This window comes from Desulfosediminicola flagellatus (genome assembly GCF_005116655.2).
Classification (GTDB): domain Bacteria; phylum Desulfobacterota; class Desulfobulbia; order Desulfobulbales; family Desulfocapsaceae; genus Desulfopila; species Desulfopila flagellata.
Map to the genome: position 1 here is coordinate 2,507,573 of NZ_CP050698.1, position 57,671 is coordinate 2,565,243.

General features: G+C 44.9%; 46 protein-coding genes and 6 pseudogenes (2 of these 52 running past the window's edge). 14 read left to right on the plus strand and 38 right to left on the minus strand.

All coding sequences use genetic code 11. From position 1 onward, the window contains the following. The 14 genes and pseudogenes from FCL46_RS10460 to FCL46_RS10525 all read right to left on the minus strand — a co-directional run. Positions 1 to 462, minus strand: partial view of a hypothetical protein gene (locus FCL46_RS10460; protein ID WP_136806421.1) — the beginning only. The gene continues 960 nt to the left of window position 1, outside the view; only the first 462 of its 1,422 coding nucleotides appear in the window; its start codon is at positions 460 to 462; the stop codon falls past the left edge of the window. Further along, positions 459 to 1,562, minus strand: a complete 1,104-nt coding sequence (locus FCL46_RS10465; RefSeq protein WP_136806422.1) for a baseplate J/gp47 family protein — start codon at positions 1,560 to 1,562, stop codon at positions 459 to 461. Before FCL46_RS10465 ends, FCL46_RS10460 begins: the two co-directional genes overlap by 4 nt. Positions 1,563 to 1,566: 4 nt before the next feature. After that, entirely contained in the window at positions 1,567 to 2,112 is a 546-nt protein-coding gene (locus FCL46_RS10470; protein ID WP_136806423.1) for a GPW/gp25 family protein, read from the minus strand. A 14-nt stretch (positions 2,113 to 2,126) separates the two neighbouring features. Next, positions 2,127 to 2,453: a hypothetical protein gene (locus FCL46_RS10475; protein ID WP_136806424.1), complete on the minus strand. Its 327-nt coding sequence runs from the start codon at positions 2,451 to 2,453 to the stop codon at positions 2,127 to 2,129. 13 nt (positions 2,454 to 2,466) lie between these two features. Then, positions 2,467 to 3,240, minus strand: coding sequence for a phage baseplate assembly protein V (locus tag FCL46_RS10480; protein WP_136806425.1), 774 nt, complete (start codon positions 3,238 to 3,240; stop codon positions 2,467 to 2,469). Next, positions 3,237 to 4,658: a hypothetical protein gene (locus FCL46_RS10485; RefSeq protein WP_136806426.1), complete on the minus strand. Its 1,422-nt coding sequence runs from the start codon at positions 4,656 to 4,658 to the stop codon at positions 3,237 to 3,239. Before FCL46_RS10485 ends, FCL46_RS10480 begins: the two co-directional genes overlap by 4 nt. Before the next feature lie 57 nt (positions 4,659 to 4,715). Then, positions 4,716 to 5,156, minus strand: a complete 441-nt coding sequence (locus FCL46_RS10490) for a hypothetical protein (RefSeq protein ID WP_136806427.1) — start codon at positions 5,154 to 5,156, stop codon at positions 4,716 to 4,718. A 12-nt stretch (positions 5,157 to 5,168) separates the two neighbouring features. Next, positions 5,169 to 5,744 carry a hypothetical protein gene (locus FCL46_RS10495; RefSeq protein WP_136806428.1) on the minus strand — a complete coding sequence of 192 codons (576 nt, stop codon included), beginning with the start codon at positions 5,742 to 5,744 and terminating at the stop codon, positions 5,169 to 5,171. Positions 5,745 to 5,752: 8 nt separating this feature from the next. Continuing rightward, entirely contained in the window at positions 5,753 to 7,285 is a 1,533-nt protein-coding gene (locus tag FCL46_RS10500; RefSeq protein ID WP_136806429.1) for a hypothetical protein, read from the minus strand. Continuing rightward, positions 7,282 to 7,755 (minus strand): hypothetical protein, encoded by a 474-nt coding sequence (locus FCL46_RS10505; RefSeq protein WP_217909601.1) that lies wholly within the window; start codon positions 7,753 to 7,755, stop codon positions 7,282 to 7,284. The genes FCL46_RS10500 and FCL46_RS10505 overlap by 4 nt, the downstream gene beginning before the upstream one ends. 112 nt (positions 7,756 to 7,867) lie before the next feature. Then, positions 7,868 to 8,374 carry a hypothetical protein gene (locus FCL46_RS10510; RefSeq protein ID WP_136806430.1) on the minus strand — a complete coding sequence of 169 codons (507 nt, stop codon included), beginning with the start codon at positions 8,372 to 8,374 and terminating at the stop codon, positions 7,868 to 7,870. 33 nt (positions 8,375 to 8,407) lie between these two features. Continuing rightward, a complete protein-coding gene (locus FCL46_RS10515; RefSeq protein ID WP_136806431.1) occupies positions 8,408 to 10,156 on the minus strand; it encodes a phage tail sheath C-terminal domain-containing protein in 1,749 nt (582 codons plus the stop codon). Between the two features lie 584 nt (positions 10,157 to 10,740). Next, positions 10,741 to 12,120 (minus strand): annotated as a pseudogene (locus FCL46_RS10520) (IS4 family transposase). Positions 12,121 to 12,239: 119 nt separating this feature from the next. Next, the gene (locus FCL46_RS10525; protein ID WP_136806432.1) at positions 12,240 to 12,668 is read right to left on the minus strand and encodes a hypothetical protein; all 429 of its coding nucleotides are present in this window, start codon (positions 12,666 to 12,668) and stop codon (positions 12,240 to 12,242) included. Positions 12,669 to 13,615: 947 nt separating this feature from the next. On the opposite strand from FCL46_RS10525, the pseudogene FCL46_RS29020 reads away from it, so the two are divergent. The 3 genes and pseudogenes from FCL46_RS29020 to FCL46_RS28190 form a co-directional block, all read left to right on the plus strand. Next, positions 13,616 to 14,411, plus strand: a pseudogene (locus FCL46_RS29020) (transposase). A 571-nt stretch (positions 14,412 to 14,982) separates the two neighbouring features. Further along, positions 14,983 to 15,075 carry a hypothetical protein gene (locus FCL46_RS29025; RefSeq protein WP_476700522.1) on the plus strand — a complete coding sequence of 31 codons (93 nt, stop codon included), beginning with the start codon at positions 14,983 to 14,985 and terminating at the stop codon, positions 15,073 to 15,075. Between the two features lie 470 nt (positions 15,076 to 15,545). Then, a pseudogene (locus FCL46_RS28190) lies at positions 15,546 to 16,779 on the plus strand (transposase); the annotation flags it as partial. Between the two features lie 31 nt (positions 16,780 to 16,810). On the opposite strand, the gene FCL46_RS28810 reads toward FCL46_RS28190, so the two are convergent. From FCL46_RS28810 to FCL46_RS10560, 4 genes and pseudogenes are all read right to left on the minus strand, one after another. Next, complete coding sequence (locus tag FCL46_RS28810) at positions 16,811 to 17,098, minus strand: DDE-type integrase/transposase/recombinase (RefSeq protein WP_420811256.1); 288 nt, start codon at positions 17,096 to 17,098, stop codon at positions 16,811 to 16,813. A 59-nt stretch (positions 17,099 to 17,157) separates the two neighbouring features. Next, entirely contained in the window at positions 17,158 to 17,526 is a 369-nt protein-coding gene (locus tag FCL46_RS10550) for an IS3 family transposase (RefSeq protein WP_136806436.1), read from the minus strand. Next, positions 17,487 to 17,750 carry a DUF3450 domain-containing protein gene (locus FCL46_RS10555; protein ID WP_167505782.1) on the minus strand — a complete coding sequence of 88 codons (264 nt, stop codon included), beginning with the start codon at positions 17,748 to 17,750 and terminating at the stop codon, positions 17,487 to 17,489. The genes FCL46_RS10550 and FCL46_RS10555 overlap by 40 nt, the downstream gene beginning before the upstream one ends. Next, positions 17,731 to 18,682: pseudogene (locus FCL46_RS10560) on the minus strand (IS1595 family transposase). Before FCL46_RS10560 ends, FCL46_RS10555 begins: the two are co-directional and overlap by 20 nt. 321 nt (positions 18,683 to 19,003) lie before the next feature. Between FCL46_RS10560 and FCL46_RS10565 the strand changes: the two are divergent. Both FCL46_RS10565 and FCL46_RS10570 read left to right on the plus strand, forming a co-directional pair. Further along, entirely contained in the window at positions 19,004 to 19,336 is a 333-nt protein-coding gene (locus FCL46_RS10565; RefSeq protein ID WP_267313780.1) for a nucleoside/nucleotide kinase family protein, read from the plus strand. Between the two features lie 477 nt (positions 19,337 to 19,813). After that, positions 19,814 to 20,743, plus strand: coding sequence for a hypothetical protein (locus FCL46_RS10570; RefSeq protein WP_136806438.1), 930 nt, complete (start codon positions 19,814 to 19,816; stop codon positions 20,741 to 20,743). 104 nt (positions 20,744 to 20,847) lie between these two features. Here the strand turns inward: FCL46_RS10570 and FCL46_RS10575 are convergent, their stop codons facing one another. Further along, on the minus strand, positions 20,848 to 21,183 hold the full coding sequence (locus FCL46_RS10575; protein WP_167505806.1) for a sensor histidine kinase: 336 nt from the start codon (positions 21,181 to 21,183) through the stop codon (positions 20,848 to 20,850). 170 nt (positions 21,184 to 21,353) lie between these two features. On the opposite strand from FCL46_RS10575, the pseudogene FCL46_RS28815 reads away from it, so the two are divergent. Next, positions 21,354 to 21,733 (plus strand): annotated as a pseudogene (locus FCL46_RS28815) (ATP-binding cassette domain-containing protein); the annotation flags it as partial. Positions 21,734 to 22,086: 353 nt separating this feature from the next. On the opposite strand, the gene FCL46_RS10585 reads toward FCL46_RS28815, so the two are convergent. Beyond that, entirely contained in the window at positions 22,087 to 22,641 is a 555-nt protein-coding gene (locus tag FCL46_RS10585) for a CBS domain-containing protein (protein ID WP_136806440.1), read from the minus strand. A 721-nt stretch (positions 22,642 to 23,362) separates the two neighbouring features. Between FCL46_RS10585 and FCL46_RS28205 the strand changes: the two genes are divergently transcribed. The 3 genes from FCL46_RS28205 (at position 23,363) to FCL46_RS10600 (ending at position 25,681) form a co-directional block, all read left to right on the plus strand. Beyond that, positions 23,363 to 23,500: a transposase gene (locus FCL46_RS28205; RefSeq protein ID WP_228723377.1), complete on the plus strand. Its 138-nt coding sequence runs from the start codon at positions 23,363 to 23,365 to the stop codon at positions 23,498 to 23,500. Between the two features lie 204 nt (positions 23,501 to 23,704). Beyond that, positions 23,705 to 24,868: a metal-dependent hydrolase gene (locus tag FCL46_RS10595; protein ID WP_136806441.1), complete on the plus strand. Its 1,164-nt coding sequence runs from the start codon at positions 23,705 to 23,707 to the stop codon at positions 24,866 to 24,868. 39 nt (positions 24,869 to 24,907) lie between these two features. Beyond that, the gene (locus tag FCL46_RS10600; protein WP_136806442.1) at positions 24,908 to 25,681 is read left to right on the plus strand and encodes an MBOAT family protein; all 774 of its coding nucleotides are present in this window, start codon (positions 24,908 to 24,910) and stop codon (positions 25,679 to 25,681) included. 146 nt (positions 25,682 to 25,827) lie between these two features. On the opposite strand, the gene tsaA is transcribed toward FCL46_RS10600, so the two are convergent. After that, complete coding sequence (gene tsaA, locus FCL46_RS10605; protein WP_136806443.1) at positions 25,828 to 26,226, minus strand: tRNA (N6-threonylcarbamoyladenosine(37)-N6)-methyltransferase TrmO; 399 nt, start codon at positions 26,224 to 26,226, stop codon at positions 25,828 to 25,830. A 387-nt stretch (positions 26,227 to 26,613) separates the two neighbouring features. On the opposite strand from tsaA, the gene FCL46_RS10610 reads away from it, so the two are divergent. After that, a complete protein-coding gene (locus FCL46_RS10610) occupies positions 26,614 to 27,342 on the plus strand; it encodes a class I SAM-dependent methyltransferase (RefSeq protein WP_136806444.1) in 729 nt (242 codons plus the stop codon). Positions 27,343 to 27,533: 191 nt separating this feature from the next. Here the strand turns inward: FCL46_RS10610 and FCL46_RS10615 are convergent, their stop codons facing one another. Further along, on the minus strand, positions 27,534 to 27,962 hold the full coding sequence (locus FCL46_RS10615) for a hypothetical protein (RefSeq protein ID WP_136806445.1): 429 nt from the start codon (positions 27,960 to 27,962) through the stop codon (positions 27,534 to 27,536). After that, entirely contained in the window at positions 27,946 to 28,467 is a 522-nt protein-coding gene (locus FCL46_RS10620; RefSeq protein ID WP_136806446.1) for a toll/interleukin-1 receptor domain-containing protein, read from the minus strand. Before FCL46_RS10620 ends, FCL46_RS10615 begins: the two co-directional genes overlap by 17 nt. A gap of 878 nt (positions 28,468 to 29,345) precedes the next feature. On the opposite strand from FCL46_RS10620, the gene FCL46_RS10625 reads away from it, so the two are divergent. Beyond that, a complete protein-coding gene (locus FCL46_RS10625; protein WP_136806447.1) occupies positions 29,346 to 32,801 on the plus strand; it encodes a PAS domain S-box protein in 3,456 nt (1,151 codons plus the stop codon). 733 nt (positions 32,802 to 33,534) lie between these two features. Here the strand turns inward: FCL46_RS10625 and FCL46_RS10630 are convergent. From FCL46_RS10630 to FCL46_RS10690, 13 genes and pseudogenes are all read right to left on the minus strand, one after another. Continuing rightward, positions 33,535 to 33,843, minus strand: coding sequence for a hypothetical protein (locus FCL46_RS10630; protein WP_136806448.1), 309 nt, complete (start codon positions 33,841 to 33,843; stop codon positions 33,535 to 33,537). A gap of 475 nt (positions 33,844 to 34,318) precedes the next feature. Next, positions 34,319 to 34,447, minus strand: a pseudogene (locus tag FCL46_RS28820) (efflux RND transporter permease subunit); the annotation flags it as partial. A gap of 168 nt (positions 34,448 to 34,615) precedes the next feature. Continuing rightward, entirely contained in the window at positions 34,616 to 35,068 is a 453-nt protein-coding gene (locus tag FCL46_RS10640) for a PKD domain-containing protein (RefSeq protein WP_136806450.1), read from the minus strand. A 657-nt stretch (positions 35,069 to 35,725) separates the two neighbouring features. Next, positions 35,726 to 36,736, minus strand: a complete 1,011-nt coding sequence (locus tag FCL46_RS10645; protein ID WP_217909603.1) for a hypothetical protein — start codon at positions 36,734 to 36,736, stop codon at positions 35,726 to 35,728. A 43-nt stretch (positions 36,737 to 36,779) separates the two neighbouring features. Continuing rightward, the gene (locus tag FCL46_RS10650; protein ID WP_136806451.1) at positions 36,780 to 38,492 is read right to left on the minus strand and encodes a hypothetical protein; all 1,713 of its coding nucleotides are present in this window, start codon (positions 38,490 to 38,492) and stop codon (positions 36,780 to 36,782) included. 167 nt (positions 38,493 to 38,659) lie between these two features. Continuing rightward, entirely contained in the window at positions 38,660 to 39,397 is a 738-nt protein-coding gene (locus FCL46_RS10655; protein ID WP_136806452.1) for an SDR family oxidoreductase, read from the minus strand. A 2-nt stretch (positions 39,398 to 39,399) separates the two neighbouring features. Beyond that, a complete protein-coding gene (locus tag FCL46_RS10660) occupies positions 39,400 to 40,716 on the minus strand; it encodes an FAD-binding oxidoreductase (RefSeq protein ID WP_136806453.1) in 1,317 nt (438 codons plus the stop codon). A gap of 5 nt (positions 40,717 to 40,721) precedes the next feature. Beyond that, entirely contained in the window at positions 40,722 to 42,200 is a 1,479-nt protein-coding gene (locus tag FCL46_RS10665; RefSeq protein WP_136806454.1) for a UbiA family prenyltransferase, read from the minus strand. Positions 42,201 to 42,440: 240 nt separating this feature from the next. Further along, complete coding sequence (locus FCL46_RS10670) at positions 42,441 to 43,538, minus strand: HD domain-containing phosphohydrolase (RefSeq protein WP_136806455.1); 1,098 nt, start codon at positions 43,536 to 43,538, stop codon at positions 42,441 to 42,443. Between the two features lie 289 nt (positions 43,539 to 43,827). Further along, positions 43,828 to 46,944 (minus strand): efflux RND transporter permease subunit, encoded by a 3,117-nt coding sequence (locus FCL46_RS10675; protein WP_136806456.1) that lies wholly within the window; start codon positions 46,942 to 46,944, stop codon positions 43,828 to 43,830. 13 nt (positions 46,945 to 46,957) lie between these two features. Further along, positions 46,958 to 48,532, minus strand: coding sequence for an efflux RND transporter periplasmic adaptor subunit (locus FCL46_RS10680; protein ID WP_136806457.1), 1,575 nt, complete (start codon positions 48,530 to 48,532; stop codon positions 46,958 to 46,960). Beyond that, complete coding sequence (locus FCL46_RS10685) at positions 48,529 to 49,965, minus strand: TolC family protein (RefSeq protein ID WP_217909604.1); 1,437 nt, start codon at positions 49,963 to 49,965, stop codon at positions 48,529 to 48,531. The genes FCL46_RS10680 and FCL46_RS10685 overlap by 4 nt, the downstream gene beginning before the upstream one ends. A 397-nt stretch (positions 49,966 to 50,362) precedes the next feature. Beyond that, positions 50,363 to 50,854: a hypothetical protein gene (locus FCL46_RS10690; protein ID WP_136806458.1), complete on the minus strand. Its 492-nt coding sequence runs from the start codon at positions 50,852 to 50,854 to the stop codon at positions 50,363 to 50,365. A gap of 585 nt (positions 50,855 to 51,439) precedes the next feature. Here FCL46_RS10690 and FCL46_RS10695 point away from each other — a divergent pair. Further along, positions 51,440 to 53,167 (plus strand): two-component system sensor histidine kinase NtrB, encoded by a 1,728-nt coding sequence (locus FCL46_RS10695; protein ID WP_167505807.1) that lies wholly within the window; start codon positions 51,440 to 51,442, stop codon positions 53,165 to 53,167. A 224-nt stretch (positions 53,168 to 53,391) separates the two neighbouring features. Here FCL46_RS10695 and FCL46_RS10700 read toward each other — a convergent pair whose 3' ends face one another. Continuing rightward, positions 53,392 to 54,627 carry an OprD family outer membrane porin gene (locus tag FCL46_RS10700; RefSeq protein WP_136806460.1) on the minus strand — a complete coding sequence of 412 codons (1,236 nt, stop codon included), beginning with the start codon at positions 54,625 to 54,627 and terminating at the stop codon, positions 53,392 to 53,394. 540 nt (positions 54,628 to 55,167) lie between these two features. On the opposite strand from FCL46_RS10700, the gene ilvB reads away from it, so the two are divergent. Together ilvB and ilvN are read left to right on the plus strand one after the other, a co-directional pair. Further along, positions 55,168 to 56,934, plus strand: a complete 1,767-nt coding sequence (ilvB, locus tag FCL46_RS10705) for a biosynthetic-type acetolactate synthase large subunit (protein WP_136806461.1) — start codon at positions 55,168 to 55,170, stop codon at positions 56,932 to 56,934. Next, complete coding sequence (gene ilvN / locus FCL46_RS10710) at positions 56,931 to 57,401, plus strand: acetolactate synthase small subunit (RefSeq protein WP_136806462.1); 471 nt, start codon at positions 56,931 to 56,933, stop codon at positions 57,399 to 57,401. The genes ilvB and ilvN overlap by 4 nt, the downstream gene beginning before the upstream one ends. Before the next feature lie 170 nt (positions 57,402 to 57,571). On the opposite strand, the gene FCL46_RS10715 is transcribed toward ilvN, so the two are convergent. Continuing rightward, on the minus strand, positions 57,572 to 57,671 hold the end of the coding sequence (locus tag FCL46_RS10715) for a c-type cytochrome (RefSeq protein WP_136806463.1). Its footprint extends 302 nt past the window's final position; 100 of the gene's 402 nt are visible here — the last part of the coding sequence; its start codon lies off the right edge, out of view; the stop codon is at positions 57,572 to 57,574.

The window sequence follows — 57,671 nt, forward strand, 5'->3', positions numbered from 1 at the left end:
CTGCCACCAAGGGGAGAATCCCGCAACCATTAAGCCAAGACGGCTGGCAGCGAGTCGGGCCAGTCCAAGCGGTGTAGAAGTACCCTCCAGATGCAGGTCGACATGCTCCAGTAACCGGGCTCTATATTGATCGACTGTTTCCTGATCAGTCCCCCGGATATATGTTGCAGACTTTTCAGAAAGGATTCTGTCAAGTCCCTCGGGATAGCGTATTGGTTGTATTCCATACAGCCTGCCGATTCTGGCGAGATTGTTAATCTTCCCCCCGATGCTGTCGGTACTATCAACCCAACGGGTTGCGATCAGTTCGGGTATCCTTCGCTCAATAAGTACGAGTTCTCTCGCAAAAGCATTAATGAGGCGCCTCAGGTCCGAATTCGGCTCCCTGGTCTGCATCCACCGGGGCAGTCTTTCTATGATTGTCTCGGCAATTTCTGTCTCGCTTCGAAGAATGGCTGTCATCCTTGATCCTCCCTGGAAATTTTCACGCGGATAAACACACCGGCAACCCGAGCCTCATGCACCGCCGCCCTCACCTTTCTGCGCCATTCCAGGGTATCGCTCCTTGCTGCCAGAGGAGCGACCTCAAGTACTAGATGACCTATTGTCGAGTGCCGCCCCTCTTTAAATCGAACGACCCTGCCCCCGGCCCGCCGTACTGCCTTCCGAATCGCCATTATCGTCCCCGGATTATGGGTGACCATCCTGGAGCGGACACGAGATCGCATTTGCTCATCATTCTCTTCCTCCCAATATGCGGTCGGTTGGGGATTTGACACCTTCACCTCGGCCAACTCAGATATTGGACATAGCAGGATATCTATCTGTCCCACCTCCACAAGGCCATCCTTCCCCTCATAACCGGAACAGGCCTGTACCCTAACCTCGGCTACGGGTAAAGATGCAGAAATATTCACTTCCGCCATAGACTGAAATTCAACTCCACTTCTGCTTGAACTTGCAAGAAAGAGCGCGCCTGCAGGCAGTGTAAAAGTATCGTCACCAAGATTTTCCGGAGCAACCTCAATCCTGACCACTCCTTGGGCATAATTCCTCCGGGAAACACCAAGTATTGAGACAACCTTGTCCAGTGCCCGTCCTTCAGCTGTATCAACAAAACCGCTTTCATAGGCGATTGCCAGAGCCTCGCGTAATCGTTCTATCTCAAGCCCGATGGATTCAACCAGGGTCCGTGCGACACTGCCGACCGCCATATCGTCGAGAGCGAGATGTTTGCTGTTTTGGGGAAGATAGTCGACACAGACTGGCCCCCTGCCGTTGGTGTTGTAATCTTCAAAGGTTTTATATAGATCGAAATGACTGCCTCCTCCGACAAGCCGGATATCAATTCCTATGGCGAGTTGAACAGCCTCCTCTCCCCTTTGAGATGGAGCAATAAAAGCGTTGACGATCCGGTCGGCGGTTTCCGGCAAAGTATATCTGCTTATCCCGTTCACCATGGATACGGAATAACGACGAGCACCAAGAAACAGACCACTGGCTATACGGCCTAGGGTGTCTCCTGTTTTCTCATGCTCGAAAGGATTAGTCGTCATGGTCATGATTTCACTCCAAAGCTATTTTGGTGTGAACTTCGATTGTGCCGGGGTGAGAGACAGCTATCACAGAGAGAGAAATAGACAAAACACCAAGACCTTGCCCGCTACTCCCCACAATCACATCACTCACTCTCTCGATACGCGGATCCTGGGCAAGGGCCTCAAGAACATAGAGCCTTGCCCGCTGCCTGGTTTCTGCGTTGTCTCTCATTCCGATCAGGCTGGAAAGCCGCGACCCGTAGGTCGGATGTCCCAGGGCCGTCAACTCTCCCACTGTTGTCATCAACCGAGCCAGGATAGCCTGCTGGAGGTTCTCCGCTCCACTGCAGACGAGGAAATCGATATGCTCTTTCCCACCAGAGGAGGATTGTCGTTTGTCTGCACTGCTATGCATTGCCAAGGCCTGCTGAATAAGTCGATCTGTTTCCGACGTATGGTGCTCCGTCCGATCTGTAAAATTACACGATCCCAGGTTGAGATCAGCAAAACGATCCTGGGCAAAACTCCCAGATGCCAACATTTTCAGATCCGATTTCAGTTCATCTCTAGACATCACTCCTCCTGATCTCAGGAATTATCCATTATGCACATCGCAGCCGGTGGGCCTAAAATCTGTAATACTCCATGCCCAGAGGGAATTCTATCCCCCACCCGCAACATAGCATTTGAGTTTATTTTCAATGTCTTGCTGGCAATTTGCCCCACTGTCAACATATAGAGTGCACCGGTTGAAGAGTTGATCATCTGACACATTGAACCCGCCGTGGCCACTGGAGCTCCATCAGCCAGAATGGACGGCAAGGGGACCGAGATGATTACGCCTGTATCGGTCGGTCCCGCTGCTCCCGGGCTCACGATTACGCTAGCCCCAACTGTCACCACCGGGCCCGGCATATTTCACTCCTTTTTAGGTTGAAAAAGATGTCATCCCCTTCACATTGATGGTCGCCGCTTTTAATTCTGTACTGCTGCCGCCATCCACAGTTACCTGGGTCTTTCCTTTCATTTCAATCTTTTCGGCTGACAGAGAAAGTGTGCCGTTTTCCGCTTCAAGGGTCAGGTCTTTTGCAGCCTTTACGTTGATGGAGCCATCCTTGCCCAGCAATATGCTTGCATCGCCATCCTTTATCGATACGGTAGCGCTTGGACCTGAATCGGTAGTCGTTAGGGAAAATACAACAGCTCCTTCTCCAAGAATTACGGATACCGTCTGGTCATCTACGGTAATCTGGACCTTATTCTCCGGCAAGACCAGGCTCACCTTATGAGGAGCATCACCCTCCTGTTCACGGGCTGCCATCATCCGAATCTGCCGGTTCTCCTCAATTTTTCCGTCATACGGTAAACAGAAGAGAACCTGATCGAATTTGGAGGCTGGCGCATGAACAGCGTCCGTATAAAGCCTCCCCAACATCATTGGCTGCTGCAGATCCCCCTGACTGAAGGTCAGCAGGACAGTATCCCCCACGTTGGGAGGGGCAACACTCCCTATCCGGGGAGTCACCATCGGCACCAGTGGAAGTTCCAGTCCACTATTGCGTAACTTCACATCGCAACCGTACCCCTCTCCCTCCGGACCTTCTTCATGCACCTTCACCACCACACCGATTTCGGACACATAGAGCCTTTCCATCTCTCTGCGGGAAATTTTCTGTATGAGGTCGATAAGTTCCGTTGTCACACAAGCCCCTCCAAAATCAGTCCACCGATTTCAAAATCCACCGTAGTCACGAATCCTGTCTCCCCATTCATTAAGTGGTGAATCCGCCGCACCAGCATATGACCGGTGACGGATGGGGAGCTGCGGAGGCTGATGGCATCACCAAGGTGAATGCCCGCCCGGCCAAGAATTGTCATGGTCCCCCGATGCTGACGGCGCCTGGACCTTGAGTAGGTAGTATGAGCCACTATATCGGCGGCAAGCTTGTCCCGCAGTGCGGATGACTCCACCCAATGACCGGCTCCGGATGTACCCGCTCTACCTGCGCTCGGTGCAAAATCTGAGGTAAGATAAGGCCAGGTCCGATCGCCGCTCTCTCCCCACACTTCCACATAATCACTTTGTGCCGCATGCTCTGCAGTCTCAATCTTGAGAAGGACTGGTTTCGGATCAATTACGTGACACCTATTATAACCGTCCCCCACCCGGAAGTTGAGCCTTCCTCCTTCCCCGATAAACAAATCTCCTCCTGCCAGGTCGGCCAGGTCTCTGATTTGTCCGTGAGCCGGGCGTCGCGGATCGATGAAGTAACGTGCGAGACGAACGCCGCTATTGCAAATACCGACATCAAGGCCGCACTCTCTAGCTACATCACGTATTATCGTCCCTGCCGGTGCGTCCAGAAACGGCTCGCGGATCGGGACCGTTTGATTGAGGCGACTCAGCTCTCCCAACACCTCAATAGACCAGCCGGATGCCACCTCACTGACTCTCGAAACTTGGCCATACCAAGTTCCACGGTTACTGTCGCCAGCGTATCCCAGCTGGATTTCCACAGGGTTAGTAGGCTCAGGACGAATCACACTTACCGGCAGGTTTAGAGTCGCATAATCTAGCCCCACCTCCATATCAGCCACTATCTCAATATCGATATCGGCCAATCCGCCGCCGGTCGAGACAGTCTCAAAGACGAGTGATGCTATTCGCACTGAATATACAGGAGTGGTTAGTGCCTCATCCTGCCCATGCCCACCAGAAGAGAACACGTCAAGGGGAGAGCTGATGATTCTTACTGAAGCCGGCGTAACCTCACGCAGACTCAACTCATAACTGACACCATCATTGGCGGAGGTGGAGAGATGCAACTGCAACTTCTCGATGACCACAGAACTGAAGCGACTCACAGAGCTCATATCGGAAGTAAAGGGCAGCGCTTCACCCCGGTCGATAGCTTTCCGGATACCGCTCGAAGCCTCGCCGGCCTTGTCCATCGGCCAGTTGCCATAGAGCTGAATCCTTCCGGCACAACGACCAAGCGTTTGTTCCGCCGGCGGCGAATGTTCCGGCAACATACCATCGAGTTTTAAAACGGTACGTCCACTATCTATTCGAGCTACAACCCCCAGGTCAAGCTCACCCAGAACTGGGCTTGCAGTCATTGCGCTCTGCATATCTCCCCTAGATGCAATGGATTTATACACAATAGAAGTACAATCTTATCCCTTGACAGCGTCTTCAATAGGCCCCAGTAGCGTTATTATTTTTTCGACTTTATCCTTAATTTTTTCTTTTAGATTACTCACCATTTTCGGCACACCAATTGCATTTTCGGCAATCTTGGCGATTTCGTCCGCTTCTTTACTGTCCATTCCCAAGGCGGACGCCGCCTCGACAACCGCTTTGACAGCCTGTGCAAAATCTATCCACGGACCAAGCTCGATCTCACCAAGTTTCTCCACATGACCTTTTATCTTCTTCAGGACCTTGATGAGTTCAGTCACCAAATTCGGACTGCTCGGCAACACATTTAGTTCTTTCAAGGCCTTAGCGGCTGCCTCAATCTTTTTGACCTTATCCTCGTCGTCTAGGAAATCTTCAAAAGTGTCCAGGGATTTTTCGAGCCTGCCCAATACTTCCTTAATATCTTCTGTTGCCATACCATGCCCTCCCTATCGGTCGATTCTTCCCAAACCATCTTCGATTTCTTGAAATACGGTTAACCAGGGGCGTATCGGATCGAAAATGTCCACCCCTTGAGTCAGATCATCTATAATACCTGCAACCTGCCTTCGGGCCAGATCAAGTGGATTATTAACATCCTGCAGCTCCAGAACAGAAAAGGGCGGAAAGAATCCGCCTTCATCTTCTTTTGCCGGATCAGCCTGAATCCGAAATTCACACAACTTCAGGAGATACTGATATGAGCCGGGTAGCTCCTTACTCTGTTGCACAGCCAACCCCTCGATAAAGACCCTCAACGGCAACTCGAGGGTTACAGGGGAGGAGAATAATAAAATTTTCCTCTCCCGCTGTGCTTCCTCCAATCGTTCAACAACCTCGAGTGATGATATTTCTACACTGCCATGAACTTCCAACCGCACCAGCTCTCTCCCTAGATTCTGCAGATGCACTCCATCACCTCTAACAGGTTTATGTCCTGCCCACCTTCTTCCCTCAACAAGAGTCATCGTCTGTACAAACGGTAATCGAAATTCATCAAGAGAGATATTCATCACATTAGTCATTCAGTTTGTCAGGTGTCTAGCCCAAGTGCCCTGCCCGTAAGTGGGCTTTTGATGCTTGATCGACTCTCCACCTTTCGGTTAGGAGCAACGCCTGGGCAGAGTATGTTTTTAGACAGATCCGGCAAGGGGGGGGGCGTGGTTGCTCCCCCTTCAGCGTTTTCTTGGGGGGGAATTGGTACTCCAGAAGGCAATTGCCCGATGCCTGTTTGCATAAATCTGCTCGAACCTTCACTCATCGACCGCCGAAGCTTACCTTCTCCCGTTACACGAGCCCCGGCTGGTGAATATTGACCGGTCATTTTATCCTGTAACGATTCTAGAAGTTCACCGACAGCACTGTTTTCATCGGCAACTTGGATAGGCCTTCTTCCAGGTACATTGTACGAACTTTGGAGTTGTACCGGCCCCCTCTTCCTCCTTTCTCCCCAGCCCCCTTTTTCCAATAGAGGCTGCTCGCTGGAGGATATCAGCCAACTCTCGGCTAATCGATCAAGTTCGCTACCGGCTAATATTTTGGTAATGGTCTGCTGAGAGTAAGGCTGCACGCTCCTTCGATGGACTTCAGCTGTACTTGCCCTGTTCCTTGAAACGCGATTCCGATGACCTTCTTTCTCTTTGGGGAATTCACGGCCCAACGGACTTGGAGGGGGATGGTTCGATTGCACGTCTGTCGAGTGTTCGGCTAAATCAAGTTCTTCCCCCGGGGCTCGATCTCCCTGAAGTATCGCGTTTGCAAGGGCCCCTGTGTCTATCTGGCCCTCCCCACCCCACTGTCGTTGTAGTCTGGAGCCTACCCTTAAAGCGGACGCAGTTGCCCAATGGGCGAGGATCCCCTCAACATCTCTAAAGGGAAGCTCCCTGACAGGTACATGACTACCATCAAAGGGTCTGTTCGTCATATGCTTGAAAGCTGCACCAAACCTTTTGGGAACCAACCCGTCCCTCTCATAACGTAGATATCGTTCTACAGTTAAAGACCCTGTATAACCAGCACTTTCGACTCCAGATGCACTCCGAAAAATGTTACCCTCAACTACAGCTTTCGGAAATGCTCGAATCGTTTCCAACTCCTTCTCAGCTGCGGCGTTATCAGTGAACCGAACGCCCCGCTTTAAATACTCTCGCCCTAATGTTGTTGGATATCGTAGCCTTTGACCTCTACGCCCCAGTTTATGGCCCTCCCACACCCCATCAGCTGGCGTAGCTGAAACCAATCCACCTTTCGCGGGTACTTCCACACCAGCCAGTACCTCTAATCTTTCTCTTACTGATAGTCGATCGTTCGGCATATCTTCTCTCTTCGCATCAGTCGTCGCCCCGGACGTGCAAAATTCCTCAACTAGCTCGCGTAGCACTTCCGCCTCCGGGTACCGATTTTTCAATCCAGGCTCAAACCTACCAGCGGAAACAGCCGACTCAGCATGCATTTGAATATTCCCTGCCCTGGCAACCAGCTTTGCCAAATCCTGTTCATAACACCTCAGCATCAGAAAAATTACGGCCGGACGCAAAGGCCTGGTTTTGAGAGTTGTGATACTCATGTGGCCTGCCTGTCGTTATTAATCATCTGGAGGTACAGCAGGATTTGGCCAATCGTTAAGCCACTCACTTCCTGCACCGTCCAACCAAATTCCTTGCCTAGAATGTAGCAGGCACGGGCGAGAGGTTCGCTCACCAATGCATCCAGTTCATCCCTCGGCGTAGACAAGCCACTGATTCTATTGATATTGTCAAGGATGTTTCGTGCAGTGCCCGCCGGTAACGACATAGCCTGTTCCAGGCTGAGTTCAGGATCCACCATCGCCAGATGAATCATCATGGATGCCGCCAGATTCTCATCATCCGTGATGCCCCTGCTGACCTTCTGAAGGTGCAGCACCGTGAGTGGACGTAAAACTACGGTATGACAGACACTTTCACCACTTCCATTTCCCAGGAAGTCCAGAGGGAGCTCTATTTCATGGGTTGCGTTGCCCCCAGCCATGAGATCATCTATTGTAATTCGTGCCACGCCTCCCTCCATCAAATAATCAAGTGCGTCGATGCTACGAAATCCTGTGCTTCGAAACAACCATTTAAACCTATTTCATGACTTTTATTACAAAGCTCTCCACAACCAGTGCCTACACTCCATCTTCAACACTTAAAGACAGGGCTCTGAATGTTGCATTTTCCATTACAAAGTCATCCTCGGGAAGATCAAAGGCCCAACTCTCGAATCGCAGATCATTCACAGTAACCTTAAAAACGCCATCAGGACTAACGGAGTCATTTAAGTCCATAGTGAGGTTGAATACTGGGCAAGGATAAGGTTCCTTCTCTCTTTTAGAGTCGGCCCCTTTCCCAAGCAGGGATTTAAGCAAAAAACCATCGACTGACGCTTTTTCTATGGTACCGCTGATATGTATATTCCCAGGTCGAAGCTGGGCAGCATGCCGTTTGCCAATCTCATGAAACTCCCTGAGCTCCGTTCTCACAACTAATGTGATTCCGGTTGCACGGCCAACTGGCTGATCCTTCAGATAAGCCTCACAGTAATGCGCCGCCGTTTTCCCATCTTCGCTTTCACTTACTTGTGGGGAGAGAGTCAGACTTGCATCCGAGCCTCTGAAAACATTGTTATTAGCCATGGATCACATCTCCTTATCTAAGTATCCTGAAGGTTAGCTAAGATTCATGACAACCCGGACGTAATCAATACTGAACGTTGGCGCCAGTGCCATAACCACCTGTGCAATTCCTCGTATTTCCTGATCTCTTGTTGCAGTAACCTCCAGTTGATAGTCAGATATCATTTCCCTGTCGACCATGGAGAACAAGAAACCGTTCAAGGATGCTTTCATTGCATCACGGGTTCTGGGAATATTGAGCTTACCTATGAACGGATTACAGGTTTTTCGCACACCGGCTTTGGCATAGTCGACGATGCGCCGTGTCGTTATCTGCGACCATGCCGTATCAGTTGAGGTAGTAATACCTTTGAGAACCCGCACAGACTCAAACTCCCAATGCAACCCTAATACACGCGTCAAGACAAGCTGTTCAAGATCTGTTGCATTAAACAAAATTTCAAGTCCATTTGCATTTATCGTCTTATTTGTAGGACTGAGGTGTGGAGGTATAGAAGAGAGCAGGCCCGCCAAAGCTGCTGCAGTGTAAGCCGCCGGCAATACGACCTCTCTCTGTAAAATAGGGTCATCTACCCGGATCCCTGGACCGACATAGACCAGCCGGCCATTGTCCTGGGCTGGAGCCTGCAAACTGGCTGACCCTTCAACTTCTTGCTCCGTACCTATCAAGCCTATTCGTTCACGCCCGTTCTGGTCACTGGAAGCATTCTCAACGTGCGCAGTCAACAACGGCCTCACACTCTCACCCCTACCGGCTACCAATACGAACTGAACATCTTCATCTTTCAGGGTCTCCAATGCTCGCTCAATATCGGCAGGTACCATTTTTCCGTCACTTGACCCTGACTGGTTGGGCAATCTTATGTGTTGGCTATCTCTAACCACCCCGACTCCGGTACCTTGCACAGTAAAGAGGCCCGATCTCTGTCCCTGTCCACTTGTAGAGCTGTTTTTGCCATAATCATAAGTCAGGGACTCCCCATTTATCACCTCTTTGAATTTGTCACTTGCCAAAGGTACATTTCGCCACTGCTCAACTAGACGACCAACTTTCACCAGGACTGTGCCAACCTCTATAACCTCAATCTTTATTTCACTGAGGGCAATACCGGCAATTTCAACCTTGATTACAGGGTTGTCAAGAGGAAAGCCCAAAGTCGTAACGCCGTCATCCGCATCTGCCCCAAGCTCAATTGTCTCAGCTCCATCCGCTAGTGAGATGGGGGCAGCACCTCCCCCTATAGTTTGAAATTTTATATTTTCACTCATTACGAGTTTTTTCAAACGCCCCACCGCTTCACCAGCCACATCCGGAACATCGCAGAAACGTTCCAGGACTTCTCCACTGCTTTTATGATAGATGGTCACTTCGTAGGTTTTTTTTCCTATCATAATTTCTGCCCCGTTGTAACCAGAACCGGGGTATCGGCTTTCAAAGGTCAAGCTATCCAGATCTTCAGTATTTTTGAGTGAATATTCACTTTTCATTGCACTCCCGCCCGGTTCTACTCGAACCGCAAAAACGTTCGATCCTCCATTAGTAAAAATCAAGTCAAGCGCCCGAACGAGAGAGAGGTTTTCCATAACATTATTGTACCAGGCGTCAGATTTGCCAAAAATTGCCCTGGCATGAGACATATTGGTAGGCCTATATACCTTGTTAGGCTCCCCCTTGCTGGAAGTCCCTACAATTCCAATATTACCTGTGGAAATTGGACCTGCCGCTGTCAGCCCGTCGGCTCTGACATCAATATAGGTTCCAGGAATAATCATCTCCGACATAAGTCATTTCCTCCGTAATTAGCTGCTGATTAACCAACAATATCTTAGACCTATACACTAAGACGCCGAGTGGAATACCGGTAGCCAGATATAAAGCTATGCCGGCTCACTGCCACCTCGATCTGCCACAATTGAAACGACTATTCTTTCAGATCGGTCCTGAGGTTTATCTGCCGGCCAAGCTCAATTTTCAGTTCTTTGATCACTCTTGAGAACAAGGGCACGGTGTCATCAATTATCTCCTCCAGAATTGCACGTAACTCAACTTGGCTGATAGGGTCGCATCGTCCGTGGGTGTGGAAGACGAACCAAGTATCATCGCTGTCTTCTCACCCCATTCCCTAACACTGTCGACACACAACGTTTTGCCAACAAGGTCAACCGTTGTCTTGAGTACCAGCTAACAACTTCAAATCTGCCTAACGGAGTCATAGCTGGCAGTGCGATAAACATCCTGTCAAAGGAGATAGGTCCCTCATACAAATGCAATACCCACTCCTTCGTACGCTTTGGGGTAAATTTTCCCAAAACACCCCAAAATGTGCAAAAGGGTTAAGTATACTTACTCAACTTTCCGACTTGGTTTAACAGGTAGAAACCAAGTTGTTTTTGATGGATGCTAGCCTCATCGATTGAAGGAAATCCACTGCGGCCCCCATAATGCTGTCAATTAAGTTGGTTACAACCTTTTATGCGATTGTCCCTGCCTCCGTACTTTTTCAAGAGCGAGCGCCAGCAACCTTTGCAGAGCCTCTATCAACGACAAGTCCGCAACCTCTTCGCAGCAAGCGCAAAATAAGCTGCCAATGGTTTTCTGATCAAAATGACACCGTTGCTCAAAAGAAAGGAAAGTATACCGTGTCATTGAGATGGTGGTATGCCCGATCATTCCGTCATAATCCCTCAATTACGCTTCTCTTTCCAGATTCAGGTGGTGTTTCATCATTTTGAAAAAGACCTCGATATCCCATCTCTTGCCATAGATACGGACAATTTTATCGGCACTCAAATCTGTCTTGGTGGAAATGATCGCTAGCCAGTCTCGTTTATGCCGGAGCCTAACGAAAACGATCTCCACGGCCTGCTCATTTTTTGTTTGGAGAACAACACTGGCAAGGATACTAGCCCTACCAGAGCATTTTTTCAGTTTTGTGTACAGGTTACCCAGTGTGACCCATTAGCCCTGGTGTCGCTGAAAGACTTTCGGCATATTCTTGGCCATGCAGATTACTGGCAAATGTGCTCCAAGCCGTGCGAGAATCTACGGCCAGCAAAACCAACTGTCCATGAGGAGATAGTCTGCCTTTATGCCGTAACTGATCGCTCGTTTAACCATTGCCTCCAAAAGCTCAGTAGATTTGGTGGTTGCCTCTTGTCTTCGCTTGTAACCGCAGGTTCTCTTATCCAAAACTTTGGTGATGCCTTTTACTCTTTTTTCCTCTTTGGCAGAAGAGCACAGGACAAAATATAGAGGCAGAAAACTGAACCCATCGGACCATCCCATATTCAGAAGTTTGAATCCTTTCAGACTCCTTCCTGTGATGTGATCAAAAATCCAGGTAAGCAGCTCAACTGCCTTCGAACGGGATCGACCATACGTGCTATCATCGAATATCAGCACCTTTTCTCTCGAGTCATTGGTGAGTTGCGAGAAAAATCCTGCAACTTGCACTGACAGAGTCAACAAGAACTTACGCAAATTATGGCGTGGATTTTTCAGCAACTCATACGCATCATTTTTTCTGAAAAGCAGGTTGTCATTGGTCACTATGCCTTTGTAAAAATTGTTCCCCTCAAACGGCAAAAGAAAAATTGCGGTGAAGAGAGTCAGGGGAGATACTCCTCGCAATTTACGTATCCCGCAAAGATTGAGGAGGGTGCCAACTCGGTGCTTATAACAAGTCTATCCGGCTTTGCAGTTCTTTTGTTTCTTGTTGCTCCAAGTATTGTTTGGTAAGATCCATTTTCGCCCTTCCTCCATTGATATTATTGTTGTTTTTGGCGAAACCAATATATCATGAAATGAAGGGCTTTTGTCGTAAAAAATGTATGTTTTCAATAATTTGAGTGATTTTATTTCAACTCAACCATCAACCCGGAAAGTTGAGATAATTATTTCAGAAATGGGTGACGCATCGTGCTCTGCTTCTTCTGGGTGAAGTTCGAGTAATAGCCTGATATCAATTGCACTTTCTTGGCCATCGCTAATCTGCGTCTCTATCAACTCAACCTTAATGACATTACTGTTCAACCATTCCGGTGATAGCGGAGATAAGCTTTCTGTGATAGCACTTATGCACTCACTTGCCTGGTCAACATGGGGAGCATTAAAACTTATCCGGACACACGCACTGAACCTTGCATAGCGGTGAATTACCCCATTTGCGCTCCCCCCCGACAAACCACCGATACCAACCGGACGATTTTCAAGACCAATAAGCGTTAGACTAATGTCATCCGTAATACCCACAGCAGCCCTGACGCTTTTTTGCAACCTTGTCCAGTCAAACAAAATGTCACCCTGTTATCCGCGAAGCACTGTACGTACTCCCAATAGCAGTTTGAGCAATACATTTTACATAACCAGTCTGATGTAAAACTTGTGACTATCTATAATAAAAAAATAATCGGGTAACTACTCAAACTTTATTGGAGGAATCTCACCATCATATTGCGTAGTGTGATCTGGCCAATTTATTTATGATATTCAACGAGACTCATCACTAACAAAGACAAAAGAAGCTTGGAGCAATTAAAGATACAAAACACATTGGACTTTCAGAATTGACAGCATATGCCTAACAATCGCTCACATCAAAAGACTAGGGCAACCTTATAAATAAGTCAATCCGAAAATGCTATTTTATATGAACATCTAGGCCGATCATTATCCCATTTGGCCAATAAGTAAATCCTTCATCAAGGCCGACACAAAGCGCCTAACACTCGAACTTGAGCTGTTTTTTGAGCCACACTTTCACCCTGACTCTTAAGGGTACAGACTAAAGAAGTCGGCATTTCATGCGCTGTCAAAAGCTCGAGAACGAGGATGGAAATATGGCTGCGTGGTGGATCTTGATATCAAAGGATTCGTAACAATCTGGACCATACCGTACTGCTTAAAGCTGCGTAAAAACTTAGGCATTTATATAAGCATTGACACTAATAAATTGTTCCCAGTCTACAACAGTTATACGTATTTCTGATATGGCCCGCATGGTAAAAGGTTCTGCAAACTTTACCTTATTCCTACATCTTCAAACAGAATTTGTTACGTATACAAACTGAGCATTATACGATATTGATGCTACGTATATTCAGAAAAAATCTTGGATTGGTCAAAGCATAGACAAAATTATAGTCAAAAGCAGACTTGATAATCATATAAAAGGCACCTCCGAGAGACCACCGTTGATCTCCCAATACCACTACAAGCAATGGTGGTATAATTAAAGAGGAATTCAACAAAAGATTGACCAAGAGGACAAGCGAGTTTATCACAAGAAGTTACCGAATCAATAAGATGTGATCCTTGCTGAATTAGAACTATTCAGGGGCGAAATGTGAGTATCACGATTGAATCAACCTTCAACTGGTACTGGATTGTGGATTGTCTCATTGATACTGGATATACCGTTCACCTAGCAAACCCTGCTGCTATGCAACAGTATTCAGGTTTAAAGTTCCTTGACGATAAACACGATGCCTTTTGGCTGGCACATATGGACCGACTTTCCATTCTTCCACAAGGATACATTTACCCCAAAGAGATACGACCTATACGTGATCTTACGAAAACGCGGACATATGATTAAGCTCCGGACATCGCTCATCAAAAGTCTGCCAAGAAAGAATTAAACTCAACCCTCAATATAGCGGTCTTCTCACCATTCCTGGAGTTGGCAAGATCTTAGCCTTAACCATAATGCTGGAGACTGGTCCCATTGAGCGCTTCAAGAATGTCGGTGACTACTCCTCATATTGCCGGAAAGTACCAACGAGTTGGACCAGCAATAACAAGCGTAAAGGAAAAGGTTACAGCAAAAACGGCAACAAGTATCTCTCCTGGGCTTTTACCGAAGCTGCTGAATTTTGCAGGAGGTACGACGATAAGGCAAAGGTGTTTTTCAACAGAAAATCAGCAAAAACCAAATCAGCAGTTGCCTGTGTCGCATTATTCCACAAACTCGTACGGGCCGCCTTTTACATTATGAAAGGCAATGTTGAGTTTGATAGCAATAAACTCTTTACCTAAAATTCAGCCGGAACGGAGAACTCGGAAAAGGGGTGGTAAAACCACTGGATTTGATTGGTAACCGTTCCGTCTGATAGAATACAACTTTCTTTATTGTCTATACTGTGAACCACCAAAGGGCTGGTTAAGAACCATGAGACTTGTACCAACATTTGGACATAGTATGGCACCAATAATTTTCTGAGTTCGCTAAAGCGGACAGGGGCATCGACCCGAGATTGGAATTGTTCCACTACGAGATTTTTTGAGGATCTCTTCGTTCCACAATCCTAATCTCTCCCTTCGCCTTGATCCTGATGGGTGACTGGTGCGGTAAAGATGTTACCGACACATAATATTGAAATAACGGGTGCAATAAAGAACAAGTATTCTGTAAAGCTAGAGTTCCATGGCAACTATGCAGAGTCTCCTCAGAAAAGAGTCTTGCAACCTAACCGAAAACAAAAGAATGCCTGTGACTCTTTAACCAGTCTGGTAGTGATTGCGTAAAAATATTTTCAAGGAAATGGTAGATATTTACTTGAAATCGTATGACAATCCAAGAGAACTGGCAAAGGGGATAGCTGCGTATATGCATCGATACAACAGTGACCGGCCACACTCGTCGCTTTCCGATGCTACACCGAATGAGGCATACTACGAAAAATTACCCAAAGCCGTCTGAAAAAAACCAATTACCCCTCTCCCCCGCAGGGGAGAGGGGTAATTGCCAACCGGAGCTGCAAGATGTTAGCTTAAAAAGCATTAGTAGTGGTCCTAAAATGGGGACCAATTCTAAAAAAAATGCTGCGGGGCGGTGATAGGGCGACCTGCAACTATTTCTTTCAGATGAGAAATGAGTAAACTCGTTTCAAGAGCCTCAGGGTCGTCGTAATTCAACTGTGATCTTTCATCAAAAGACAGATGCGTATTATCTTTGTAGTACCAGTCATGCTGCAGTAAAAAGGGCCACCCATTAAAAGGCCTCGGTCAAGGAATAATACTTCTCCATTAAGGAAAAAAAATGAATTTCCCTTCGTCAGGTACATAGATTGAACTTAGAACAATATAACTATCCGTAAAGACATGGTTATGTCTTGAGAATTTGTTATAAAGTGTATGGTTTTAATCCTATATTCATCATAAGGCATGCACATGATCCGATATACGAGCAGCAAACAACTCTCACTTGAAGGATTTAAACTTCCATTTGGTGGAGAATTGAATCCGGAAAACAGGTGGGTTAAATGGAGCGAACATATTCCCTGGGATAATCTGGCTGTTGGGTATTACAGCACGATGAACGGTTCAAAAGATCGACCAGGGAAAGACACAAGGATGGTCGTTGGTTCTTTAATCATAAAGCATAAATTGACTTTGAGTGACGAGGAAACCGTCCTCCAAATTCAGGAGAATCCCTACCTGCAGTACTTCGTTGGTTTCTCAAGTTACAAAGATGAACAGCCATTTGCCCCCAGCCTGTTTGTTGATATCCGCAAACGTATGGGAAAAGAAGTGTTTGCTCAATTTGAGCAAGTGATCATTGATAAGCTTGTCCAATCCAAACCGGCTGATTTGAAAGAAGTTACCCATAAAGGGAAAATGCTTGTAGATGCCACTGTCGCTGAGCAAGCGATACGTTATCCGATAGACATTAGTTTGCTCAATGAAGCCAGAGCAATATCCGAGAACCTCATCGATGAACTGTATGCTCTGAGTGACTACACAAAGAAACCGAGAACGTATCGCTGAGATCCTTGATCACGTTGGAAACACACCCTTTCCATTGGTATATAAGCGACAACGGCAATATTGGATCATTCAGCATTTGTATGCGCAGCAAGATAAGATGTACACAAGTGGGCAGAAGCGATGTGATGATCGAATTGTCTCCATATCACAACCGCATGTTCGTCCGATAGTGCGCGGCAAAGCCAGCCAAAAGACAGAATTCTGTGCCAAAATCAACGTCAGTATGAGCGAGGGACTAGCTTTTGTAGATCACCTTGGTTGGGACACCTACAATGAAAGTAAAGATTTAAAACCGCAAGTCGAGGAGTTCAGGCTGAGGTATGGATGCTACCCGGAAGTTGTATTGGGCGACCAGCTGTATGGTTCACGTGAAAACCGAAAATACCTCAAGGAAAATGGAATTCGTTTTGAAGGAAAAGCCTTAGGACGACCATCCAAGAAGACAGCGGAGAATGCAGAATATCTTGAGCAAGTGAAGAAACAACGTATCCAGGACAACCGGGAAAGGATACCGATAAAAGGCAAATTCGGCCAGGGCAAGAATGGTTACAGGCTCAATTATATTCGGGCCAAGCTTCAGAGAACCTCTGAAGCTTGGATCAATAGTATTTTTCTGGTGATGAACCTGACAGTACTGTGGAAAAAATCAGATAAAAAAAACGTCTTTATCAGGCTACTACATACTTTAGACTTCTCCAGAATCGCTCAATTGCTACATTATCGAGCGATCGCCCCTTTCCATCCATACCGATGGATATATTGTGTTCCTTCAGACAATTACTCCACTTATAAGAAGTGAACTGGCAACCTTGATCGGTATTAAATATTTGAGGATTTGTATATTTCTTTAGTGCTCTTCGAACACATCGCAAACAGAACTCAGTATCAAGACCTGTCGAAAGCTCCCAATCAACTATCTGTCTAGAATACCAATCTATTATTGCAAACAGATACATGAAACCTTGCCTCACTGGGATATACGTTATCTCGGCTGCCCATACCTGATTGGCTCTATCTATAGCCTAACCCTCAGACGATATGGGTAAATACCTGAGGGTCCACCAGGTATCGTCGTTCGTTTTTGTGGATAAATAGCTTCAATTCCCTTTAAGCGCATTACCCGACGAACGCGTTTTCGACCTATTTTTATGCCGGTTTTGCGCCGTACATATTTGCTCATTCGACGGGTTCCGGCAGAGGGGTCTTCAAGGTGCTGCTCATCAATAAGTTGCATCAGCTTTTGATTCTCTGAGCTTTCTTCGGCGAGCTGATAATACACTGTTGATCGATGAATCTGCAGCAACTCGCATTGACGTCTAATACTCAGTTGAGAATCCCACTCTATCAGGCTCGCCCTTTGAAGGGTATCTCCAACTGATTGCACTTTTTTTCGAGAAACTCTACCTCCATTGTCAGTTGCCCGACTTTACGCTCCAATCCTTGTTTTTCCTGGTCGGAAGTGTCTTTTTTCTTGGTAGATTTGTTTTCAAATATTCCTGGCATTCGCTCGAGCAATTCTGTCTTCCATTTACCGACCGTAATCGGATGGATATCAAATTCCCTGGCAATTTCACTTTGTTTTTTCTGATTACCACCAATCCTCAGCAAGCCTAAGTTGACGCTCTGGGATTGGACCAATTTTTGACGAGTAGTAAATAAGTGACTCCAATAAGCGCTTGAGTTTGAAACGTCTATTGAAACGAAAACAGAATTCCCCCAAATAGCGGGGTAAGTGCCTATTGTTCTATGCCATGATAGGTTCCTTTGATCTTGTTTTTCATGTTACCTATAATGGTATTAAGCCAGTCAAATACCATGAAATCAGGCGAATTGTATCGACCACTGGTGATGACGGAGTAATGAAAGTGCCCGATATCCTGAAAGCTTTTGAAACAAGCAAGACCATCGGAAACAACTATAGTGCTGGGTTTCAGATGCTTTTGACCCCACCGTAGCATTTCTGAGGAGCTGAAACTTTCAACACGACTGAATCTTATAAAAGTTGGATGGCCTTTAGGATCTCGTTGGAGAGCTGCAACAAAGGGAGTTTTTCCTTCTGCCCCACGCCCTCGTTTGCCACCTGGGCGTTTGCCTCCCCAATAGACATCATCAATTTGCACAAATCCTCGGAGTGGTCTTTTGTCATCTGCCAGTTTCATTACCATCTGAAGTTTATGTTTTAGTCGCATCGAAGCGGTCTGAGAAATACCGAGAAATCTACGTAACTTCAGGGCGGAACAGCCTTCTTTCGATTGACTTACCAGATAAATAGCAAGAAACCATGTTGTTAGAGGGAGTTTGGTCGATGAAAATATAGTACCAGCTAAAAGAGAAGCTTGATGGCGGCAATTACGGCACTGGTACAGGTTACGAGATTGTGTAAAATAGTATTGTCGGTTATCACATTTAGGGCAACTGTACCCTTTGGGCCACTTGAGTTGAAACAAATGTTTTCGGCATTGATTTTCTGAACCAAACTGTAATTGAAAATCAAACAAACTGACACCTCGTTGAAAGTGAATGTCGCTTCTGCTTGTCATGACATACCTCCTTGTTGAGTTTAGGTAAGTATGACATGGGTGGGTAATCATATAGTGACTACCCTCTATGAAAAATCGTCATGCTGAGCTTTAGTGGTAATCAGATTGTTTTTTAAACCTTTGAATTGCTTTAAATGCCATTCTCGTCTTAAATTCTGCAGTTTGCTTTCGTCTCTGTTTTTTCATAACCCCTTAATTTAACATGATTAAGGAGCTGCCGAAATCTAAACTTAACTTGTGGTCTGAAAAATAGGGACCTCTTCTTTCAGCAATCACCTTCGCAAAAAAGAAACTCGTCTGATTAAACCGGAGAAAATCATCATTGTTGACGGAATATTAATTTTCAGAGATGAAAAATTACGCGACTTGATGGATCTCAAGATTTACGTTGATGCTGACTCCGATCATAGATTTATTCGCAGAATGGAGAGAGACATCAAAGAGCGGGGTCGAACCCGTGAATCCGTAGTCGACCAGTATCTGCGGTCAGTAAAACCAATGCATGACCTTTTTGTCGAAACCAGCAAACGTTATGCCGACATTATCATCCCGCACGGAGGAAAGAACTCTGTGGCAATTAACCTGTTTATTTCCAAAATCGAATCGGTACTGGCCAACGATTTCTCGATGGGCTCAGCTATAATTGATAGCTGAAGTTTGGTAAAGAAAAGGCCTGATACGTATAGCATCTGGCCTTTTCTCGTAGTCCCACTCTCGATTGGCTATTTAAGAACAAAATGATTAAGCTTGTCGTGTATCATTTAACTTGCTCATTTTTTTGAATTATTACAGATTATGCGACGTAGAATTAGTCACATAACTTTATCGACCTTTCCTGCAATCCCATTTCACTGCATAAGAAAAATACGATCTTTTTGTAAGAAAAGATCTTTAGGAACATGGTGTGATAAGAAAATACCTAGTCATGTCATCATTTATAGTATTGCAGTTTAACTATCCAAGATAGTACGAGTTGCATCTTCAACACAACATCTTCAGATGTAAATAATCAAGCATTATCAGGGCCTCTATGGATTTTACATATTGACAGAACATGTCACTTGTAAGTATCTTTTGTGTCGTTTTGCGCTTTATTTTAATACGTGTTTGTTTTTTTCCAGGAGAAATCTATTGATCAGATCGTTATCAACCACTCGATGGGCAATCACAGTTATGATGGCTGTGACACTATCATTTCAAGCTGCCCTGGTAAGTGCTACCGTACCGAAAACTCTGTTGGCCGACCTGACTAAGCGAATTCCTCAACGATCTTCCCACACCTTAACAGGATCGCAGTTTGTCGACCTGACATCAGGAATTAATGAGCAGCAACGCGAGAAGATAATTGGGGAACAATTGCTTGAAGGGAATATTCCTGCTTTTCTGAGAGAACTTAAGCCCGTCAATTTGCAAAAAACAGATAGCAATGGACGGCTGGTATCTGCCACAATATTTGTTACCCCTGACTATCTTGCCATTGGCTCTAAAGATGATTTTATCCGCACCCCGATGGATTTTCATACGGCCAGTTTAGTGGCTACCCGCTTTGGATTTATACTCCCCACTCGCAAAATGGTAGATGCCATTTATGATCAGTCAGAAAATCATCTTACACCCCAAACTATGCGTCCTGGCGCGGAGATGCGATCTACTGATTACTATCAGCGACATAATGAAAAGATCCAGGATCAGCAACTTTCATTAGGTATCAGATCAGGAGAGCTTGTCTCAGGCCATAAAAAAGATGTAGTTATAACCAATAAGCTGCTACGTAAGCCTGGTAGAATAGCTATTTATGGTTGGCATAAACCTGATGGCAAACCCATCCAGCCACTCAGCACTGTTCATGGCGCAGGATATGCGGATTACAGTCATGGTATCCGCCTGGTCAGTGATAAAGTTATAGTCAATGGTAAACTCTGTTCGGTCTATGACATCTTAAAGGACCCGGAACGTGCTTCGCTGCTCAGTGATGAAGGGCCAATGGTAGTTAATAACAGCCAGAAGAACTCTGTTTTACTTGCAAACACTATCAGGTTATCCCCAATCACTATCAAATAACCTTCATGTCAATTTGTGTGACATGAGGCTCCCCTTGTTTCATGTTTTTCTATTCAGGATACCGCCCAGATTCGTGCGTAAATATAGGTGTAATTGGAAGAACATCAAGGATGTGTGATTCTAAACGTACTGCCATTATTCAGCATACTTTTCACTTTGATGCTGCCTCCATGCTCGTTGACAATATGACGACAGATAGAAAGGCCCGGACCGCCCCCTCCTTCGTTGCGCGACCGAGCCTTATTAACCCTATAAAACCGTTCAAAGATCAACAACTGCTCAGCAGCAGAAATGCCTATCCCCGTATCCTTGATTGAAACTACAACCTGATCATCTACATTACGTAGCGTGACTGTTATAATTCCTCTCGCAGGGGTATATCTCATCGCATTTTTAAGAATATTATGGAACAGGTTCCGAAGATTTCTTCTGTCGCCCATGACCCAGGCTTCGTCAAATTGATTCTGTTGGAGTGTAAGGCTCTTGGAGTGTAAGGCTCTTGGACTGACAGACGACGCTAACATCGTCGCACAGATTTCTCACAAAAGTGGTCAGGATAATTTTTTCAAACTTCATTTATTTTCCCGCATCAACACGAGCAAGATACAGTGGTGAATTCATCGCCAGTATGTGAAGTTCCGGAAGCGGGAAATCAACCCTGATGAATATTCTGGGTTGTCTTGATACTCCGACCAGCGGCAATTACACTCTTGAAGGCGTTGCATTTGAGGATTTGAATAGGACGGCACTGATCTACGTAATACGAAACTGGGCTTTGTTTTTCAAGGCTTCAATCTTCTGCACCGGACCACAGCGCTGGAAAATGTTGAACTACCCCTGTCGTATGACAGAAATCGCAGGATTGCCACCCCTCATAAACGTTCCATAGAGGCCTTGAGACATGTCGGGTTGGAAAATCGCCTAAACCATGAACCGAACCAACTCTCCGGCGGACTGCAACAACAGGTGGCGATTGCCCGTGCTCTGGTTACTTCATAGAACTGGGATTATACGATCCAACGAAATTTAGTGTAGCCTACCGGATATGACTACAGATCAGAACGTATCTCATATAAACCTTCATCTACTCTTGGCTTGGAAAAATTGAAGAAAGCGTCCTCAGGTTAATATCGAGCACTGCTTGATTTTATAGGCCTCATCTGGAATAGGTCACCGCAATTTTGAGATGGGGCTAATCATTGAATGTGGCTTGCGCTTCTGCCAGGACAATCATGTAGAATAAGAAGATGTTATCTTTGATCGTGCTCAGGGGCGATAAGATGGGTCTAAGCGACCCATCTTATCGCTCTTGTTTGAAAAATGGTCTCTCTTTATTATCTCACCTACATCTCACATTGCTTAACGACCTGGACAAGTGAACTGAAGACGTCCGTCAATCGAAGTATTCCTGTCACGTTGTTATCCTCAACTACCAACAATGATTGATGATGGCCTATGACAAGCTGATGAACCGCTTCATCAAGAGTCGCATCCTGGCTGACATACTCGCCTTCGGCAGGTGTATACATAAGGTCACGTACGTAAATACGATCGGATTTTTTGCAGATGTCTTCAAGAGGTTTTTGCCAAAGCTGCATATCTTTCATCATGTTGGCGATAGTCTCTTTGCTCAGTGCCCAATGTTTTAATTCTGCGGGCGGTTTGACGTCCCGATACCCAGGTTCCAACCCACGAATAACGTCAATCTGGCTGAGTTTTCCGACAACCTGGCCCTCACTGTCCAGAACAAGAATCGCCCGATGTCTGTTCTTTGCCTGGTTGAACTCAACTTGTGCATTCCCTAAAATTATAATGGCTTCGTGTAACGTGGCATCCTTGGAAATCGTGGTATATTCACTAGTAGGCACCATAATGTCCTTGACTTTAAGTGATTGCATTCAGAAACCTCCATTCTTGCGGTAATATGATAAAAACTGCGTTTTACGCTGTGTTGCATAAACAACTGATCAATCGAGCCGTTTCACATTGGCTGTTTAGATAAAAAATAAACATTGAGGCAATGATAGAAACCCAAAAAAAAGAAAATGGGATGAAGTTCTGAAAGTTGGCTGAAATTGAAAATTGATTAAAAAAAAGATACATAGCGTTACGTTGGCCAGATACAAAGAGAGACAATTGCGACTATCGAACGCATCGTTTTTATATTGTCTTATAGGTTATTCCTTTGGCATCGCAAGTGTTTCAAGCTGTTCTGGAAATGCAAATCCAAAGGTCCAGGAAGGCCTCAAGTCAGTCGTGAAATCCGTGATCTTGTCAGGAAGATGGCTGCAGCCAATCTAAGCTGGGGTGCACCCATGATTCATGGTGAATTACTCAGGCTGGGTTTCGAGGTTTCGGAACGAACAGTGTCGAACCTGATGCCCCGGCGTCCGCCGAATTCAGAGCCGTCTCAGGCATGGCGGACTTTCCTGAAAAAACATGCGAACACGTGTTCGATTGATTTATTCACCGTTCCGACAGCTGCCTTCAACATTCTGTTCGTTCTGGTGGTTCTCAGCCCCAGTCGTCGCAAAGTCGTACATTTCAGTATAACCACAAATCCGACGGCTGAGTGGACAGCCCAATAAATTGTGGAAGTCTTCCCTTGGGAGGTATCTGATGCGAGATAGAGATTCTATGTATGGTGCTTTCTTTCGCAATCGAGTGAAATATATGGGCATTAAAGAGGTGACCTGGGCACCACGCAGTCCTTGGCAAAACCCGTTTGTTGAACGGGTAATCGGCTCAATCAGCTAACAGGTCATTTGGGCATCATGGAAAGCTACCCCTTTTATCTGGCAATAGAAAAGCATTACCAATGATGCACAGAGATGGGATGAAGCAAAAGGGAAAAAGAAAAGCAAGATGGTAAAAGGCCTTGGGGTGATTATTTGGTAATCGAACTTATAGTTGTTGCTATCTGGAGGAATTTCTACAACGAATTATTTTTGAAATATACACATGGACTCGATCACTCAGGCATCACTTGGGGCTGCCGTAGGGCATCTCTGCTGGAATAAGGAAATAGGGGCAAAGGCTCTTGTAGCCGGGGCTGTGTTAGGCACCATCCCAGATCTTGATATTCTTGTCTATCCATTACTTGATCAGGTTCAGAGACTCTATTGGCATCGCGGTGAGTCGCACTCGATATTCTTTGTGCTTCTTGGCGGACTTGCAACAGGTCTGCTTCTTCGGCGCTACTGCTTTAGAGAAAAACTCCATCTACAAAAAGCTTTTCTGGGTGCACTGCTTATATATGCCACTCATATTCTCATAGATCTGTTTACGATTTATGGCACTCAATTGTTAGCCCCTTTCTCCCGCACAGGTTTTGGCTACGGTAATTTCTTCATTATAGATCCTTTGTTTACCTTGGCCCTGCTATTGGGGATTACCGGGGCAATTGTATTTAAATCTGATTGGGGTAGAAGACTCAATATCGCTGGCCTGGCAATTGCTTCCCTCTATACGATCTGGTCATTTTCTATTCAGTCAGTCGCCGATGCAAAATTTAATAAAAGTATTGCGACATTGGATGTTGCGATTACCAGACAGATTACCACCGCTGCACCATTTACAACCTTTCTTTGGCGACACCTGGCTGAAACTCCTGATGGATTTGTGATGGCCTACTGGTCTGTGTTTGATAAACCCGAAAAAGAAATACAATTTCATTATCTACCCAAGCAGGCAAATGTTATTGAACCGGTAAAACGCGGCCGGTCTTTTCAAGTAGTGGAGTGGTTCTCAAAAGGTTGGTGGTGTGTAATAGAAAGTGACGAACATTCTGCAAAAGTTGTTGATTTGCGGTTCACCGAGATACCAGCCGCAACGCAAGGGTCGCATTTGTACTGGAACTGGCCTTTTGCCTGGAAATTTAACCTTGATCCGAAGGACGAGGTTAGCTTAAAGGCTGTAGTTCCAGATGTTCAGGAACCGCTGGAGATTCTCCATTTGCTGGCGCAAAGAATCAGAGGCGGTGATGGATGGCTCACGCCAATAAACAGAGACCAGTTGGCTTCATCAGCACAGTTAGAGGAAGAAGCATCGGTTAGTACAACTCACACTGTAAAACGATTGAGAAATATAATTCCTATTAGCCTTCAGATCCCCAATAATTCCTGAACATTATTTTTCTTATTTTGTCTTGGAGGTATCTCACATATGAGCAGCGAATGGCAGATAACCTGCTGGTACGTGATCGTGCTGATACCATTGGCACTGCTGGCCAAGATGAGCAGCCTGTGGCTTGCGGGCATTCGTCGACCTGCTGAAATAGTTTCAGGATCGTTTTTCTTGGCACCGTGGCTATCTCTACCGAGCTGGGAAAAGTGGGAGAGACTTGATGCGGGGGCATCAAAACGTCGGTTGCTCATGGTTTCGTGCTGGCCGCTGCCAGCTATTACTGCGGTGTACCTTTTCCTCATCCCGATGATTCGCGCTTTCCCCTTGTGGTTGCAGTCGTATCTGGCTGTCGTACCGTTCTGGCTACTAATAGAAGCACTTGGCGGACTTTGTCGCCTGTTGTGGCTTTCCTCGGGTCGATTGCTGCCAGCCATCAACATCCGTCCCTGGCAGGCAACACATCTCGCCGATTTCTGGGGGCGACGCTGGAACCGACTTTTCGGCGACTGGCTGCATCAAGTGGTCTTTATGCCAATTAGGCGCCGCCCGAAAACTGCAATTTTTGCGACATTTCTTGTTTCAGGTCTTGTTCATGAACTGCTGGTGAGTTTGCCGTTTATGATCGTCTATGGAAAAAATATCTGGGGCCTGATGACCGGCTATTTCCTTATCCAGTATCTGGCAATTCGCATTGAGAGCAGACTGCAACTCAATGCATTGGGCAAAAGGACACTGCTTTGGCTTGCAGTGCTGGCGCCTGTGCCTCTGGTACTGAATCACGGCACATTACTTATTTTTCACTTAGGCGGATGAGCGCAGATGGAAATAACGATGACTTTCCCAATTTTTTTTCGAAGCCGCCATCCTCTGTCTATTCGGTGGCTTAATCGTGAAGAAAAAGCTTCACATTATTACGACATCTGACACATGACATGACACTAGTCTCTAAAAAAGTTCTTTTATACACCAATCTTCTTTTTGATATCAACTATGGGTGTACCGTCCAGAACATCAAGGCCGGAGACCTTGATGCGGAGACCCTCAATAGCCAAAACCTTAAGCTCTGAAATCGCGATAGGATTTGGCCGTACAGGACTGCGAGTGGAAAAAACGCCCCTGCGAGGTTTCGAATAATCGCCTCGAGGGTGCACTTTCAAAATAGTGCGGTCGGCCAGATGTAGCCAAAACAGTACTACAATTAATTGGCCGACGGTAATTCCTTCAAGCCCCTCCTCATATTCAGGTACAAGTTCAAGAATGCCGACTCTGTCTGATTCTGAATAATTTTTAGGTGCATCCTCAAGATCCAGAATGTCTCCACGTACATTTCCAATGATGGTTAATTGCGGTAATTCCATGTATATATTCTCGCTTTAAAATGAACTGTTCCAGAATGTGTCGAGTAGCTTTCGCGGATTATTTCTAGCCAAGTACCACATCTAATGTCATCATGATACCGGAGCATCTTCTCAAGTAAACCTACCGGCAAGATAAGATTCGGCATAACGACGCCACCTGCAAATGATTTTGCTGACAATGGAGCAACTCATTGCAATATCGCTGTCTCTCAAAGATGCAAATGCATATCCAATGGTAAGTTGAGTGTGGTTTCCATTGTTTTCTGCCATGTTATAGAAAAGGTATTGAATTACTATGAGGCATTGAGGGTAACGTGAAAAAATGACGATTGACAACAAAAAATCTTTTAAATATCCGGACCACTACCTCGCTCTGGCAAACAACTCATGAACATAAAAAAAACAGATGCAGCAAAAGACCCACTGGGTGCCATGCTGCTTGACTATATGCATGGCAATATAGAAGTATCCATTACAGTAGAAGCCGAAAATTACGAGATGACTACCATGACTGGCGCAACCATGTTCAGAGAGTATTCCGAAATGGAACAACTCGAACAGCATGCTCTTGAATTATGTAAAGGTAAAACCCTTGATGTTGGTGCAGGTAGCGGGTGTCATAGTCTATTTTTGCAGCAACAGGGAAAAGAGGTTCATGCTCTTGATATTTCTCCAGGTTGCGTGCAGGTTTTAAGTGAGCGCAAGATACAGCATGTCATGCATCAGAATCTTTTTTCACTCAAAACATGTCAATACAACACAGTTCTTATGTTAATGAACGGTATAGGTATCTGCGGTACTATCGACGGTCTTCACCTTTTTTTCCAATTCATCCCGACACTACTGGCAAAAGGTGGGCAGATTCTTGTCGATTCAACCGACCCGTTTGTGCTTGATGGTATTCCGGGGGAAGATTACCACCCTTCTGAAATTTACCCTGGAGAAACTGATTTTATAATGAAATACAAAAAGATTTCTTCGGAGCAATTCAGTTGGCTGTATGTCGATTTTGAGACCCTCCGTTCAATTGCAGAACTTCACGGTTTTCAATGTGAACGGATCATTACCGGCTCCGATGGTGAATATCTTGCTAAAATTCACTCCCACTCACATTGAATTACGGCACATAAAATCGGCCATATTACAGGTCGACTTCCTCTACATGCCCGCTCAATAACTCAAAACTCCCTTCACCATCGAAAAGAAAAACCACGGTAGTACGATGGTTAAAAATGCCAACAGAAGCTTAAAAGATGTTCGCGACAGTAATTAATAGCCACCAGCAATGCATCCGGCACTTAGCCATATCAGCGAACGGAAGGCGTTAGTGTTTTCCAAAAGTTAAACGTGGCAATCGGAATGCTCCTATTTTCCATGTGTATACCCAGAAGTTTATTGGGTAGAGGCGGAACGGTTATTTCTATAGCCTCTCCATTGCGGATAACGTTCATTTTTACTGATTCTTTGCTGCTCCGTTTGATTTCGGCAATGAACGCCTGGGGGATAGCCCTGGTGGCTATATCGAGTGCTGTACCCTTGAGAAGTTCCTTTTCTAAACCCTCAGAGAATGACCAGTTGCCATACTGCCAGAGGATGTCGCCAGCGTGCAGGCCAACCTTGGCGGCAGGCTTTAGCACAGCGGGAATTTGCCCAATACTGGGAATTTCTGCAATGTAGATGACCGAAACAAATGCTTCCGGGCCAAATGAAGGTATTTCATTATCCTGTACATCCAAATAGCGCGTGTTGTCTGCTATTCGCTCGGCCCGGTGATAGCCATTTGGCCCAGCGCCATTCACGGCGGTAAAAGCCTTCCATACGCTCGACAGCGTTGCGCGAAATAATCGGCAGAAACAGGGAGCAATTGCGTATATTGTCCTGGATCTTGCGCTCCCAGGCATCACCACTGCCGAGTCGGTTCACATCGAACCATACATCGAGTCCTGCCTGCTCCAGAGTGTCGTGCAGTATCTGCACTTCAGCCAGATCCTCACGGCTGTAACTGATAAAAATCGAACCGGGCAACATTGTCTTAAGAGCCTTGAGTTCCGACGAAAGAGTGTCTGCAGGCTCAGATGAGTGAGACGGATTTCGTTCGCACCAACGTCGATTCAGCTCATTGACAAATCCGGCGGGATCACCATCCGGATAAATTTCCGTGTGCCAGTCGCGTAGAAAGAGCATTAACCGGGTATCTTTTTTTGTCTCCCGGTCAACTACAAAACAAGTTGTATTTCCCATTTCCAGCAGCCTTTGACGCGAGAGAATTCTAATGAAAAAGCGTGCGAGCCAATCAGGAAAGCCGCAACCTATCAGCAGGAGGTTACGGTTGTACAGTTCATCGAAAAGACGGGGGGGGACGGTATGAATTCTCCTGCAACCGGTGCAAGAATTCTAACATATCCTCATCGGTGACGGCGTAAAAGGTATCACGTCCATAACATACCATTCAAACGTCTGGTGTTCATCCTGCTGAAAAATGAACATAAATTATGAATGAACACGCTTCGCATCGAGTATACTTAAAATTCTATCATACTATCAGAGCCTCGACCAAAACCTTTTTGGACGCACATGCCTTTGCTGATTAGAGGTAAATAGCGGGCAAACAGGAGTCTCCGGTGAGATGTATTTTTTATGATTATCAGGTCTGTGCTTTTCTCATCTCAAGTGAAAAATACCCTTGGAAGTCGATTGTGCATTAGTCAACATATCTTCTATAAATCTTAACTTGTCGGTTAAACAATACTTCCTGAGTATACGTAACAAAAAATATAACCGATTCCATGTATAGTTCGGTCAATAATGTCCTGTTTTTCTGTAAAAAGAAAAGGAGAGGCACATAGTCGAGAAAAGCTGCATACAGAATGCTCCCTATTGGCTGCTAAGCATAGCTGGAAAAGAGACACGTCCTGGTAGCAGTTACTGGGACACCCCCGAAGATCCATTTCCAGATATAGCCACACCTTCTCACTATCAAGATTATCCGAATAAAAAAAGGGTCATATCTTTGCTTGACTCATGTACGCAAACATAGCCACAGGCTGCATTCCGAACTAACAGATACGTTTATCAATCGTCGCCTTCCCTTTGCTGTTTTAAGGTAGAGTAAATGAGTTATGCAAAGAGCTGATCCCTTGCTTCTTCTATCGCTCACAATTCTGCCACCCTTGTTTGTGAATCGGCAAGATATCGACTACCATTATACCAACGAGGAAAGTTATGATGCGCAATACAATTCAGCAAATACGTGCGTAATGACGGATGATAATGACACAATGAACAGACCTCGCCATTACCTAAAGTGGTGGCAGAGTCTGCAGTTCTCTATCTCAATTGTTTTTCTCTTCTTTCTCCTGATGCTCAGCGGGATTGGTGTGTTTGAGATGTATAGCACTGGTAAATCCCTCATCATGAACGAGTCTCTCAAGCTTATTCACCGAACCGGTAATGAGGTCGTGGCCAAATTACAGCACCGCATGTTCCTCACGGAAACCCTTGCCTCCGCCCTCGCAAATTTGGGAGAAATATTACCCTCCTCCACACAAACCATGAAAACGGTTATCCCTCACATTATCGATTACGAGGGTAAATCCTCTTTCATTGCAGGGGGAGGGATTTGGCCGGAACCTTTTTCCTTTATACCCGGAGTTGAGCGGAGAAGCTTTTTTTGGGGCAGGAACGAGGACGGTGAACTCCTCTTTTATGACAATTACAACGATCCAAAAGGACCGGGCTACCATGGTGAGGAGTGGTATGTCCCAGCAAAACACCTGACGGAAGGGGAAAGTTTTTGGTCAAATTCATATCGTGACCCCTACTCCTATCAATCCATGGTTACCTGCTCGGTTCCCATGAAGGTGAACGGCCGTCTTACAGGCATAGTTACCATCGACCTGAAGCTTGAGGGGCTTGACACTTTTCTTGATGAAGCTACGAAGCTGACTGGAGGCTATATTTTTGCCGTTGATCGTGTCAACAAGTTTCTTTCTTTTCCAGGGAAGAACAATATGAAAAGTTTAAAGCATATCAACGATAAGCAGAGCAAGGAAGTCTTCATCAATATGGAGAGTCTGGCAAACGAACATTCACAGTTCCAACCAATGGCAAGGGCTTTGACCGAAATCAACGAGGAGATCATCTTCTCTGCTCAGGAGTCTGGTTTATTCGATCAGAAACTATCGGATTCCATCGCCCGCGAAAGCTATCAGATTGATCAGGAGGAAGCACGCCTCATATCAGCCATAATGAGCGGCCCCATGACCGAAGTACTCAGTAGGGATGCGCTCTTTAAAAGCTTCCGGGTTGACTATGATTACTTCCTTCATGAACCGGTTCTTGTAAACATTTTTCTGGTGCCCGGGACCTACTGGAAAATGGTCATCGTCACACCTTATAACCAGGCTTTGGCCGCCTCAGCTTCGATCATCAAGACCATCCTACTCCATCTTCTCCTGGGAATTCTTATTTGTTTCGTTGCTATGTTCCTGGTCACCCGTAAACTCCTTATCTCTCCACTGAAGAATATGACTGCAACATTGGCGGATAGTCATACCGACGAACGGGGGTTTGTCATTCGTCTCGATGTTTCATCTTCCAATGAACTTGGCCATCTGGCCGACCAGTTCAATCGTCTGAACTACCAGCTGTCAATGATGTATATGAAATCACAGCAAAGCGAAAAAGAGTATCGTGCTCTTTTTGAAAATCTCCAGGATGTACTGTACAGAACAGATCTCGATGGAAAGGTATTGATTGCCTCCCCTTCCGCCAAAGAAGTTTTCGGCTACTCTCCCGATGAAGTAGTGGGAAAAAATTTTACGATTGATTTTTATAAGGACCCTGCACACAGAAAACATTTTATAGAATCTATTATGCTCAACGGACAGGTGAAAGGATTTGAGACGGAGGTTATAAAAAAAGACGGCTCCAGTATCTGGATATCTACCAACTCACGATTATTAACGGACGAAAACGGGAATGCGGTCGGGATCGAAGGAATGATCAGGGATATTAACGAAAAAAAACAACACGAAAGAGTTGTGGAGGCGTTCCAGCTTCATTTGAAAAACATCCTCGATTCAATGCCATCTATGCTCGTCAGTATCGACGAATCAGGGAAAATCACCCAATTCAACACTACTGCAAGCCAATTCACAGGAATTCAGGCCGATGACGCCATCGGCAAGCCTATGAGAACTGTACTTCCCTTTCTTGAACCCTACGAAATCTACTACAAAGATATTATCGAAACGAGAGAATCCAGGGAGTTTAATCGGCAAACCATCTCTTGTCTGGAGAACAGGATTTTCAATATAACTGTTTTTCCGATTATCTCAGACTGGGTAGACGGTATGGTTATCATACTTGATGATATTTCAGATGTCGAAAAGAAGGAACAACAGCTCATCCAAGCACAGAAAATGGAAACTATCGGCACTCTCGCGGGAGGTATTGCGCATGACTTTAATAATATCTTAGGTTCTATAATTGGTTCCGTGTCACTGATGCAACACAAGCTGAAAAGCCGCAATCTGCTGCCTACTGAAATCGCTACTTATCTCGACACTATGGAAGCGTCGGGGCAAAGGGCGTCGGCTCTCGTCGGGCAGTTGTTGATGTTGACCCGGCGGCAAGATCAGACGTTTACTTCCGTCAATCTCAATCAGGTCGTAAAGAACATAATGATGATCTGCGAAAACTCCTTTGACAAAAGCATCACCCTCATCCCAGTCTATTATCCTTCGACAGCTATCATAAACGCGGATTCTATGCAGATTGAGCAGGTATTGCTGAACCTATGTGTCAATGCCTCTCATGCCATGACCTCTATGAAAGAAAAGTCCTCCCAGCAAGGTGGAAAGCTAACAGTATGTGTTGAAGAGGCCGTTACCGACAGATTCTTTTACAGTGAACACCCTGGAGCTGCTGAGGGCGAATATTGGCGGCTATCCATCCATGATTCCGGGGTAGGTATGGACAGCAACACCATTGCCAGGATATTCGATCCCTTCTTTACCACTAAAGACAAGGGGCAAGGAACAGGACTTGGACTGGCAATGGCCTATAATATTGTCCAGCAACATAATGGGTTCATTGATGTATATTCAGAGCCAGGTCACGGAACTACTTTCAGCCTCTTTTTTCCGAAATATATAGAGGTTCAGAGTGTTCTGGAAAGTGCTCCCAAAATAAACATCACAAAAGGGTCTGGTACCATTCTCCTTATAGATGACGATCAACTCATCAGGGGTGTCGCTTGCTCTATGATTGAGGAATGTGGCTATAGGGTGCTGACTGCTGAAAACGGGCAAATCGGTCTCGAACGGTACCTACAGCACCGGGAAACTATAGATGCAGTTCTATTGGATATGGTTATGCCTGTTAAATCGGGCTTAGAGACGTATAAGGAACTGAAGGCTATTGCCCCGGAATGCAAGGTGATCCTGGCTTCAGGTTTCAAGGAAGATGCACGGGTCCTGAAAGTTATGGAGCTTGGGGCCGATTTCTTCATTCAGAAACCATACACTCTTCAAGAGATATCTCAGGTTCTTGCAACTCTGTTAAATTCTTAGGACTCCAGAATGTTATATCCGTTTATCCGGCTCATGAATACTAAACACCCACCGACTAGAAGTCGGTGGGTGTGACCTCGCGGACTGAAAGTCCAGCAATACCGGCAAAGCCGGTTTATTCGATGTTAAATTGATCATTGGGGTCTTTTTCAAAGAGATGAGCCAAGTAATCTGCAATTATCTCTTTTGTGAGTTCATCAGAGGTTACCCAAAAGTAGCCACGCACCCATAAGAGTCGACAAGGGGTCAAGTCCGCTTTTGACCTTTAAAGAGATAATTCCTGAGCATCAATAAGAGAGATTCAGGAATTATCTTTGATCTGCCGATTTACAGGGAGCACCTCAAGTTAGAGCAAGTGGCAAGACTGATTACCTTCGTCCTGGCAATGTTGACTTCAATGACAAGTTTCTGAAATCACATTATCTTTGGATATCTTTCCTCTACAGTTGCTCCATTTTAAGCCATTCCAAAGATGCAGACGGAACTGCGATTCAGGAAACATCTCAACCTGAAGCTACTAACGATTTTTTAGGATTGCCAATATGAATTGCATGATAGGTGTGCGAAACGTGTCAATGAGACAGTGTGGTGTACGGGGGGAGCAACAATGTGATATTTTCCCAGATCGATTCGGACTAAATACTCAGTGTGTATTGCACTGATAGTATTAGGGGGTTCATAACGCTATATTTTCCGGATGGAAATGAACTAGCATCCTGTTTTCAAAACTCGACTATAGATCCTCATCAATATAGCGTTTGATATAACGTTGACCGTTTTTAGAAGAACTCACAATCCAAATCACCAGAAAAAGCGCAAGACTTAAAGTCACGGGCATCATTTTGGGCAGGACCACAGTTAACAGCAGGAGAGTGGCTAATCCAATGCTTATATATTTTTGTGCACGTTTTTTAGACTGCCTGATAACTTCCCATGCTTCATCAGGAGTATTAATGCCGCTATTACGCATTGTGTCACGCATCGACTCGTAACCGAGTTGATGCCGCTTTTCCATACGACCAAAAGGATCATTGAGTTTCATAAGGGAATCTCTCTTTAGGAACTTAAAAAAATACCCTCTAAACTCAATACCATTACATTTCAGAAATGATTGAAAAATTCGAATCTGGTTTGAGAAGCCTGGGCACGCCTCTTCGAACACCAATAAATGTAACAGATAGCAACCAAATGTGCTCGCCTCAACAAGTACCGCCTGCATAATTTTGCATTGCAGAATCCTCACGCCGCCGGAACCTATGTCTAAGCGAGATAACTCAATGGTTATTCAGGATAGTTTCACAACCATATTTGCATTTTTTACCATGATGTCCGTAAATAGGACAGAAATCCAACCATTTTCATTGTTTATTCTAATAGTGCCGCTAATTATTCAGAAAATTAAGGCTGGCATATTGTGACATTAAGTTCGGATAAAAGACAAAAAAAAGCATTGAATATACGCTATCCAATGCCTTTCTTCTACCAAGTAGAAAACACCTTTTTACGAGAGCTACTTTCTATATCGACCTCTTCCGCCAAAGAAAAAACACGGCGGGAACAACAAGCAACGTTAATAGTACTGAACTCACCATACCACCAACCATTGGTGCGGCGATACGGCTCATAACTTCAGACCCGGTGCCAGTACATGAAAAGGGGTCACCCATTAAGAGGCCACGGTCAAGGAATAATACTCCCCCATTAAGGGAAAAATGAATTTCCCTTCGTAAGGTACATAGTTGCCATGGAACTCTATCTTTGCAGAATACCTGTTCTTTATTGCACCCGTTATTTCAATCTTAAGAAAGTGTCCATTAATTTCCTCTCACATCATTTATTGTGGGAGGCGGGGAGGGAACTGAGAGTCGGGCTTGGGTAATGCCTACCCCGCCATTGGTATCCCGAACTGTTAGAGTCACAGCAAGGCTATCATAAGGGGGCGTGTATTGGTGACTGATGGAAGTACCACTACCACTGTCCCCATCACTAAAATCCCATTTGTATTCTGTAATACTACCATCTGGGTCAGTTGAACCACTTGCATCAAAAGTGAATGTGTCACCAGATTGTGTATATGTCAATACAGCAATAGGGGGGGCATTAGTGCTTGCAGCGTCAGTTATGGACACACTTGGTGTTGAGCCCTCAAACTGACTTGCAGCGTTTGAAAGTGGAGAGGACAACATGACAAATGCTACAGTCAAAGCGAGTGATAGTTTCATGCTTTTCGTCTCTGTGTTGTTGGGTAGGTAGTGTCGTTGTTCCATTATGGCCTCCGATTAAAGTTAAGTGTGAGTAAAAAATATCTGATTACAAATAAAGTCCAGCTACTTATTTTTTTTGGGGGGGCACTATATGACTACCCTACCCTGTTAAACTACCTTCATACAATTAACCAAGTGGACGTTAATATGTCGAAAAATTACATCCAGTCCCAACTAGGAGACCGTCCGAGAATACCCTTTCCGCTCATCTCTTCGTTAAGCTCGAAAAATTATCCTCAGAATATTAAATATATGCCTGCGGTAATTTTTCGAGTTTGCCGCGACCTGAGCGAAAGTTCCTATTCTCGGACAGCATCCCAGGTATCAGTTTGCAAGAGTTTATCTCACGATACGGTTCTGAAGAGCAGTGCTATCAGGCAATGTTCATAAGGCATTAATATGCTTAGAGGGGTGCACGGCCAAGCCTTTCGATGAATAATGTTAACCGCTAAGTAGTTGCCAGAGTCTAAAAAAACCGTGTAGTGATGAAGTGTGATCTAGAGGGAAATAGGATACATCTTCAATGATGTAACATATCAGCCCAATTCCCCGGTACAACGTTGTATTGTACAGGTAATCTTTGTTAGGTCAAAATTTAATTGTGCTCTAAAATTTCCCTAGCGTGCATTTCCGCATGAAGCATGAATCTGGGCGGTACCCTTATTCCCCCACCGTTTTACAACAGCGAAATCCAAGATGGTAATTGTGGTGGCTATGGTCTGACATGACCCGGCTGCCATGCCAGTACGGTGCTCTCCATCTGCACCAATCCTCATGTGCTCTGTATTTGTCAAAAATGAACCAACTACCTTTCATTTCTGTATGGCCTAGCGTATTGCTCCCTGTACTGGTCATCTGATTTTCAGCCAGGGGAAGGTTCATATGCTCTGCCGCATTACCGTTCAGATCATAGACATCAAGAGAACTTCGACACTCGGGAAAATATCCATCAGGGTAGGTGTTTGATCCGCATTTGTCCCAACTCCCACCTGGGCAGTCGGGAGATTTTGAACTATTCGCACCGCAAATACCTTTTTTATACTGAGGCCCATAACTCCATGATTTATCGCTTTTGTGTGCGTTATTATGGGCAGTACGCATTCGACTGACGCCACTATTTGCCGAAACTCCTTTTGCCAGATCAAACCTATAGTCCGGAGGTAATAATTGTCCAGCACAACCACCCTCCCATTCATGGGCATCACATAGCCGTTTCCCCATAGCACTACAGATTTCAGCCGCTTCACTGGTGCGTACCCAAACTACCGGATATTCACATGGTATATCAGGGAATTCGAATTGATCAATGCAGGCTTTTGCATCTTCTGCACGTTCTACTGCGGGATCGTAAAGAGGAGCCATATATTTGGCACCACATATTTTCTCATATTGAGGATTTTCATAATCTATCGACAATAACTTGAGTTGTGTTTTGCACTCCTCTTTTGAAACAGGGTGTTTGGTAATAGCAGGATTTCCCTGCCCTATATAAGGTGAACCCGCGAAAATCTTTCGTACCTGTGTGGCTTGTTCAGCAGATAAACGATGAACCTCCTCAACACGATTTAACATTGTCTCATTCTGCTCTTTTAGGGATTGAGCTGCATCAGCAGGCTTCCAACATACTGCAACGACGGCGATAAACATCCAGGTAGACAGAAAAAGTTGCATTGAGTTTTCTCCCATAAAGATTAAAAAATCAGATAAAGAGATGTCAATTATTACGTCGCATAATGTAAAAAAAGTCACGATTATCCGGATACCCGAGAAATCGCGGAATATACGAGCCTTTTCCAGACTTGTCTAAAACACTCATGTCCTGAATAAGGTGCTGCACAACGAGGTGTCTCTCTTTTTGCAGGTATACTGCAAGGTAGGTATGTTCAAGTGCGTTCATATCTAAATGTATAGCATAGCGACAATCGTAGGCTTGAAATACACGGGCCATTGCAGAAGGCGTTGCAGTCGAAAAGTAGCCATATATAAGAAATCGTTTTTCACCATTTTCCTGCAAGGCTGCACCGGCCCTTAGGGTACGCAGCTTCATGTTTTCTGAACCGGACCAATTACCCGCCCCCCATTTTCCAACGAGACTCCCTGGTATTGGTTGTTGAGATACGGAGTCCAATTCGAGAATAGGAACTCCGTTCTGTCGCGCGTGGACAATTCTTTCAAGATAAACATTGTCCCTTTTCGACCATGTTTTCATTTCAATTGTTCCATCATCCAAAACCAGTAATGTTGCAAGGCCTGGCTGAAGCGTACTAAGAACAACTCCGCTTTCAATAAATCCATAATGAGAGCCTTTATTGATCTTGGCAAAATCTCCATACTTGAATGCACTGTGAGATCGCTTAAATCCTCCGGTAAATGATGCAACAGTTCTTGCAGACTCAAAAGGACTGATCATTCCATTAGAGATTAGGGGGTGTATGGTTTCAATCCCATCTGGCCCGGAAGTATTAGGAATTCTGACACCATTCAAGGTACGGTCGGACCACTCTACCCGGGGATGCTCAGTTCCAATGGTGAAGCCGAGGTCAAACTGATCCAGATCAAAGGCAATCAGATATGCAAGCGCGCCAGATTCAACATTGTCGAGACGATTAGCGATTTTGCGATGACTAATCAGAATATTTTGTGCTACAGCTTTTGGCTGAATGAGGCTGACAAAAATGCCAGGATTGTCTTTTGCTGCATACCATTGGCCTGTGAGCATATCTTTTGTTTCTTTATCAACTTGAATACCAAGCCCTGTTGGCGATATCATCTGCTTTGCGAAATCGGGGTTAATATTAGCGGGCTCGGGAAAGCCGGGTTGAGACTGTTTTGTTAATTCTAACGTAGACTCTTTTGCATCTGCCTTCTCAAGAAAGGCATCTTTAAAGAAAGTGTCTTTAACAAACCCGACTACACTCTCTCCGCCAGGAAGCTTATCACGAATAAACTCAGTTACAGTTTCTATATTAGTTCGATTTCCTTTAGTGGGGTTTCGAAGGAAGAGATTGCCGTTACAGAGTGGCGCAAAAACCTGCTGTGATTTTCTGGCAGCTATGAGTTCTCCCTTCTCAAAAAGTTTCCATGGTGGACAGGACAATACCTCTCTATCACGTATCAAAACGAGTGTATCTTCGGAATGTTCATCAAGTAATAATCGCTGACTTTGCGGATAGGGGTTTTCGAGATGGTATTCTTCGGCTCCCCTCTTGCTGTCATTATTAAGACTCAGGACATACCACCGATTTACTTTTGGATTCAGGTTTATAAGTGTCACTTCTGCGGATTCGCCGTCAGAAAGGTCAACTACTATAGATTGTACACTTTTAAATTGCTGAAGATCGATAACGGTTCCTGTTCGATTTTCTGTGATTTGTGACGCAGTAGCGGCCGTAACTTTTACATCCGAGACGGAAACTCCATAAAACATCAAAAAAACCAGAAATGTTAAACCAAATCTGATCGAACAATGTTGTCTCAAATGTGAAAATCTACAGGTGTTAGTAATTATTCGAACGGGTTGTTTGAAATATCTCAAACAGATTGAAATTGTTAGAGGGGATTGCCTTAAGTACATGGTACCTCCAGTTACCGCTTCTAAAGATGTAACCGCTTAAATATGGTTTCGGGAATTGCACGAATAATCCACATAATCACGGACCAAAACCAGGGGAGATAAGCGGTATTTTTATTTCTATTTATAGCCGTATATATCCCGAAGGATATTTTTTCAGGAGTGGCCCATAGCATGTTTTTCGAAAAATCTCTGGTCATAGGGGTATCTACAAAACCCGGTTTAACTGTCACAACATGTACACCACTTGCATTTAGACGATTACGAAGACCCTGCAGGAAAATCGAAACGGCACCTTTGGCTGCACCATACACATAGTTTGATTGTCTGCCACGATCTCCTGCCACCGAACTGATAACACATATGGTTCCTCCTCCCTGCTTTTCTAAGCGATTGGCTGCATGTGTCAGCAGGGACATTACCCCAAGAGCATTTGTCTCAAATTCAGTTCGAAGCTCATCAAAAGACTCTTCACAGGATCTCTGGTCGGGCAGGGTTCCATGAGCTACCAGAACAGTATCGACAGATCCCAGGGAATCAAATGCTTCATCAATCAGTAACTGATGCGCATTAAAATCACGGGCATCAACTACCGAGGTAAACACTGTATCTGCTCCCCGAATTCGCAGATCATCAGCTACAATTTGTAGTTTGACACTGTCTCTTGCAACCAGAAAAAGGGTATCACCATCTGCTGCGAAACGACGTGCAGTGGCTTCAGCTATAGAAGAGGTAGCTCCAAATATAAATCGGTTAGCCATTTTCACTCCGCTGTAGTTCGTCTCCAGAAACTGGAGCTGAATTTTGGATCACGAAATCGTTCCAACTCTTGAAACTGCGGAAAATAGTTTCTGAAAGCTGATCCAGACATTCGGGCATCCTTACCTGGATATACAGCACCGCCAACAGATTGCACGATAGTGTCAAAGTCGCTGAGCATTTGAAACGTGTTATTGTCCTGAATGCAGATATCGAGTGCCAGGGTTATTCCGGGTCGCGGGAAAGAGAGCAAACCAGGTGATTTCTGTTTTCCGAATACTTTCAACACTCCGAGAAACGAGACCAGGCCCATTTGTGTTCCTTTTCTCAGTATCTCCTCAAGAGCATTTCTACCCTCCGAATCGTGAGGAAACACACACTGATACTGCAAAAAACCATGAGGCCCATATAAACGGTTCCAATGATAGATTGCATCCAAGGGGAAAAAAAAGGGTTCATAATGAACGAGTTCTGTACTGCGAACCCTTCGCTGCTTTCGATAATATATAGAATTAAATATCCTGGCGGTTGTTCGGTTGACCACAGAAACCGGGGGTACAAAGGGTACACTCATCCGCAACCTAGGGGCGTGTATCTGTTTTATGTAATGCGTTGAGTGGTTTCCTCTGATAAAGTGCCCTCTTCCAAAATTCCTGCCACTCGCCATACTGTCAATCCAGGCAACGGTATACTCATCTTGAAGATCAGATTCTTCTGAGATTTCAAAGAAATCATTAAACGTACCAAAACGAATGGTCTCAACATCCATAACCGGATTGTTTATCTGCTTCATGCTGATTTCAGCCCAGAGAATAAGCCCTGTAAGCCCAAGCCCCCCGATCGTTGCATTGAAGAGTTCTTCGTTGTCAGTTCTTGAACACCGTAATCTTCGACCGTCTGATAGCAGCAGTTCAAGACATCGAACATGGCAACCAAAGGTGCCGGCACTGTGGTGGTTTTTACCATGGATGTCATTGGCAATTGCTCCACCCAGCGTCACAAATCTGGTTCCCGGCACAACAGGCGGGAACCATCCGTGAGGTACAGTGAGAGTCAGTATGTTATCCAGCAACACCCCGCTTTCGCACCTCAGGATCCCTGTATTTCTATCAAATGCGATAAATCGATTAAGCTGACGAGTGTCAAGTAACCACCCTTCGTTATTGAGACAAACATCCCCATAGGAACGTCCGTTTCCAAACGGCAACCAGGTAGAATTCGAGTCGGCAGGAATAGGCAGTGGTTCAGTACGCCAGTTCAGTTGTTTGACGGTTTGTTTGGTGTTGGGGTATCTGCCCCATGATTGATAGTGCTTGTACATGGAAATCAATGTGCCATAAACATAATTATTGCCATGGAAAGAAGTGTAAATCTGCTTGTTTTGTCTTTTATGGCAAAGATCATCGGGTCATCATGCATCATGCCACGATGAGCCACAAGCCAGATATAACAGAGCCAATAGAGCAATAAAGGACACGCCAGCCAGATAACATTATGATGCCCATACGAGAGCTCTGCAGAGCCACTGGTAATGTATAATACAAGCACAAGTGCAGAGACAAATGCACTGGCGACTCCCATACCTGCAAGTAATGCTGAGTCATCTATAACATAGCTGCGTGCCTTGGCAGATAATCCATATTCATTTCTCATGGTTATTAGTTCAGCATAGCGTTTCACTAAGGCCAGACTGATGAACAGAAACATTGAATGAGCCAGAAGCCAGGAAGACGGCCAGATATCGACTGCCGCCGAACCTGCCATCATGCGCAATGTAAAGAGTGCTGCAAGAACAATCACATCAAGAACTACAAAATGTTTTAAACGCAACGAGTAAGCGAGAGTGGTGAAGTAATACGTTGCCAACATGAACAGAAAATACACCGGAAGTGATAAGCCTACGAGAATGCTCAACAGAAGTAACAGTATGCAACTGAATATCCCAGCTGTCAGCGGTAAGGCACCTGAGGCAAATGGTCGGGTCCGTTTTCTCGGGTGTCTGCGGTCTTCGCGCAAATCAAGTAGGTCGTTTAATATATACACACTGGAGGCACAGAAACCAAAAGAGAGAAATGCTACGAAAACAGAACCAAACAAACTCATTTCAAATAATCGATTTGCGGCTATTAACGGTACGAAAACAAGGATATTTTTTAACCATTGATAGAGTCTAAGTGCACGAACCCATTCGGTTGTTCCAGCAGTTTTATTAAAAAAAACCAATTCAATGTTTGTCAGCTGCCCTCTAACATGTTCGACAAAATTCCTGGAACCAACGACAATACTTTGTCGGGCAACCTTCCAGACAAGGATATCTTTCCTATGATTGCCCAGATAGTCAAATCCCATAACTCCGAATTCAGCCAGGAGGCGTTCTTTCTTTCTGATACCTGTAATATTGTTTTTTCCGTCACTTGCAATAACGCTATCGAAGATATGAAGATAATCTGCGACCTGCTGAGCAATATGTGTATCTGCTCCAGTAACGAGAATAAGCTGCCTATTCGACTGATGCTGATCCCGCAGATACGTCAATATTTCGAGATTATACGGTAAACTGCTGACATCCAATGTTACACGTTTGCAGACCTCCTGCTTCAGATACGCCCTCCCCTTTAGCAACCACAAAAATAATAGCGGTATAATAAGCGGGTAAGCCTTTAATAATTGTAATAGCGACTCAATGAGAGAATCTGTTTTGAGCAAACTGCCATCTAAGTCAACAGCAAGTGGTACCGAATTCTCCGTAATATTAGGCTCATGCATCACATTGATAGAGTAAGACTGGATGGTCGTGTCATCCATAAAGATTAGATTCAGGTATGCATACTAATGAACGATTATGCAGGTAAAGTGTAATACCTGTACAGTCATTTAATACTGTTATTAATATTGTCTCTAAAAGGGTTGAAACACTATAAAAAATTCAGGTTGTTGCGTATATCGTATCATAGAGTTAACAGGATCACCAATGAATCCAACAGTGAGTTAGAGAAAAACGGTTGCCTGAAATTGTATTATCTTTCTTAATACACGTAAGACAATTTATTTATCCCTATAGGTGTTTCTTATCTCTAAAAATTGATCTAATTCACCCAGAAAAAGCGTGACCAGTTCAGGGTCAAAATGGCCACCCTTCTCTTTATTAATGAGTTCGATTATCTCTTCAAGAGGCCATGCGTCTTTATACACCCTGGTACTACCCAAAGCATCAAACACATCAGCAAGAGCTGTTATTCTGCCGAATATATGAATATCTTCGCCTGAATTTCCATGAGGATACCCAGAACCATCCCACTTTTCATGGTGTTCCCCTGCCACAATTGCCGCTGTTTTCAAGATTGGTCGCGTAGAGTGATCAAGCATCTCATAGCCAACCGTTGCATGTCGTTTCATGATTTCAAACTCATCAGCAGTCAATTTTCCCGGTTTATTCAGGATAGCATCAGGAGTCGCAATTTTACCTATATCGTGCATAGGAGAGGCAAGCTTCAAAAGAGCTGCTTCTTCTTCAGTGAGACCATAGAGTTTTGCAAGGAGATAGGAATATTCTGCAACGCGGCGGACATGATGTCCTGTTTCCATAGAGCGGGTTTCACCAATCTCGCCCATAGTGTAGACAATCTCTTTCTGAGTCGAAATGATTTCCTGATCCAGCTTTATCAGATCTGTAACATCATGCACATAGGCGATAATAGCATCTATCTCTTTAGATCCTTTAAGCGTCACAGAATAGGTGTGATCATCATCTCCCAGGATTTTTATATTACTGAATATATTTTCGTCAATAGACGTGCTGATTTCATCTTCATTAATAAAAATCAGGTCAGCGATGGCACTGATATTTGGAAAAACTTCTTTAGCCCGCTTATTTTCAAAGGCAAGTTTACCGTCACCGAAAAATATAAATAACGGCTCAGGATTATATAGTGGAAGATATGAGAGGTAATAGTTTTCTTTTGCAGCTCTGCTGCCAATATTCAGACTTTTGCTGATCGGACAGTACCATGAAAGTCCTGTCCAGAGAACAATCAGACCAAGGGGAACAAGATACCACATGCCATGACTCCCGAGCACAATGATACCGGTACCCAGAAAGGCACGAACATATCCTTCAAATCTGCCTACATTAATTTTTGGCATTGCAGAATCCTCACGCCGCCGGAACCTATATCTAAGCCGGATAACTCAATGGTTATTCAGAATAGTTACGCAACCCTATTTGCATTTTTTACCCTGATGGCCGTAAATAGGACGGAAATCCAACCATTTTCATTGTTCATTCTAATAGTACCGCTAATTTTTCAGAAAATGAAGGCTGGCATATTGTGACATTAAGTTCGTATAAAAGACAAAAAAAGGCATTGGAACATAGGGCTATCCAATGCCTTTTTTCTACCAAACAGAAAACACCTTTTACGAGAGCTACTTTCTATATCGACCTCTTCCGCCAAAGAAAAAACACGGCGGGAACAACAAGCAACGTTAATAGTACTGAACTCACCATACCACCAACCATTGGTGCGGCGATACGGCTCATAACTTCAGACCCGGTGCCTGTACCGAATAGAATAGGTAACAATCCGACAATAATCGCTGCTGCAGTCATCATTACAGGACGGACACGCATTCCGGCACCGTGCAATACAGCATCAGAAAGCTGCACTAACGTTGGTTTTTCACCTTCTTTTTCACAATCATCAACCATCTTGAAATAGGCCTGGTTCAGGTAGACCAGCATGATCACCCCGATCTCCACCGCTACACCAGCAAGGGCAATAAAACCAACGCCAACGGCCACCGAAAAGTTATAACCCTCGAGATACATAAGCCAGATAGAGCCAACCATCGCCAGCGGCAAAGTTCCCATGATAATTCCAACCTCAACAAAGTTTCGGAAGTTGATAAAGAGCAGGATGACAATAATGGCTAAGGTCAGCGGCACTACGTATGTAAGCTTTTCCTTGGCGCGGAGCATATATTCATACTGACCTGACCAGGCCAGAGAGTATCCTGCTGGTAATTTAATCTTGTCTGCAACCACCTTCTGGGCTTCGACCACATAACTGCCGATATCAACGCCTTCGATATCAATAAATGTCCAGCCATTGAGGCGGGCATTCTCGCTTTTTATCGCGGGCGGACCATCTTCTACAAACACATTTGCTACATCACCTAAAGAGATACGCTGACCACTCATGGTGACGATAGGCAGAAGAGAAAGCTGCTCTGGCGAATTTCTGTAATCATGCGGGTAGCGAACATTTACAGGGTATCGTTCCTGCCCTTCAACTGTCTGGGTAACATTCATGCCACCAATTGCTGTGGCCACAACCTGCTGTACATCGGCAATATTCAAACCATAGCGTGCTGCTTTTGCCCGTTGAATATCGACTTTGATATATCTACCTCCTGCAACCCGTTCTGAATAGACAGACGCTGTACCTGGGATATCGACCATTATTGTTTCAAGTTGCTGACCGATTTCCTGAATTATTTTCAAATCAGGCCCTGAGACCTTGATCCCGACCGGAGTCTTGATACCGGTCGCCAGCATATCAATCCGTGTTTTGATGGGCATAACCCAGGCATTTGTCAAACCAGGAAGTTTCACCAGCGCGTCGAGTTCTTTTTTCAGACTTTCAGTGGTTAGCCCTGGACGCCATTCTTCCCGTGGTTTTAATTGAATAAACGATTCAATCATGGTGAGTGGCGCAGGGTCTGTAGCCGTTTCTGCGCGGCCCACCTTGCCAAAGACAGTAACAACCTCAGGCACCGACTTAATAAGCTTATCGGTCTGTTGCAAAAGCTCGCGTGCTTTACCTATTGAGATACCCGGGTAGGTTGTGGGCATATACATCAGATCGCCTTCATCAAGAGGCGGGATGAACTCACTACCAATCTTATCAAGTGGCCAAATGCCGATATACAGCACAATAAGTGCGGCCACCAACACCATCTTAGGGAACCGCAGAACACCTTTCAGCACTGGTAAATACATAGCTGTCAATATACGATTGATCGGGTTTTTATGCTCAGGCAGAACTTTGCCACGAATAAAATAGCCCATCAACACAGGAACAAGGGTAATTGAAAGAGCAGCAGATGCGCCCATCGCATAGGTTTTGGTAAACGCCAGCGGCGAGAACATCCGCCCTTCCTGCGCCTCTAAGGTGAAAACAGGAACGAAGCTTACGGTAATAATCAGCAAGCTGAAAAACAGAGCAGGCCCTACTTCGCTTGCAGAATCAGCTACTACCTGCCAGCGGTTTTCTTTGGTCAGCGGTGTTCGCTCCATATGCTTATGCATATTTTCGATCATAACAATCGCACCATCTATCATGGCACCAATTGCAATGGCGATACCGCCAAGCGACATGATGTTGGCATTCAGTCCCTGCATGTGCATAATGATAAACGCAGTCAGAATACCAACCGGTAGACTGATAATTGCCACCAGTGAAGAACGAATGTGAAACAGAAACAGCATACAGACAAGCGCAACGACACCAAATTCCTCCAGCAGCTTATGCCAGAGATTTTCCACCGCCCGTTCAATCAGCGCACTCCGGTCATAGACGGGGATGATTTCAACGCCATCCGGCAGACCTTTCTTCAATTCTTCAAGCTTTGCCTTAACTCCGTCAATGGTCTTTTGAGCATTTTCACCAAACCTCATGACAATAATGCCGCCAACGGTTTCACCTTCGCCATTCAGTTCGGCAATTCCGCGACGCATCTGCGGCCCTTCTCCGATATCAGCAACATCTTTTAATAAAATCGGGGTGCCGTTCTGGTTTACTCCTAAGGGTATATTGCCCAAATTTTCTGTACTTTGCAGGTAGCCTGTTGCCCTAACCATATATTCGGCTTCAGCCATCTCGACTACCGAGGCACCGATCTCCTGATTGCCCCTCTTAATCGCCATCTGGATCTTCGATAACGGAATCCCGAAAGCACGCAATTTTTCAGGACTGACCATAACCTGGTACTGTTTCACCATACCGCCGACAGCAGTCACTTCTGAAACACCGGGAACGGTCTGTAGCTCATACTTTAAAAACCAGTCCTGCAATGAACGCAGCTGGCTGATATCATTTTTGCCTGTCCTGTCTACGAGTGAATACAAGTAGACCCAACCAACACCCGTAGCATCCGGTCCCAATTGCGGTCGTGCTGCTGCTGGAAGCGATGGTGCAACCTGGCTAAGGTATTCAAGTACCCGGCTTCGTGCCCAGTAAAGATCTGTTTTTTCATCGAAGATCACATAGACATACGAGTCCCCGAAAAATGAATAACCACGCACTGTCACAGCACCAGGCACCGACAGCATCGCTGTGGTCAGCGGATAGGTAACCTGATCCTGCACTACTTGCGGTGCCTGTCCCGGATAGGTGGTTTTGATGATAACCTGCACGTCAGACAAATCCGGTATCGCATCAACAGGTGTATTCTTTAACGAATACAGACCAATACCGACCAGAATTGTCGTCGCCAACAACACAAAAAAGCGATTGTTAACTGACCATCGTATTATTGATTGAATCATTATAGCTTCCCAGTTATTTAAGGTCGTCGAGGCTCATATCATCAAGATCCATATCATCAAAGCTCAGCTCATCCAGGCTTTTGTTATCCTCTTTTCCCGGAATATGAATAGACGTAATTTCGTACTGATTTTCCTGGATTTTAGAAATCTCCACATTCAACTCCAACCCTACTGAAAGCAAAGCGATATCGACGGATTCAGCAACCTTGAAATCCATCGTCATCTCTGGCCAATCCCACGCTTTTATCTCTTTATGACTGGCATTGACCATTCTCTGATCGTTTATCAGGCTGTTGATGGTGGCACCAACCCATACACTTCCTGGGACGGATTCTTCTCCATGATTCATCCGTTTAAAGTCTGAAGTCTTGCTGGATTCTGAATCGATCAGGAACTGGGCAGAACTGACAACCTTTTCTCCTGCAGATAGACCGGATAATATTTCGGCTGAAAGTTCATCAAACCTGCCCACCTTCACATTTATTGATTTGAACTTCCCGTCTCCGAGTGCCAGCACAACCCTGTTCGAACTACCGGAACGAATCACAGCTTCTTTTGGAACCAGTAGTGTTTCTTCCGAGCTTTCTGCATGGATAACAACCTGGGCAAACATATCTGGTTTTAATAACTCATTCTCGTTATCAAAGCGCAGCCTCACACGTACTGTACGTGTTTTGGGGTTGAGGGTTGGATAGACATAATCAACCACTCCACGCCAATCCTTGCCTGGCAGATAATCGAGAGTCATGGTGACAGGTAAGCCTTCAGCTACCAGTGAAGCTTGACGCTCAAAAACTTCTGCTTCGACCCATACCTGATCAATTGCACCAATCGACATTAAGGTAACACCGGGTTTTACAAAAAATCCCTGACGAATATTAAGATTATCAACAACGCCTGTCTGCGGTGCATAAAAGGTAATGGTCTGCCTGACCTTTCGGTTCTTTTTCAAATCTCGTATTACTGAATTCGGCACCCGCAGTGAGTCCAGACGGTTTTCTGAAGCTTGAATCAAACGTTCTGATTTTCTGTCCAGTGCCAGGAGTAATTCCTCCTGAGCATTAACCAGTGCAGGAGAATACAACTCATAGAGCGGCTGACCCTTTTTCACGGGATCCCCTGATGTTTTCACATAGAGTTTTTCAATCCACCCTTCAACACGCGGATGAATATGAACCAGTTGATCCTGATCATATTCAACATAGCCAACAGTCTGAATCGTAGAGTGCAACGGCTTTCTCTCTGCAGTTGCAGTGCGCACACCAAGGTTATTGACAACATCCGGGGATATTTTGATAGTTCCAGGACCGGAATCTGACCCGCCTTCATCTTCTTCATAAACAGGTATCAGGTCCATACCCATCGGTGACTGACCTGGTTTATCACGCCGATAATTCGGATCCATCGGCGCAACCCAGTATAGCGGTTTTTTTTCTTCGATCGCTGCACCGCTATCTTGAGCCATACCGCTGCCTCCTGCTCCTCCGGGGATATATTTTTGCAATTCAGGATAGCCAAACCAGGTTGCCGCTGCTCCTATAACTGCCCCGACAACTAGTGAGGCAATAACAGTTCCGCTCTTACTCATTTCAATTCTCCCGCATTGCCGTTGCCAGCAATAATCTGGTCAGCATCTTTCATAAAAAAGTAATTCAGATCAATAATGGATTTCTGTTTTTCAACCCGTATTCCAAGTGCATCGATTGTGGCATTCAGTTCAGCTATCCGTGCCCTGACAACCTCTGCAAAATCACCATCATCAGTGGTGTATGCAGTGAGTGAAGCTTCTGCCTGCTCATGCATTTGTGGTAACAAATCACGCTCAAAAAGACGCTGCCGCTCTTCAAGTCGCACCAGCTGGGTTCTTGAATTTTCAAATTTTGAGATCATTTCACGAATCAACAGCCATTTTTCTGTCTTCACCGCTTGTGTGTTGGAAAGTGCAGACTCGACCTGTTTGTCCTGCCGGTTTTCTGTAAAAAACGGCAAGTCAAAAGTGACGCCAAGTGAAACGAAATCTGCACGATCACTACCATTCTGAGCCTCGGCCCTATAGCCGTAACTGGCGTTTACCCCCCACCCCGGCTTGTAGCTTTGTCGCGCAAGATCTACACCAGTGTCACTTGCCTTGATTTTCCTGTCTATTGCGCTCACCGAAGGGTGCGTTGAGAAATAGGTAAAGAGTTCCTGAGGGTCCACTGTAATTTGTGCCAAATAGATTGCTGGCTGCAGCATCGGCACTTTTGGTAACTCCCGATCTAGTTCCATTTGCGACCAGGAAACCCTCATATCCGAACCCGCGATATCTTCCTGTACGTATTCATGACGAAAATTCGAACTCACCCACTGTGAGAGTTGTTCAATTGCCATCTCTTTTTTCTGCCTCAACATGGTGAGCCTGTCATCAAGCCGGGTCAGCTCAAGTTGAGCACGGATTATATCCTGCTGACGGGTTCTGCCCATAGCTGATGAATAACTCGCCTCGGCAATATCGCCTAGTTGTTCAAAAAGCGGTCTATCTTTTAGAATAAGGGTAATACTTTCCTGAGCTTTATAGGCTTCCAGCCATAGTTTGCTTACCATTACAACAACTTTAGCTTTACGATCCTGTCGCTGAAAAGGAAACTGACTACCGACAATTTCCAATTGTTTTCGTTTTATTGCCAGAGTATCCCCTTTAGGAAACATCTGGGAAACACTAACTTTGATTTGAGTCATCGGCTCCTGATCAATATCAAAGGTGTCGGTTGGAAAATTTGCCAGAGCCACATTCATCTTTGGATCAGGGAGGCTCCCGGCCGCCACACTCATTGACTCAACTGATTTTTGTGCATGTTCTGACCGAACCAGCCATGGGTCATTGCTCTGCGCTGCAGTAACCGCCCTCTGTAGACTGAGTGTTTTTTCAGTGGCTCCAGCAAGGATGGCCCCGTTCGAAACCAGGCCCATGATCACGATGGACTGTAGTAAAACACGCCGAAATGTATGACTACACGTAATTCGTTGGGATAGAAGTTTCACGGATTCCCCTCCTCAGTTGGATGTTTTTTTGGTACTTGAGTTCGATTTACTCAATGTTCTGTCGTAGACAATTGCACAATTATTTGACGCCGGGATTTAAAAATATATTCCATCGTTAAAATCACTCTGCATTACAGGGGGGGGAGAGATTATCCCCTTTTAGTATACAGCCAAAGATTTACTTTTCTGAAGGCTTTACAAAAAATACAATTTATTAAACGCTTACTATCGCATACTGTTTCCTCAAGTGGTTACCAATCGGATATAATTGGGCGACACGATGGAGCTGCTATATGTCGATAGACTGAAGGCTTTAAGCCACCTCAGAATGGGCATAAAACCCGGCTGCAGCATTCAATCTACACAACCGGGTTTATACAAATTACAGAAGAGGTATTTACATAGCCATATGATCATACCAGAACTTCACCGTATGCTTTCCTTCTGCTTCTTTAAAGAGACAGATGACTCCCCACTTACCAGGTTCATCAATAGTAAAGTTTGCAGCAAATACTCCGCCACCGAAGTCTTTCATTTCAGCAAGTTGCTCTTTTCCTGATGGGGATACTAATTTAATCTTGCCTACAGCTTTCATTACTTTAGCGTTATCCCGCATGAATGTGACCATAACATGATGAGTTTTACCTTCCGGATCTTTCATGTTCATACTTGCGAGATCCATCACTTTAAACTCGGTGTGCATGCCGTCAACCATGGCTGTATGTGTGAAGGTTCCGTCTTTACTTTCACTTCCGTGATCCATCCCTTCCATAGTTCCATGTTCTTCTGAGGCAGCGCCTTTATCAGCACTTCCATGCCCTTCCATGGCAATGGTTTGAGTTGCAAATACGAGACTCACTAACGCAAAAAACAGAGCAATTCTTTTCATTTTCTTCTCCTTGTATGAAGGTGTTTTCTTTCCTGGTAGACAGCCGATACGAGTTCATCTTCAAACTCCAGAACAACTCGTATCATCTGAAGTATAAGCATGTCATTGATTGTTAGCAATTCACATGCCAGAGCTTGAAATGGCTGCATAAGCAGTGCATAGCACTGATATTCTGTCAATATGGACGGTAAGTTATTCATGACGTGGTTAATAGGTAACAGACTCTGTATAAATAATTGGCACTATCACGCACGAAGATGTCTAATTGTTGTACAGAGACGATTCGGAATCATTCTATGAAGTGAGAGTTATGGTATTCGTATCTTTTGTACCTGTTAGAATCTATTGACCTGCATGGTTATCATATAGATTTTAAACGACAAGCACTCTGGTGTTGAAGATGATAATATTTTTAATATGAAATAAGTATATTGGGCTGTGATGAAAAAGATGATCAGCAGCTGGTTGTCTACACCATTACGGTTCTCTACTGTAAAACACGAAACAATTCAGATAAAGTGAAGTTTGGCGAAACCGGTAATCTCATTAAAATCTGGTAGTTTTCACATAAGCGGGCAAATGTTTATGGCAGATACTCAACGTATCAAACTGGCAATTCCTCAATCACCGCAACCCATACGCCTATCCAGAACGGCTATAGGTTTGCTTGCAGCAACCATCGTACTTGCTGTTTTGCTCACTTTTTCTACATTGAAGAACATCAACAGGGCCCAGCTGCTCATGGAAAATTTTCTTCAGGATAAAGGCGAGACCATCTTACGATCCATTGAGGCGGGCACCCGGGCCTCAATGGTTATGATGCACCATATAAACAACCAGGACCCGCTCCATAATTTGCTCATCGAAAACAGCAAAGGCGAAGACATTCTTTTTATAGCCGTCGTAGATACCGATGGTTCAATCATTGACCAGGCAGGACATCTTGGAAATGCAGTTCTTTCAGCAGCAGATATTGAGTCACTGTCGACAACAGGACAAGCCACAACCCGATTAAACCGCAAAGGTGATGTATTCATTTACTCAAAGTTTTTCACTATCGACGAAAAAATGCGTGAAATGCATATGCCGGATGAAGAACGCAAGCGGTGGCAGGAGCAACTCGCCGCAAGTAACAAGATTATCTCTGTCGGTCTTCTTACCGAAGAGTTTGATAAAGCCAGAAAACAGGATGCCAGGCATGCACTATTCATGGGAGCAATCCTTTTTCTGGTTGGCGCCGCAGGGTTCTATTTTCTCTTTCTTTACCAGAAAATGCGTATAACAAGTGCTGCCCTCGCAGATGTAAAACTCTATGCCGAGGCAATTATCGAATCAATCCCGGTCAGTATTATCTCGCTTGATGCCGACAATCGCATTGTTTCATGTAACCAAAACACTGAAGATCTCTTTGGCTGTACGCTCGATGATTTGTTGTGGCAACCCGTTGAAAAGGCCTTCCCTGAGTTGGCAACAGCTATTTCAGAATCATGCGGTAGCGCGTTTGAGCAGACAGCAGAAGGGAAAAACAGTGAGGGGTGTATAATTCCATTACGTATCAGTTGTTCCCCTCTTGTCAATCATGATGATGCTTCTATTGGCAAGGTACTGGTCATTCGCGATATGAGCTCTATACGCAATATGGAGATTCAGATTGAGCGCTCAAGAAGGATGGCTGCACTTGGCAAAATGGCGGCCGGTATCGCTCATGAGATCCGCAATCCTCTTGGTACACTGCGAGGATTTGCTCAGTTTTTTGGTAGTAAACCGGAAGCAACTGAAGACGATAAGATGCACTCCAGCCTGATGGTGAATGAAATCGACAGGCTCAATCATACGGTATCAGGATTGCTGCAGTTTTCACGACCACGTGAACCGCACCTGCGTCGACTCTCCATTGATGCACTTTTCGCCAAAACTATCACGCTGATGAAAGCCGATCTCGCTAACCATGATGTTCGGTTTCATTGCCCCCGAAATACAGGTATTGAATATACGGGTGACCCGGATCTCTTACTACAAGTACTTGTGAATCTTTTGAAGAACAGCATAAACGCAATTGCATCTGGTGGCGATATCTCTCTTAGCTGTAAAGAGGATGACCATCATATACGAATATCCGTTATCGATTCAGGATGCGGAATGTCAGAAAGAGAGCGGGAGAGAATGTTTGATCCGTTCTTCACTACTACCAGGACAGGCACAGGATTAGGGCTTGCTGTAAGTCATCAAATTATCGAACAACATCATGGAACATTTGAAGTTATAACAGAAAAAAACACAGGGACCACAATCACAATGGTATTACCAAAATGATATGTAGGGAACCCATGTATCAAATAACATACATGTGAATGTTCTGCTGGTAGATGATTATACCGGGGACAGGATCAGCCAACTGATACAGTTGGTTCTTAGCGCAAATGAATCAGGAACCGGAAAAGAACTGATTGCCTGAAAGACTGTCTTTTGGCTAAAACTCCTATTGTCGGACAGCCTCCTAATATCTCACATTCTATTTTGTTCGGTTACTTTTCATATTAAAACGAATATATAAGTCTGCTTCGCACGTCGATGGCATCCTTCTCATCATCTTCATAATCCAGAATAGAGAAATCGACAGAAGCATGTAGATTTTCAAATTTCCCGGTAAATTTGTATAGCAGATTCAAGGTCCATTCATCAAGATCAGCCCCATCAGCAGGATTATCAAACGATGTGTACCTCAATGTAGATTTCAACCCGACAACTGTGTAGCCAACTCCTACCTGATATGCATCTGTATCCGCCTCAAAAGCACCTGCCCCTGCAGTCTTTGTAGTAGTGGTATATTGATAAAATGCTCCCTGGCCGAGACCATGGAACACACGCTCATCTCCAGGATCACCACCTGTCGTCGTAAAACCTGCAAAAATATCGACACCTCCAAAATTCGCACCTGTTTTAAAACCTATCAACTGATTACTGTCTTTGATTGAGTCATCCCAATCCGAATAAAAATATTGCGTAGCCGCAAACGGTTTGAAAGCGATATCAAATGTGTATTTAGCGTCAGCATATACGCCCTGCACAACATCAATCACATTGCCATACATAGCCTGAATCTCAAGCCCCTCAACTACGGAATTCTTGAGATATACTATCCACATTCCGTCATCACCAACATCATAAAAATCGCCAGGCTCACCTGTTCCATTAATATCATATTCAACAAACGCGTTATCACCATATGACGACTCATCTGTTCGTGTCTGGTATTTCGAAACCCAGCCTCCTGTAATTTCAGTATCTTTCAGGTCAGTGTTTCTTAAGAAATACATCTCAAAAGATTCTTGAATAAGTCTTGAACCCGAATCTGCAACCAGAGGTGAGCTGAAGTGCTGTCGACCACCTTTAAACCTGGTTTTATACAAATCGTATTGCAAGTAGGCTTCAGACAAAACTGCGCCTTCCGCATCCATGCTACCAGTTGTTTTACCATCGTCATCGTCTATGCTCCCGACAAACGATGCCTGAAACTTAGCACCAAGATGCAAACCGTAAATCGTTCCTGTTGTATATTTCAGATGGCCGCCATTTGCCCAGATATTGCTATCATTTTTTCCAGTGCCATCAAATAATTGTGCAAAATAGTAGGACCTTAGCGATCCTTCGGCTTTACCTTTTGTAAATAACTCTTTGAGATTTGTTGCATCCTCAGTTGCAAACACAGGCGAAAAATTCCCCATGAGTCCCATTAGTATGAACAGGCCATACACATTTGAATGCTTTCCCATTCCTTTCTCCCTGTGATGATAATTGATTATTCAAACTCAACTCAGCATATCTTGAAGAGATGCATCTAACAACAAGGTGGGCCTATCACTTGCATACCTTTGTTTTTTTGAAATTTATTGCGTGATAAATACCACCATCGGGAAGAGTAAAGTATCCCTCTTTACCGATTGGTTTTATAAAATTCCATTCAGTTACAGTTATATAGTGTTATAATTACGAAATAAATGCAACCTGCACCAATAGCGAGTGAGGCAATACCTTTATTCAGTGTACTTTTTAGTTCAATTTTGATTCGCTCTGTTTCTTTTTTGCATAGTAAGCCTGGGCCACAGAAGACGGCATCACATGCTGCATAGCTAACGTTCGAATGTACTTTTTTTTAGGTGCACACATTGGATTATTTGCATGTTCCTTTTTTGAAGTCTGTCTTTTTTAGAGATAATGTCTAACTTGACTTTTACATCACACTACTTTTGGTAAAATTGTCTGAATATATCTGGTCGGGATTTCTAAATTATGCTGTCAACAAAGAGGACATAATGACAGGGAAACATCTGGTACTGCAGACGCTTAAAAAAAAGGGCGTCAAGTATATTTTCGGTTACACAGGCGGGGCCATTATGCCGATCTTTGATGAGATGGATAAAATTGGTGATTTCAACTTCATTATGGCACGCCATGAACAGGGGGCGGCATTCATGGCCCAGGGAATATCACGGGCCTCACTGTCAACCGATACTCCTCAAATAGGTGTATGCCTTACCACATCAGGTCCCGGGGCGATGAATCTGGCCACCGGGATCGCAGATGCCTATATGGACTCAGTACCGTTGGTGGCAATAACAGGCCAGGTTGCGACCGGTGTGATTGCCACAGATGCCTTCCAGGAAAGCGATGTGGTCGGGGTCATGATGCCTATCTGCAAGCAGACCTATATGCCGCTGTGCGCAGATGATATTGAATTAATGGTACATGAAGCCTTTTATGTTGCCACTACAGGCAGAGGAGGCCCTGTTGTTCTCGACATTCCAAAGGATGTACAAGACCAAAAGGTTTCAGACGATTACTCTTTCGATGCAAACACCTTCCGACCGTATTTACCCGGTTTTTTCTACCATCCAACCCCTGAGCGAGAGCCGCTGCAACGGGCCATCCAACTGATAAACCGCAGTGAACGGCCGATTATGTTCTGTGGTCATGGGATTATCAACAGCAATGCAGGCAAGTTGCTGCAGAAATTCGCAGAAAAGGTCAACATTCCCATAGCCTTTACTTTGCACGGCCTTTCAGCGCTGCCGAGCGATCATCGGTTGAGCTTGGGAATGATGGGGATGCACGGGACTGTTGAAGCCAACAAGGCTATCATGGAAGCCGATCTGCTTATCTCTTTTGGCATGCGCTTTGATGACCGGGTAACCGGCAAGCTCAATGAGTACGCCCGAAATGCAGATGTAATTCATGTTGAAATCGACCCCTCTGAGATTGATAAAAATGTTGGCACCACTGTGGCGATCAACGCCGATGTGTACCGCACACTGCATGTTTTAGTTAATGACCCAATGCTGACATATAAGCCACGTCGGCGATGGTTTGAGAGTATTGCTGATTTTCGCCAGGTGATGGCTGAAGATCTAAAGGAGGAAATTGATAGTGGGGTTGGAGAAAATAATCGGTTGTTAATGAAGTCAATTGTTCATAACCTTTCACAACTTTCCGGGGGTAAAGACCTGATTGTTCCCGATGTCGGCCAACACCAGATGATGGCTGCTCGCTTCTATAGTTACCAAACAGAGAATAGCTGGTTCGCCTCAGGTGGTGCAGGCACCATGGGTGTATCTCTACCGATGGCGATTGGCGTCAAAATGGCTCGACCCGATGAGCGAGTCTGGTCGATAAGTGGTGACGGTGGATTCCAAATGAACATTCAGGAACTTGGCACCATTATGGAGCACCAGATAGATATTAAGATTCTCATCTTCAATAATGGACATCTCGGTATGGTGCGTCAGTGGCAAACACTTTTCTTTGATCGTCGCTATGCAGGCACTCCGATGAAGAGCCCGGATTATGGCCTGATTGCTCAGGCATACGGCATACCCTACCGCAAGGTTGAAAAGACCGAAGAGATAATCCCGGCACTGCAGTACGCAATCGATAATCAGGGAGCGATTGTGCTCGAATTCATCTGCGATCCCAGTGAAGTGATACTGCCGATGGTACCAGCTGGAGGGGGATTTGAAGATATGATTGTCAAGCGCCCTATTCCTAGAGAACCGTCAACCAACAATAATGGAGAAGACTCATGAAGCGACGTGCTATTCTGGTCTTTATGCTCGATCGCCCAGGAGTGCTCAACAAAGTATCGATGCTTATCCGCAAAAAGATGTACAACGTCGATACCCTTACTGTCTGCAGTTCACGAATCGAAGGGATCAGCCGGATGACAATTACCCTGCAGGAAGATGATGAAGCAAAGGTACTTCAGGTTATCAAGCAGCTGGAGAGATTTACCGAAGTCATCTCGGTCAAAGAACTCGATACCGATCACAGTTACTGGCGTGAAGTGGCAATTATCAAGCTGGAGGTTGACGCTGAACACCTGAAACAATTTAAGGAGAGATATGATTTTGAGGTCCTCGACCAGAAGAGCGAGGATATGTATATTCTGCAGATTGCCGGGGCCACCCGTAAGATTGACACCTTTCTTGATGAGGTGGGCCGAGAATTTATCATTGAGATTGCACGTACCGGAGTAACTGCTCTGGAAAAATAGTGGAGAAAATCATAAAATATAGCAGTTAACTGAAATAGAGTGTATTTGCGCGACGCATATGCTGCGAACTGCCCGTTTCATCGACAATTTTGAGTAGCAGTCTGTATAGGGAATCTTGCAGAAACTCTATACAGACTGCAGTACAATAACTGCAGGTAATCAAAACACATTTAGTTTTCAGATTTCAGATAGTTTATAACATCCCATATTTCCTGTTCTTCAAGGTTATCCTCAAAAGCAGGCATATCCCCTCTTCCCTTTTTGATTTTC

Excerpts from the sequence above, each read along its gene's own strand:
- FCL46_RS10510 (WP_136806430.1), bottom strand. The coding sequence starts at position 8,374 with ATGGCTAATAACAATGTTTTCAGAGGCTCGGATGCAAGTCTGACTCTC.
- FCL46_RS10585 (WP_136806440.1), bottom strand. The coding sequence starts at position 22,641 with ATGCAATCACTTAAAGTCAAGGACATTATGGTGCCTACTAGTGAATAT.
- FCL46_RS10690 (WP_136806458.1), bottom strand. The coding sequence starts at position 50,854 with ATGAAAAGAATTGCTCTGTTTTTTGCGTTAGTGAGTCTCGTATTTGCA.
- FCL46_RS10495 (WP_136806428.1), bottom strand. The coding sequence starts at position 5,744 with ATGACTAATGTGATGAATATCTCTCTTGATGAATTTCGATTACCGTTT.
- FCL46_RS10665 (WP_136806454.1), bottom strand. The coding sequence starts at position 42,200 with ATGGATGACACGACCATCCAGTCTTACTCTATCAATGTGATGCATGAG.
- FCL46_RS10465 (WP_136806422.1), bottom strand. The coding sequence starts at position 1,562 with ATGACCATGACGACTAATCCTTTCGAGCATGAGAAAACAGGAGACACC.
- FCL46_RS10655 (WP_136806452.1), bottom strand. The coding sequence starts at position 39,397 with ATGGCTAACCGATTTATATTTGGAGCTACCTCTTCTATAGCTGAAGCC.
- FCL46_RS10625 (WP_136806447.1), top strand. The coding sequence starts at position 29,346 with ATGCAAAGAGCTGATCCCTTGCTTCTTCTATCGCTCACAATTCTGCCA.
- FCL46_RS10630 (WP_136806448.1), bottom strand. The coding sequence starts at position 33,843 with ATGAAACTCAATGATCCTTTTGGTCGTATGGAAAAGCGGCATCAACTC.
- FCL46_RS10475 (WP_136806424.1), bottom strand. The coding sequence starts at position 2,453 with ATGCCGGGCCCGGTGGTGACAGTTGGGGCTAGCGTAATCGTGAGCCCG.
- ilvN (WP_136806462.1), top strand. The coding sequence starts at position 56,931 with ATGAAGCGACGTGCTATTCTGGTCTTTATGCTCGATCGCCCAGGAGTG.
- FCL46_RS10470 (WP_136806423.1), bottom strand. The coding sequence starts at position 2,112 with ATGTCTAGAGATGAACTGAAATCGGATCTGAAAATGTTGGCATCTGGG.
- FCL46_RS10515 (WP_136806431.1), bottom strand. The coding sequence starts at position 10,156 with ATGTCGGAGATGATTATTCCTGGAACCTATATTGATGTCAGAGCCGAC.
- FCL46_RS10610 (WP_136806444.1), top strand. The coding sequence starts at position 26,614 with ATGAACATAAAAAAAACAGATGCAGCAAAAGACCCACTGGGTGCCATG.
- FCL46_RS10680 (WP_136806457.1), bottom strand. The coding sequence starts at position 48,532 with ATGAGTAAGAGCGGAACTGTTATTGCCTCACTAGTTGTCGGGGCAGTT.
- FCL46_RS28810 (WP_420811256.1), bottom strand. The coding sequence starts at position 17,098 with ATGTATCTGTTTGCAATAATAGATTGGTATTCTAGACAGATAGTTGAT.
- FCL46_RS10600 (WP_136806442.1), top strand. The coding sequence starts at position 24,908 with ATGAGCAGCGAATGGCAGATAACCTGCTGGTACGTGATCGTGCTGATA.
- FCL46_RS10640 (WP_136806450.1), bottom strand. The coding sequence starts at position 35,068 with ATGGAACAACGACACTACCTACCCAACAACACAGAGACGAAAAGCATG.
- FCL46_RS29025 (WP_476700522.1), top strand. The coding sequence starts at position 14,983 with ATGCATCGATACAACAGTGACCGGCCACACTCGTCGCTTTCCGATGCT.
- FCL46_RS10500 (WP_136806429.1), bottom strand. The coding sequence starts at position 7,285 with ATGAGTATCACAACTCTCAAAACCAGGCCTTTGCGTCCGGCCGTAATT.
- tsaA (WP_136806443.1), bottom strand. The coding sequence starts at position 26,226 with ATGGAATTACCGCAATTAACCATCATTGGAAATGTACGTGGAGACATT.
- FCL46_RS10695 (WP_167505807.1), top strand. The coding sequence starts at position 51,440 with ATGGCAGATACTCAACGTATCAAACTGGCAATTCCTCAATCACCGCAA.
- FCL46_RS10660 (WP_136806453.1), bottom strand. The coding sequence starts at position 40,716 with ATGTACAAGCACTATCAATCATGGGGCAGATACCCCAACACCAAACAA.
- FCL46_RS10620 (WP_136806446.1), bottom strand. The coding sequence starts at position 28,467 with ATGGGAAATACAACTTGTTTTGTAGTTGACCGGGAGACAAAAAAAGAT.
- FCL46_RS10490 (WP_136806427.1), bottom strand. The coding sequence starts at position 5,156 with ATGGCAACAGAAGATATTAAGGAAGTATTGGGCAGGCTCGAAAAATCC.
- FCL46_RS10675 (WP_136806456.1), bottom strand. The coding sequence starts at position 46,944 with ATGATTCAATCAATAATACGATGGTCAGTTAACAATCGCTTTTTTGTG.
- FCL46_RS10670 (WP_136806455.1), bottom strand. The coding sequence starts at position 43,538 with ATGCCAAAAATTAATGTAGGCAGATTTGAAGGATATGTTCGTGCCTTT.
- FCL46_RS10595 (WP_136806441.1), top strand. The coding sequence starts at position 23,705 with ATGGACTCGATCACTCAGGCATCACTTGGGGCTGCCGTAGGGCATCTC.
- FCL46_RS10485 (WP_136806426.1), bottom strand. The coding sequence starts at position 4,658 with ATGACTGCAAGCCCAGTTCTGGGTGAGCTTGACCTGGGGGTTGTAGCT.
- FCL46_RS10575 (WP_167505806.1), bottom strand. The coding sequence starts at position 21,183 with ATGGGCGACAGAAGAAATCTTCGGAACCTGTTCCATAATATTCTTAAA.
- FCL46_RS10650 (WP_136806451.1), bottom strand. The coding sequence starts at position 38,492 with ATGTTTTATGGAGTTTCCGTCTCGGATGTAAAAGTTACGGCCGCTACT.
- FCL46_RS10645 (WP_217909603.1), bottom strand. The coding sequence starts at position 36,736 with ATGCAACTTTTTCTGTCTACCTGGATGTTTATCGCCGTCGTTGCAGTA.
- FCL46_RS28205 (WP_228723377.1), top strand. The coding sequence starts at position 23,363 with ATGCGAGATAGAGATTCTATGTATGGTGCTTTCTTTCGCAATCGAGTG.
- ilvB (WP_136806461.1), top strand. The coding sequence starts at position 55,168 with ATGACAGGGAAACATCTGGTACTGCAGACGCTTAAAAAAAAGGGCGTC.
- FCL46_RS10700 (WP_136806460.1), bottom strand. The coding sequence starts at position 54,627 with ATGGGAAAGCATTCAAATGTGTATGGCCTGTTCATACTAATGGGACTC.